Genomic DNA, 55,929 nt, shown 5'->3' with positions numbered 1-55,929 from the left:
GAGCGCCACGACACCGAAGCCGTGGCGTGCGGCACGTCGAGCGCGATGTTGCCGTGGCGGTCGCGAATCGTCAGATCAGTGACGTCGATGCCGGGCTGGAAGCCCGACCAGTGCGGCGCGAGCTTGCCGATGCGCAATTCGGCGTGAATCTTCGAGGAGACGAGCTGCTCGATGCGCGGACGCACGTTGTCCACGTATGGCAGCACGACGTAGCGCAGACCGAGCAGCAGGACAGAGACAAGGAAATACAGGACGAGCGCGATGATCGCCAGCACGCGCAGTGTATGGCGCAGGACCGGGTGATGATGGTGCGGACCCCCTGGCTCGGTAGCCTGGCTGGCATGTCCAGATTGGGGTAGGCCGGCGTGATCGTTTCGCTCGGACATGCTGCGGCGGGTGGGGTATGGTAGCGTTGCGTTCTAACGACGAAATGTATCACAGAGGGCCGTCAGAAGGCCCATCCGGGGAAGCCGGGATGGCCGCTCGGCGCGTGACACGCATGATTTTTTGCACTGCAGTGGCGGCTATGCCGGACGCATCGGCGAGACGGACCGCGAGAGCCGGTGGGCGGTGCATGCGTGGCGCGGGGCGAACCCTCGCGGTCGAACCGTCGAGATCGGCATCGTCGCATCGACACCGTCATCAACCCAGGCGCGCGCAGCGACACAACAGCGAACAGCGAGCCTTCCCGGCAAGCAGCACTTCATGACTGACATCCCTCTTCTGAGTTCCAGCTATTCCCGCTATGCAGCACGGGCTTACGCCGCGCGCCCTGGCCTCGCGGCGCAGGTCGAAGCGCTGGCCGCGGCACCGCTCTCGCGCGAACGCATCGTCGCGCGGCTCGACGCGTTGAGCGGGGAACTGCTCGCCGAAGCAAACGCCGCACCTGGCGCAGCGCTCAACGACGAGCAGTTGAAGAAGGTCCTGCGCCAGTTGCGCGTGGAAGTGATCTGCGCGGTGATGGAGCGCGATCTCGGCGGCGTGGCCGACGTCGCCGAAGTGACCGGCAGCATGACCGATCTCGCCGAAGTCACGATCCAGCGTGCGCTCGCCTGCGTGAGCGCCGACCTCGAGACGCTCTTCGGCGAGCCGCGCGGCCCGGGCGGCGAGCGCCTCACGCTCGGCGTGGTGGGGATGGGCAAGCTGGGCGGACGCGAGCTGAACGTTTCATCCGACATCGACCTGATCTTCGTCTACGAGGACGACGGCGAAACCACGGGAGGCCAGCGCGCGCCTATCGCTACGCAGGACTTCTTCACGCGCGTGGGCAAACGCCTGATCGCCGCGCTCTCCGACGTGACGGCCGATGGCTTCGTGTTTCGCGTGGACATGCGTCTGCGCCCGAACGGCGACTCCGGGCCGCTCGTGTGCAGCCTCGGCATGCTCGAAGAGTACTTCTACGTGCAGGGCCGCGAGTGGGAGCGCTATGCGTGGATCAAGGGGCGGCTCGTTTCCGAGGACGAGAGCGACAGCGCGCTGCGTCTTGCCCGTCAGCTCGATTCGCTCGTGAAGCCATTTGTCTACCGGCGCTACCTGGATTTCGGCGTGATCAGCGCAATCCGCTCGCTGCACTTGCAGATTCGCCAGGAAGCGCAGCGGCGCGCCATGATGCGCCCCGACAAGGCCGACGACATCAAGCTCGGGCGCGGCGGGATTCGTGAGATCGAGTTCAGCGCCCAGGTGTTCCAGCTCATTCGCGGCGGTCAGGACGCGGGTTTCCGCGTGCGCCCGACGCTCGCGGTGCTCGGCTACGCCGCCGCGCGCGGACTGATCGCGCCGGAGGTGTGCGGCGAGCTCGCGCGCGCCTATAACTTCCTGCGCGACCTCGAGCATCGCCTGCAATACCGCGACGATGCGCAAACGCACGCCATGCCTGTCGACGCCGAGGAGCGCGCGGCGCTCGCGAAGTCGATGGGCTTTGCCGACTACGCCGCGCTGATGACGACGCTCGACGGCCACCGCGACAACGTCGAGCGCCAGTTCGTGCAGATCTTCTCCGACAAGATGGGCGGCGAGGGCGGCTGCGGCGCCTCGGAAGACGGCGCGGCGGCATGGGTCTGGAGCGGTGCGCTCATGGAAGAGGGCGCCGAAGACTCGTTGCTCGAACGTCTCACGGAACTGGGTATCGACGACCCGGCGCCGCTGCTCGCGCGCCTGCGCGGACTCTGGCAGTCGGCGCGTTACGCGGGGCTGCCCGAGAAGAGCCGCGAGCGCTTCGACAGCGTCGCGCAGCGCGCGCTCGAAGCTGCACGCACGCTCGAGCCGCGCGAGCGGCGCGGCGACACGCTCGCGCGCATGTTCGACCTGCTCGAAGCCGTGATCCGGCGCGGCGCGTATCTCGCGCTGCTCTGCGAATATCCGGATGCGCTGAGCCGCGTGCTCAAGGTGCTGGGCGGCTCTCGCTGGGCGGCGGGCTATCTGATCCGCCATCCGCAACTGCTCGACGAACTGCTCGACGACGAGGCAGTTGCATCGCCCTTCGACTGGCCTGAATTCTCGCGTCTGTTGCGCGCACGGCTCGCGGCCGCCGCCGACGTCGAACAGCAGATGGATCTGCTGCGTCACGCGCACCAGGCCGAGGTGTTCCGCATCCTGCTCAACGACCTGGCGGGGCGGCTCTCGGTGGAGCACGTAAGCGACCGGCTCTCGGAGCTTGCCGACGCCGTGCTCGGCGTGACCATTGAGACCGTGTGGAAGCAGTTCGCCAAACGCCATCGTGAGGTGCCGCGCTTCGCGGCGATCGCTTACGGCAAGCTGGGCGGCAAGGAGCTGGGCTACGCGTCGGACCTCGACATCATCTTTCTGTACGAAGACGAGGACGAGCGCGCCTCGGAGATCTACGCGACCTTCGCGCGCCGCCTCATCACGTGGCTCACCACGGCCACCGGCGCGGGCACGTTGTTCGACGTCGATCTGCGCCTGCGGCCGAACGGCGAGTCCGGGCTGCTCGTGACCGACCTCGATGCGTTCCGCCGCTACCAGCTGCGCGAGGGCGACGCCGCGAACACGGCGTGGGTCTGGGAGCACCAGGCACTCACGCGTGCGCGCTTCTCGGCCGGGGACGTGGCGATCGGCAGCGCCTTCGAGGCGATCCGCGTGCAGGTGCTGACCACGCCGCGCGACGCCGCGCCGCTCGCGAAGGAAATCGTGGAGATGCGCCAGCGCGTGGAAGACGGCCACCCGAACCGCACCGAACTCTTCGACCTGAAGCATGACCGCGGCGGCATGGTGGACATCGAGTTTCTCGTGCAGTACTGGGTGCTGCTGCATGCGGCGCAGGACCCCGAGCTGATCCGCAACACGGGCAACATCGCGTTGCTGCGCGAGGTGTCGCGCTTCGGGCTCATGAGCGAGGAGGAGGCCGAGACGATAGGCTCCGCGTACCGGCTGTATCGCAAGCTGCAGCATCAGTTGCGGCTCGACGGTATGGAGAAGGCGCGTGTCGATCCGGCCCGTGTGGAGCGCGAGCGCGAGGCGGTGCTGGCGTTGTGGAAGCGCGTGTTCGGGGAGCGCGGGAGGCTTAGGGCCGCAGCAAAAGCCTGGCCAGAACGTCCTTCAGGTCTCTGCGGGTGTCGACGATCAAATGGATATAGATCATCGGATCGTCAATCTCGTAGATGATGCGGTTCATGCCGCTTACTATCTGCCGATAGTTCGTAGAGCCCAGTTCCGCGAGCTCAGGGGGAACGTGCCCGTTTCGGGGAAATGCCTCGAGTTGTTCAATATCGTCGCGAATCTTCGCCGATGTTTCACGCCAGGCCTTCGGGCCGAATTTGGCGATCACGTAACGTCGAATGTCTTGCATGTCGGTCCGCGCCGACTGGAGGAAGACGGCCTTCATGCAATACCGTCGTCCTTGTCCATCTGCTCCAGTTCAGTGAAAACATCACTCGCCGGAATGTAGCGACCGGCTTCGATGTCCTTGCGCCCTAGCGTCAGAATCTTCAGAAGTGCTAACGTTTGTTGCATATCCTCGTAGGATTGTGCGTCCTGCACGACGACCCGGGCTTCACCGTTTTGGGTGATCAGCATCGGCTCGCCACTTTCCGTGATCTCGCGGACGATCTCAGCGGCGTGGCTCTTCAGATAGCTAATGGGCTTCACCTGGCTGGGCTTCATCTCCGTTCCTCGGGCTGGCATGTCAATAGGACTAAATATAGACCTAAATTCGGACTGATTGGAGGCAATATTTAGGGTTGTATCAACGAGGCAGGGAAGCTCAAGCCGCTAGCATCTCCTTCGCATGCCGCCTGGTCGTCGCGGTAATCTCCAGCCCGCCCAGCATGCGCGCGACTTCCTCCACCCGGCCGCCCCTGTCGAGCGGCGTGACGGCCGAGACCGTGCCGCCGTTGCCGTCGCCGGACTTCGCCACCTGGAAGTGGTGATCGCCGCGCGCCGCGACCTGCGGCAAGTGCGTCACGCACAGCACCTGGCGCGCGCGACCGAGCTGGTGCAGCAAACGTCCCACCACTTCGGCGACCCCGCCGCCAATGCCCGTATCCACTTCGTCGAAGATCAGCGTGGGCGTGGGGCTCGCCGCGCTCGCGATCACGGCAAGCGCGAGGCTGATGCGTGCGAGTTCGCCGCCGGAGGCGATTTTCGCGAGCGGGCGCAGCGGCACGCCGGCATGGCCCGCCACCCGGAATTCGATCTGCTCCAGACCATGGGCCCCGCCGATCGGCTCGCCGGTCGAGCTGCTGCCGAGCGCCACGAGCGCGACTTCGAAGCTGCCGCCGGCCATCGACAGTTCCTGCATGCCTTGCGTGACCGCCGAGCCGAGCGCCTTCGCCGCCTTGGCGCGCGCCTTCGAGAGCTGGCGTGCCTGCGCGAGATAGGCTTCCTGCGCCTTCTGCTCGGCGGCGCGCAGGCCGTCGAGATCGGATGCGGCATCGAGTGCCGCGAGCTGCTGGCGGCGCGACGCGTGTTCCTCAGGTAGCGTTTCGGCCGGCAGGCGGAACTTGCGCGCCGTCGAATGCAGCGCGTCGAGGCGCCGTTCGACCTGCGCGAGATGTTGCGGATCGAGATCGAGGCGTTGCGCGTAGTGCGAGAGCGAGTACGCCGCTTCCTGGATCTGGATCGCGGCCGGTTCGAGCGCGGCGAGGGCGTCGTTGAGTTCGGCGTCGACTTCGGCGAGGGAGCGCAGCTTCGAGACGATCGAGTTCAGCTGCGAGAGCATCGCCTCGTCGGATTCCGATAACGCCGCGAGCGCGCCTTGTACGCCTTCGATCAGGTTGGCCGAGTTCGAAAGCCGCACGTGCTCCGCGTTCACTTCCTCCCATTCGCCCGGCTGCGGCGCGAGCTTGTCGAGCTCGGCGAGCTGCCACGCGAGGCGCTCGCGCTCGAGCTGCAGCTCGCGGTCGCGCGACATGGCGCTCTGCAGGGCGAGACGCGCGTCGCGTGCCTCGCGCCACGCGCGCGTGACGGTGGCGGCGAGATCCGTGAGGCCCGCGTGCGTGTCGAACAGTTCGCGCTGCGCGTCGGGGCGCATGAGCAGTTGGTGAGCATGCTGGCCGTGGATGTCCACCAGCATTTCGCCCAGCTCGCGCAGTTGCGCGAGCGTGGCGGGCGTCCCGTTGATGAAGGCGCGCGAGCGCCCGCCGCTGTCCACCACGCGGCGCATCATGACCGTGTGCTCGCCGTCGCCGTTCGTGAGCGCCTGCTCGTCGAGCCAAAGCGCGGCATGCGCGGGCACGTCGAACTCGGCGGTGATGTCGGCGCGGGCCTCGCCGGTGCGCACGACGCTCGCGTCGGCGCGCGTGCCGAGCGTGAGGGCGAGGGCATCGATCAGGATCGACTTGCCCGCGCCGGTTTCGCCGGAAAACACGGTGAAACCGCTATCGAATTCGAGGTCGAGCGCGGCGACGATCACGAAGTCGCGAATCGAGAGATGGCGAAGCATGGCGTCTGGTTCTGCTTTTTTGGGTTGGCTTTGACTACCGTGGGACTGCTGGCTGCATGGCAACGCACGCGCGCGCTTCACGCTAAGACGCGGGTTTAGTCCTCCGGATCGCCCTGCAGCGAGGGGTGCTCGTTCCAATGCAGCTTCTTGCGCAGCGTGCGGTAGTAGCTATAGCCGACCGGGTGCAGGAAAGGCACCGTGTGGCGCGAGCGGCGCACCTCGATCACGTCGTTCAGCTCCAGCGCCGTGAACGACTGCATGTCGAAGTTGACGTTGACGTCGCGGCCCGCCACGATCTGGATGCTCACCTTGCAGTCGTCGGGCAGCACGATCGGGCGGTTCGAGAGCGCGTGCGGCGCGATCGGTACGAGCACGATGCCTTGCAGCTGCGGATGCAGGATCGGCCCCTGCGACGAGAGCGCATAGGCGGTCGAGCCCGTGGGCGTCGCGACGATCAAGCCGTCTGAGCGCTGGTTGTACATGAAGCGGCCATCCACGTTCACGCGCAGTTCGGCCATGCCCGAAAAGCCGCTACGGTTCACGACCACGTCGTTGAAGGCGAGCGCGTGGTAGATCGGGTCGCCGTCGCGGGTGATGCGCGACTCGAGCAGCGAGCGCTCCTCGCGCTCGAACGAGCCCGCGAGCAGTTGCGGCACGACCTCCTGCATCTCGGAGAACGCGATGTCGGTAATGAAGCCGAGCCGCCCGTGGTTGATGCCGATGAGCGGCGTGCGGTAGGGCGCGAGCTGGCGGCCGATGCCGAGCATCGTGCCGTCGCCGCCGAGCACGACGGCCACGTCCGCGCGCGCGCCGATTTCGGACGGCTGCAGCGCGGGATAGCCTTGCGCGCCGATTTCCTCTGCGGTTTGCGCTTCGAACACGACCTCGAAGCCGCGCTTCGAAATGGTCTGGGCGAGCGCCGTCAGCGGCTCGGCAATGCCCGGCGTATTGCTGCGCCCAACGAGCGCAACCGTCTTGAACTGGCTCTGGATCTTCTGGATCTGCATGCCGGCATTACACCATAGTCAGGTCACGAAAAGAACCTGGCGCAAGCCGGGCGCGGCCCGCCAGGCCTTGCGCGCCGCGCCCTCCCGCCCTAAGCCGGTGACACGGCGATGACAACGCGCGATGTGCCAGACGATGTGCAATGCAACATGCCCGGCGGCAACGGGCGAAACCGGGCCGCCCCGCGCTGCGGGCCTGCCCGTCGGGCCCGACCTGGCGGCGCACTCGCGGCCAACCCGCCATTAGGCTAAAATTTTGAGTCATGCTAGATCCCCGCGCACAAACCCTCCTCAAGACGCTGATCGAGCGCTACATCGCCGAAGGTCAGCCGGTCGGCTCGCGCACGCTGTCGCGCTATTCCGGCCTGGAACTGAGCCCGGCGACGATCCGCAACGTCATGTCGGACCTCGAGGAGCTGGGTCTCGTGTCCAGCCCGCATACCTCGGCCGGGCGTGTGCCCACGCCGCGCGGCTATCGCCTGTTCGTCGACACCATGCTCACCGTCGAGCCCAGTTCGGACGACGACGCGCTCACGCGGGCGGTAAAGACCACGCTGCGCCCCGGCGAGCCGCAGAAAGTGGTGGCGGCGGCGGCCAGCGTGCTCTCGAACCTCTCGCAGTTCGCGGGCGTGGTGCTGACGCCCCGGCGCAGCCACGTGTTCAAGCAGATCGAGTTCATGCGCCTGTCCGACAAGCGCATCCTGCTCATCATCGTGACGCCCGAAGGCGACGTGCAGAACCGCATCATGGCGACGCAGCGCGACTTCACGCCTTCCGAGCTCATCGAAGCCTCGAATTACATTAACGCGCACTTCGCGGGCCTGTCGTTCGACGAGGTGCGCCGCCGCCTGCGCGAGGAAATCGACGCGCTGCGCGGCGACATGACCACGCTCATGCACGCGGCCGTAACCGCGAGCACCGAAGAGCCCGAAAGCGGCGACACCTTGCTCATTTCCGGCGAGCGCAACCTGCTCGAAGTGGCCGACCTTTCCTCGGACATGGCGCGCCTGCGCAAGCTCTTCGACGTATTCGACCAGAAAACCAGCCTGCTGCAGCTGCTCGACGTCTCGAGCCACGCGCAGGGTGTGCAGATTTTCATCGGAGGCGAGTCGCAACTCGTGCCGATCGAGGAAATGAGCGTGGTGACGGCTCCCTACGAGGTGAACGGCAAGATCGTCGGCACGCTCGGCGTGATCGGACCGACGCGCATGGCGTACAACCGCGTGATTCCGATCGTCGACATCACGGCGCGCCTGCTCTCGCTCACGCTCAGCCAGAACTGAGCGCCGCATCGGGCACCCCCGCCTTTCCGACGATCATCCCTCGAAAGGCATGGTGCGCGCCATCGGCCGAATGGCCAACGCGCGGTGGTCACCCGCAGCGTCGCGGGTCCGGTTTGGCCCGCCAGGACCGCCCGCTATAATGCTTGTTTCATGCAACCGTTGCTGCGCATTCGCGCGGCGCCACTGATCGCCTATGCGTTTCGACCTGGAGCGGCCTTCGCAGTCCGCCGCGGCGCATCGCGTCGCCGTGCTGCTCATCAACCTGGGCACGCCGGACGCGCCCACGCCGCGCGCCGTGCGCCGCTATCTCGCGCAGTTTCTGTCCGATCCGCGCGTGGTCGAGATTCCGGCGCCGATCTGGCAGGTCATCCTGCGCACGCTGATCCTGCCGTTTCGCGGCCGGTCGTCGGCGAAGAAGTACGCGGCGGTCTGGACGCCCGAGGGTTCCCCGCTGCGCGTGCATACGCAGAAGCAGACCGACGGCCTGCGCCATCTGCTGCAAATCAACGACTACACGGTCCTCGTCGATTACGCGATGCGCTACGGCACGCCCGACATCCCGGCGATGCTGAACCAGCTCAAGCTCGCGGGCGCGGAACGCATCCTGCTCATGCCGATGTATCCGCAGTACTCGGCGTCGACCACGGCCACGGCGTTCGACGCGGCCTTCGCCGCGCTGCGCCGCATGCGCAACCAGCCGGAAATCCGCACGGTGCGCGGCTATCACGACCATCCGGCGTATATCGCGGCGCTCGCGGCGCAGGTGCACCAGTACTGGCACGCGCACGGCAAACCCAATTTCGCGGCGGGCGACCGGCTCGTGCTGAGTTTTCACGGGGTGCCGAGCCGTACGCTCGATCTGGGCGACCCGTACCACGACCAGTGCCAGCAAACGGCCGCGCTCCTCATGCACGCGCTGGAGCTAACGCCGGTCGAATGCCGCGTGACCTTCCAGTCGCGTTTTGGGCGGGCGCAATGGCTCCAGCCATACACGGCGCCCACGCTGCGGGAACTGGGCGCGGGCGGCGTGCACCGTGCGGACGTGTTCTGCCCTGGTTTCACGGCGGATTGCCTGGAAACCATCGAGGAAATCGGCATGGAAGTGCGCGACGAGTTCCTGCACGGCGGCGGCAAGGAGTTTCACCGCATAGCATGCCTGAATGCCTCGCCGGCGTGGATCGCGGCGCTGGGCGAGATTGTTGCGCAGCACCTGCAGGGCTGGCCCGTGCAAGCCGCGGCGCCGGCTGGCGCAGTGGCCTGACCCAGTGAACTGAGCGTGAACTGAGCGGCGCATCCGGAAAGCTTCTGATGAACTACAAGATTTCGACCGAACCTGGCGCGCGGCTGCGCATCGACAAATGGTTATGGGCGGCGCGTTTCTTCAAGACGCGCTCGCTCGCCTCGGACGCCGTGGGCAAGGGGCGCGTGCGCATTGGCGGCGACGCCGTGAAGGCATCGAAGGACGTGCGCGTGGGCGACCTCGTCGAAATCGAGATCGATCATGTGGTCTGGGAAGTGCAGGTATTGGGCATTTGCGAGATGCGCGGCCCCGCCAGCATCGCGCAGACGCTCTATGCGGAAACTGAAGCCGGGCGCGAGCGGCGCGCGGCGGAGCAGGACCGGCGCCGGCTCTTTCGCGAACCGGCTGCCGTGTTGCCGGGCAGGCCGACCAAGCGCGACCGCCGCACTATCGACAAATTTTCGCGTGAGGGTTGAAGAGCGCTTCCATCGTAGCGTGGACGCCCCCGTATTCCGTCGTGTTTTCGTTCACGGCGCCCGACATGCAGATGGTCGTAGTCCCGGCGATGAGTACCAGCGCGACCACCGATATGGCAAAGGTCAGTTTCACGGTACTCCCCTTGGGATCGCAGCAAAACAGCCAGTCTCGAGGCCCGGATAGCGTTTTTATGTGCGGTGATGCTGCTACAAAAGGTGCTGTCCGTGGGCCCACTCGGTGCGGTGCCGGCCTCAGGGTAAACGCGTCATGAGCAGCACCTGTTCCTGAGTGTAGGTCAGGGATGTCCCTTACTCAATTTCATTTTTGCGGCGCTGCAGTAATGATTGTTACGGGCGATTGCGCGGCTTGATTTTCTGTATAAAAAAGCCGCAAGAGCCTCTTGAAACAAGCGATCCGGCACCCATGTGCTCTCGCGATGTCCGAAGCCTCTGTCGCGTCGGCGCAACGGCCCAGGCGCAGTAGAGCGGCCCGCGTCATGGCGCCCGAAGCTTTGTTCCCTTTTTCACTATTCAACGACGTTCAGCGACATGGAAAACACGCAAGAGAACCCGACGAGCCAGAACCCCACGCCCGCGGACGAGGCGTCGCAGGCAGCCCAGCCCCAGGCGGCTGAAGCGGCCGAGCAGGCAGCCCAAGGCGGCGTGGACCAGAACGCAGCGGCGCTTGCCGAGGCCGCACTGGCCGAAGCCCAAGCGAAAGTCGCCGAATTGCAGGACGCCTTCGTCCGCGCCAAGGCCGAGACCGAGAACGTACGCCGCCGCGCGCAGGAAGACGTCGCCAAGGCGCACAAGTTCGCGATCGAAAACTTCGCCGAGCATCTGCTGCCGGTGATGGACAGCCTCGAAGCCGCTCTCGCCCATAACTCGGACGACCTCGCCAAGGTCAACGAAGGCGTCGAACTCACGCTCAAGCAGCTCACCGGCGCGCTCGAGAAGGGCAAGGTCCTCGCGATCAACCCCGTGGGCGAGAAGTTCGACCCGCACCGTCACCAGGCCATCTCGATGGTCCCGTCCGAGCAGGAAGCGAACAGGGTGGTCAGCGTGCTGCAAAAGGGCTATGTGATCGCCGACCGCGTACTGCGTCCGGCGCTCGTGACCGTTTCGGCACCGAAGTAAGAAAGATGTAAGTAATGCGGTGGCCTGAAGGAACCCAAAGGAACCCAAAGGAAACCCAAAGGCCCTGCGATTAAAAAAAATGATGGAACGCATAGCCCAAACCCCTTGAAATCGCCGTAGCGGCACTTATTTGGGCAGTAGTTCCGTATTGAAGTGGACGCCAGCCGCGCACAAGGGAAAACGCGGCTCGAGCATGTAGTTACCTGCGCAGCGCGAAAGCGGCGTCCGCACAGCGACCAAATTCTGGAGATTTGACAAAAATGGGCAAAATCATTGGTATCGACCTCGGCACCACCAACTCGTGCGTGGCGCTGATGGAAGGCAATCAGGTCAAGGTGATCGAGAACTCGGAAGGCGCCCGTACGACGCCTTCGATCATCGCCTACATGGACGACAACGAAGTGCTGGTCGGCGCACCGGCCAAGCGCCAGTCGGTCACGAACCCGAAGAACACGCTGTACGCAGTCAAGCGCCTGATCGGCCGCCGCTTCGAAGAGAAGGAAGTGCAGAAGGACATCGGCCTGATGCCCTACAAGATCGTCAAGCACGACAACGGCGACGCCTGGGTCGAAGCGCATGGCGCGAAGCTCGCGCCGTCGCAGGTTTCGGCTGAAGTGCTGCGCAAGATGAAGAAGACCGCTGAAGACTACCTCGGCGAGCCGGTCACCGAAGCCGTGATCACGGTTCCCGCGTACTTCAACGACAGCCAGCGTCAGGCCACCAAGGACGCCGGCCGCATCGCCGGTCTGGAAGTCAAGCGCATCATCAACGAGCCGACGGCAGCCGCACTCGCGTTCGGTCTGGACAAGGCCGAAAAGGGCGACCGCAAGATCGCCGTGTTCGACCTGGGCGGCGGCACGTTCGATATCTCGATCATCGAAATCGCGGATGTCGACGGCGAAATGCAGTTCGAAGTGCTCTCGACCAACGGCGACACGTTCCTCGGCGGTGAAGACTTCGACCAGCGCATCATCGATTACATCATCGGCGAGTTCAAGAAAGAGCAGGGCGTCGACCTCTCGAAGGACGTGCTCGCGCTGCAACGCCTGAAGGAAGCCGCTGAAAAGGCCAAGATCGAACTGTCGTCGGGCCAGCAGACCGACATCAACCTGCCGTACATCACGGCAGACGCGTCGGGTCCGAAGCACTTGAACCTCAAGTTCACGCGCGCCAAGCTGGAAGCGCTGGTCGAGGAACTGATCGAGCGCACCATCGAGCCGTGCCGCATGGCGATCAAGGACGCAGGCGTGAAGGTCGGCGACATCGACGACGTGATTCTCGTCGGCGGCCAGACGCGTATGCCGAAGGTGCAGGAGAAGGTCAAGGAGTTCTTCGGCAAGGACCCGCGCCGTGACGTGAACCCGGACGAAGCCGTGGCCGTTGGCGCCGCGATCCAGGGGCAGGTGCTCTCGGGCGACCGCAAGGACGTGCTGCTCCTCGACGTGACCCCGCTGTCGCTCGGTATCGAGACGCTCGGCGGCGTGATGACGAAGATGATCAACAAGAACACCACGATCCCGACCAAGCACGCACAGGTCTACTCGACGGCGGACGACAGCCAGTCGGCCGTGACGATCAAGGTGTTCCAGGGCGAGCGCGAAATGGCAGCGGGCAACAAGCTGCTCGGCGAGTTCAACCTCGAAGGCATTCCGCCCGCACCGCGCGGCGTGCCGCAGATCGAAGTGACCTTCGACATCGACGCGAACGGCATTCTGCACGTGGGCGCGAAGGACAAGGCCACCGGCAAGGAAAACAAGATCACTATCAAGGCGAACTCGGGTCTGTCGGAAGCCGAAATCGAGAAGATGGTGAAGGACGCCGAAGCGAACGCGGAAGAAGATCACCGTCTGCGCGAGATTGCCGACGCGCGCAACCAGGGCGACGCGCTGGTTCACAGCACGAAGAAGGCCGTGGCCGAGTACGGTGACAAGATCGAAGCCAGCGAAAAGGAAACGATCGAAGCCGCGCTGAAGGACCTCGAAGAAACGCTGAAGAGCTCGTCGGCCGACAAGGCGACGATCGAGGCGAAGGTCGAGGCGCTGTCGGCAGCGTCGCAGAAGCTCGGCGAGAAGATGTACGCCGACATGCAGGCGCAGCAGGCTGGCGCGGCCGGTGCCGCCGGCGCGGGTGCCGCAGGTGCCGGTGCGGCCGAGCAGGGGGCGCAGAACGACGCCGACGACGTGGTCGACGCCGAGTTCAAGGAAGTCAAGAAGGACTAAGCCGGTTCGTGGCGGTCATGACCGTTCTGCCTGATCAGCGAACGGTCGTGATCCGATGAAAGCGACTACGAAAGCGGCCGCATCGGTTACGATGCGTGTCAGCATTGCAGCGCCTGGCGAGCCATCCGGCTCTCCGGGCACATTTGTTTTATGGAGGCCGTTCTCTTTCAGGGGCCGCCGCGGCGTGAGAAGCGCCTGTGCGGATGTTCAGGGGAACGGCAAACGGGTCACGAGATCCAGCATTCAAGAGGAGCCGGCGCGCGCCGTGAAGCGCGAGGCCGGCGTTGAACCGATATGGCGAAACGGGATTACTACGAGGTTCTGGGCGTCGCGAAGAACGCGAGCGACGACGAAATCAAGAAGGCGTATCGCAAGCTCGCGATGAAGTACCACCCCGACCGCAATCCGGACAACAAGGATGCGGAAGAGCATTTCAAGGAGGCCAAAGAGGCCTACGAAATGCTGTCGGACTCGCAAAAGCGCGCGGCTTACGACCAGTACGGCCACGCCGGCGTCGATCCCAACATGGGCGGCGCGGGCGCGCAGGGCTTCGGCGGGTTCGCGGACGCTTTCGGCGACATCTTCGGCGATATCTTCGGCCAGGCCGCTGGCGGCGGCCGCGGTGGCCAGCGCAGCGGCCCGCAGGTGTATCGCGGCGCGGACCTGCGCTACAGCATGGAAATCTCGCTGGAGCAGGCGGCGCACGGCTACGAGACGCAGATCCGCGTGCCGGGCTGGACCGGCTGTGAAGTCTGTCACGGCTCGGGCGCGAAGCCCGGCACGAAGCCCGAAACCTGCCCGACCTGCCATGGTTCGGGTTCGGTGCGCATGTCGCAAGGCTTCTTCAGCATCCAGCAGACTTGCCCTAAGTGCCACGGCACAGGCTCGTACATTCCTGAACCCTGCACGAACTGCCACGGCGCAGGCAAGGTCAAGGAAACCAAGACGCTCGAAGTGAAGATTCCGGCGGGCATCGACGACGGCATGCGCATCCGTTCGGCCGGCAACGGCGAGCCTGGCATCAACGGCGGGCCGTCGGGCGATCTGTATGTCGAGATCCACATCAAGCAGCACGCGGTGTTCGAGCGCGACGGCGACGACCTGCACTGCCAGATGCCGATTCCGTTCACCACGGCGGCGCTGGGCGGCGAGATCGAAGTGCCGACGCTGGCGGGCCGCGCCTCGTTCACGGTGCCCGAAGGCACGCAGTCGGGCAAGACGTTCCGTCTGCGTGGCAAGGGCATCAAGGGTCTGCGTTCGAGCATCGCCGGCGATCTGTATGTGCATGTTCAGGTGGAAACGCCGGTCAAGCTCACCGAACACCAGCGCGAGATGCTGCAGCAGTTCGAGAAGTCGCTCGTGGAAGGCGGTTCGCGCCACAGCCCGCAAAGCAAGAGCTGGTTCGACCGCGTGAAGAGCTTCTTCGACTGACGCGCTTTTCCGGCGTCACCATGCAGCAGGTAAGCAGCAGGTAGTGATCAGCAATGGCAGTCAATCCTGGCGGCGCGACTTTCGCGCTGCTCGACGATGGCGACTCGACGGCGGTGAGCCGCTCGAGCCGCCTCTATACGGGGTTCGTGCGCGAGCTTGCGTGCCAACGCGCGGCGGATCTCGACGCGGTGTGCGCGCAGGCGAATGCCGAACTGGGCAAGGGACTTCACGCCCTCGTGATCGGCGACTACGAGTTTGGACGCACGCTCGAATTCGCCAGGCGCGACACGACCTCATCCGACGAAACGCAGCACGGCCACGCCGCGCTGCGTTTTTTATTGTTCGAACGCTGCAAAACGCTCTCGCGCGAGGAAGCCGATGCTTGGCTCGCGGCGCAAGAGGGCGCTGAAGCGCCTGCGCCTGCAGGCGTGGCGGGCGTGACGATCGGTGTCGATCGCGAGCGCTTCGAGCATGACATCGCCGCCGTGCAGGATGCCTTGCGCGTGGGCGACTCGTATCAGATCAACTATACCTACCGGCTCGGCTTCGAGGCGTACGGTTCGCCGCTCGCGCTTTACAGGCGCTTGCGCGAGCGTCAGCGCGTGCGTTACGGCGCGCTGATCGCGTTGCCGGGCGACCGCTGGGTGCTCTCGTGCTCGCCGGAGCTGTTCGTGGAGAAGCGCGGCCAAACGTTGCGCGCGAAACCGATGAAGGGCACGGCCGCGCGCAGCGCCGATGCGGAGCAGGACGCCGCCGCCGCGCGTTTTCTCGCGAACGACCCCAAGAACCGCGCCGAGAACGTGATGATCGTCGACCTGCTGCGCAACGACCTCTCGCGCGTCGCGCAAACCGGCTCGGTGCGCGTCCCGGCGCTCTTCAGTGTCGAGCCCTACGCGTCCGTCTGGCAGATGACTTCGACCGTGGAAGCGACGCTGCGCGAAGGTACGACATTCGCCGGCGTCATGCGCGCGCTTTTCCCGTGCGGCTCGATCACGGGTGCGCCCAAGCACCGGACGATGGAGCTGATCGAAGCGCTCGAGCATGCGCCGCGCGGGCTTTACACAGGCACGATAGGCTGGCTCGAGGCGCCCTCGGCAGGCGAGGTTTGCGGCGACTTTTGCCTCTCGGTCGTGATCCGCACGTTGACGCTCGACGCGCCGTCCGGGGGCACGGGCGCCACGCGGCGCGGCGAAATGGGCGTCGGTGCGGGCATCGTGCTCGACAGCGTGGCCGCCGACGAATACGAGGAGTGCCGCTTGAAAGCCCGTTTTCTGACCGATGCCGACCCGGGCATCGAATGTTTCGAAACGATGTACGCGACGCGCGCTGAGGGCGTGCGCCACGTGGAGCGCCATCTCACGCGGCTCGCTGCGAGCGCGGCGTGGCTCGGCTTCCCGTGCGACGTTCAAGCGTTGCGAGCGCGCATCGACGAAAGCTTGGCCAAATTTGCTGACCAAAACGCGCCACACCGTTTGCGTCTCGCGCTCGGCAAGAGCGGGGCAGCGACGATTACCAGCGCACCGCTTGCGCCGCTCGCGCAAGACACCGTAGGCGTGCTGCTGGCATCAGACTACGGCTTTGCGCCGGTCGAATCCGCCGACGCGCTGTTGCTGCGCAAGACTACGCGCCGTGCAGAATTCGATCGTGCGTGGCGCGAGGCCGAAGCGCAGGGCGGCTTCGACATGCTGTTCTTCAACGAGCGCGGCGAACTGACCGAAGGCGGCCGCTCGAACGTGTTCGTGAAGCGCGACGGCAAATGGTTCACGCCACCGCTCGCCTCGGGCGTGCTGCCGGGCGTGATGCGCGGCGTGCTGCTCGACGACGATGCATTCGGCGCACAGGAGCGCGTGCTCACGCGCGACGATGTGCTCGACGCCGAGGCCTTGATGCTCACGAACGCGCTGCGCGGCGCGGTGCCGGCGCGCTTGATTCGATGAAGCTCGCGTAGCGCACCACAGGCGCACCACAAAAACAAAGCGCGCTCCCAACGGAGCGCGCTTTGTTGATTCTGCGAAGCGAAGCTGCCCAATCAGAACACGTGCTCGGGCCCCGGGAACGTGCCCTCCTTCACGGCCTGCACATACGCGCGCACGGCCGATTCGATATCGGGCTGGCCCGTCATGAAGTCCTTCACGAAGCGCGGCCGCTTGCCGGGGAAAATGCCGAGCATGTCGTGCAGCACGAGCACCTGGCCCGAGCAGTCGACGCCCGCACCGATGCCGATGGTCGGAATGCGCAACTGCTTCGTCACTTCCGCGCCGAGCGCCGCGGGCACGGCTTCGATCACCACGAGCTGCGCGCCGGCATCCTGCAGCGCCAGCGCGTCGCGAATCATCTGCGTCGCGGCCGCATCGCTCTTGCCCTGCACCTTGAAGCCACCGAACGCATGCACCGATTGCGGCGTGAGGCCGATGTGCGCACACACGGGCACGGCGCGCTCCACCAGCATCTTCACCGTGGGCGCGAGCCATTCGCCGCCCTCGATCTTCACCATCTGCGCGCCGGCGCGCATGAGCTTCACCGAGTTCGCAAACGCGTCTTCGGGCGTGCCGAAGGTGCCGAACGGCAGATCGGCGATGATCAGCGCCTTGGTCTGCGCGCGCGCCACGCAGGCCGTGTGATAGGCGATGTCGTCGATGGTGACGGGCAGCGTCGTGGTGTGCCCCTGGAGCACGTTGCCGAGCGAGTCGCCGATCAGCACCGTATCGACGCCCGCGCGCTCGCACAGCGCCGAGAAGCTCGCGTCATAGCACGTCAGCATCGCGATGCGTTCGCCTGCATCGCGCATGGCCTGGAGTTTGGGCACGGTGACCGCGCTGCGGCTCGTTTCCTGCAGGTAAGTCATGGGGAAATCCGTTGGGAAAGGGAAAACGGGGAGGGGCTGCGCCGCGCGATCGCGCCGATGAGGCGGTTATAGCGACGTGCCCTTGACGAAGGATTCCTTGCGGCCGCGCATCGTCTCGATACGTTCGGCGACGAGCGCGAGGTCCGCATCGGAACCTGGCAGATCCAGATGCTCCGCGCCGACGGTGAGCACCGGCGCATGATCGTAATGATAGAAAAAATCGTTGTAGCTGTCGCAGAGCGCCCGCAGGAACGCACTCGAAATAGCCAGCTCGCGCGGCAATGCCCGCTTCTGGATGCGCGCGTACAGCGCCTCGGGGCTCGCCTGCAGATAGACGACGAGGTCGGGCGTGGGCGCCGATGAGGTCAGACGCGAGGCGAGCGCGCGGTAGAGCGGCAGTTCGTCTTCGGCGAGTGTGAGACGTGCGAACAGATCGTTGCGTTCGGCAAGGAAATTCGTCACGAGCGGCACGCCCGCTTCGCGGCGCGCGGCGACGTCGCGCGAAAGTTGCTCGCGCTGCAAGGCGATATGCAACTGCGCCGCGAGCGCGTGCGACGAGGGCGCGGTGTCGCGATACACGCGTTCCAGAAACGGATTCTCGGCGTTCGATTCGAACAGCGTCTGCATCGACCAGCGTTCGGCCAGACGCGTCGCGAGCGTCGTCTTGCCCGCGCCGATCGGCCCTTCGATCACGATGTACTGGAGCGCGGCCGGTCGCGTGGCACGCGCGCTGACGACGGGCAGGGGTGTCGTGCTCATCGGCAGTTGCCGGAGCCGGAGGGCGGCGTGTCCGGTGCTGGCGCCACACCCATGCACTGGCACAACGGCTTGACCTTCTCGATGCGCTGGGCGGCCACGGCGGCGAGGAACGCGCTGGCGGGCCCCTGGCCCGGAATCACGAGTTCGGGATCGATCTCGACGAGCGGCACGAGCGCGAATGCGCGGCCCGTCATGCGCGGATGCGGCACGACGAGGTCGGTTTCGTCGATGGTGGCGTCGCCGTAAAGCAGGATATCGATGTCGAGCGTGCGGGGCGCGTTGCGAAAGGGGCGCTCCCGGCCGAAATGATGCTCGACGCGCTGGCACAGGCCGAGCAGCGCGTGAACGTCGAGACTCGTCTCGATCTTCACGACGCAGTTGTAATAGTCGTCGCCGCCCGCGTCGATGGGCGCGGTGCGGTACAGACTCGATTTGGCGACGACGGTGAGGGTGTGCTGTTGTGCAAGGCACACCACCGCGTCTTTGAGGGTTTGGCGCGCATCCCCCAGATTCGCGCCAATTCCCAGCCAGGCAACCGTCATGGCTTCACTTCCTGCGACTTTTGTTGCGGTTCGACGCATGTGCGCCGCGGCAAGCCGCGACGCCGCACGGCGTCAGTCCTCGTGCGGACCGGCGTGGCCGTCATAGTCCGTACTGCTGGCTTCATGCACGTCACCGGCAGCGCCGGCTTCCGATACAGCACCTTCGCCCGTTCTGCGGCTCTTCGCGCCGCCGCGGCGGCGGCGTTTGCGCGGCGAGCGCTCCTTGCCGCCCTGCGCGAGAAGCGTCTCGCGCTCGGCGTTGTCGCCGGAAATGAAGTCCGTCCACCATTGGCCGACTTCGGCGTCCAGCTCGCCCGATTCGCAGCGCAGCAGGAGGAAATCATACCCCGCTCTAAATCTTTGGTGTTCCAGCAGCTTGATCGCGCCGCGGCCACGTTTTTCGAGGCGCAGCTGCAGGCCCCAGATCTCGCGCATATCCGACGAAAAACGACGGTGAATCGCCAGTTTTTCCGTTTGCGCGTCGATGACGTCGTCCATCGCGCGATGCAACGCCGGCACGGGCAATTCGCCTTCGGCCGTATATTGCTGCCAGCGTTGCTGCACGTCGTGCCACAGCAGCGTGGCGAACAGGAAGCCCGGCGAGACCGGCTTGCCTGCACGTACGCGCGAGTCGGTGTTCGACAGCGCGAGCGTGATGAAGCGCTCGCCTTGCGGCTGTTCGAGCACCACGTCGAGCAGCGGCAGCAGGCCGTGATGGAGCCCTTCCTTGCGCAACCACTTGAGGCACTCGAGCGCGTGGCCCGAGAGCAGCAGCTTGAGCATTTCGTCGAAAAGACGCGCGGCCGGTACGTTGTTGATGAGGTCCGCGAGCTTCACGATGGGGTCGCGCGTGTGCTCCTCGATCTCGAAGCCGAGCTTCGCCGCGAAACGCACTACGCGCAGCATGCGCACCGGATCTTCGCGATAACGCGTGGCCGGGTCGCCGATCATGCGCAGCAGGCGCGCGCGCATGTCGGCCATGCCGTTGTGGTAATCCAGTACGGTTTGCGTGGCCGGATCGTAGTACATCGCGTTGATCGTGAAGTCGCGGCGCGTGGCGTCTTCGTGCTGCTCGCCCCAGACGTTGTCGCGCAGCACGCGGCCGCTCGCATCCACGTGGTGCGTCTTGCGGTCGAGCTCGTCGCGGCGCATGCGCTTTGCGGGCGCCGGAGCGGGCGCTTCGGCGTCCGCAGGCGGCGCATCCACGAGCGCGCGGAACGTCGAGACCTCGATGATCTCCTGGCCGAACTGCACGTGCACGATCTGGAAGCGCCGGCCGATGATGCGCGCGCGGCGGAACAGCTTCTGCACCTGGTCGGGCGTGGCGTCGGTGGCGACGTCGAAGTCCTTGGGCGCCACGCCGAGCAGCAGATCGCGCACCGCGCCGCCGACGATGAACGCGCGGAAGCCCGCCTGCTGCAGACCTTCGGTCACGCGCACGGCGTTGCGCGAGATGAGCGCGGGATTGATGCCGTGGACGTCGGCGGAAAGGATGACGGGCGTGGCCGGATCGGGCGCGCCCTTGCCGGCGCGCGGCTTCGAAGTCTTCTGTGCGCTGGCCGGCTTGCGGCGCGCGCGGGTGCTGCCGGCGAGCGCGGTTGCGCCTTCATGCGAGGCCGTGTCCGGATCGGCGGCGGGGGCTTCGGTGTCTTGCGCCGCTTCGGCGTCGTCCTGGCCGAACAGCTTGCGGATGAGTTTCTTGATCACTGGGCTTGGAACAAATCGAGAATGCGCCAGCCCGCTTGTTGCGCGTGAGCGCGCAGGGTGTCGTCGGGGTTGGTGGCGATCGGGTCGGTGACGTTTTCGAGCAGCGGAATGTCGTTGTGCGAGTCGCTATAGAAGTAGCTGTGCTCGAAGTCCGAAAAGCGCTTGCCGAGCGAGGCGAGCCATTGCTCGACGCGCACGATCTTGCCTTCGCGGTAGCTCGGCGTGCCCGTCGGGCGGCCGGTGAAGGCCGAGGCCGGATGGCCGTCCACGGTTTCGACTTCGCACGCGATCAGCTTGTCCACGCCGAACACCTCGGCGATGGGCGCCGTGATGAATTCGTTGGTGGCCGTGACTACGCAGCAGAGGTCGCCCGCTTCCTTGTGCTTTTTCACGAGCTCGACTGCGCTTGGCAGGATGGTCGGCTTGATCACCTCGTGCATGTACTGGTCGTGCCATTCCTTCAACTGCGCGCGCGAATATTTCGCGAGCGGCGTGAGCATGGCGACGAGGTATGCGTGGATGTCGAGCTTGCCGGCCTTGTAGTCGGCGTAGAAGCGGTCGTTTTGCTCCGCAAAGCGCTCGCCGTCGACAATGCCGAGCTTCACCATGAAGCGGCCCCATTCGTGGTCGCTGTCGGTGGGGATCAGGGTGTGATCGAGATCAAAAAGTGCAAGGTTAGCCATGGGCGCTCATTTTACTTGAAGCGGGAGACGCCGTTGCCGCCGCCGGCGGGCGGCGTCGGCGCGGCGGGGTCCGCGGGGGATTCGGGGCCTGCAGGCGCGTCGTTCTGGGCGGGCGCGTTGTTCCCTTGCGATGGCGATGTATCGGACGCATCGGGCGTCGACGGTGTCTGTCCCGGCGTCTCGCCCGGGTTTGTCTCGGGTGCAGCGGTGCCGGCGGGCGGATCGAGGTCGCCGCGCAACTCGCCGGTCATCTCGTTGCTCACGTCGGCATCGACTTCGCCCTTGAGTTCAGTGCCCAGTTCCTTGTGGACGACATGACGATATTTGGCCCCCAATTCGCCTTCGACGTTGTCGGTCGGCTTGTCGAAAGGCACGGGCGTTGGCGGGCGCGCCTGCAACGCCGGCGGTTTCGGCGCCTCGTAGGGCTGGGCGTCGTCGGGCCCGGCGGCGGGGGCTTCCGGCTCGCTCGGGAAGAGCGACGGCTCCTCGCCTTCTGCGGAGGGCGTGGAGGCCACCGCGTTGCCGCTGGCCTCATCTTCGCCCGCGTCACTCGCGTCGTCCGTTTCTGCCGGCTCTTCGGCGGACAATTCTTCGTCCGTCGGCAATGCGCTCGCGACGCTCACCAGATCGCCCACGCCCTTCGCGAGCATCGCGCGCAACAGCGGCAGCGTCACCGCGCGCTTCTGTTCGAGCGAGAAGCGGTCGAGCGCGTCGAGCAAGCCCATCAGGCTCGGCATGTCGCGCCGGAAATGCGTGAGCAGGTAGGCGGGCACGTCGTCGGCGAGCGCAATGCCGCGCTCGCGCGCCGCGAGCTTGAGGATGGCCGCCTTGCCTTCGTCGGAGAGCGGCGCGAGATGGAACACGAGGCCCCAGCCGAGGCGCGTGCGCAGGTCCTCGCGCACGGCGAGACCCATGGGCGGCGCGTTGCCCGTCGCCACGAGCGCGCAGGCGGGGTAAGAGCGCACCTCGTTGAACAGGTTGAAGAGCGCGATCTGCTGCGCGCCCGAGAGCGAATCGCAGTCGTCCACCGCATAGATCGTCACGCGCGGATCGAACGTGAACGCCGCCAGCGCGCTTTGCGGGCCCAGATACCGCACATGGCCCGGCGGCGCTTCGTCGGCGAGTGCGTGCAGCAGGTGGCTGCGCCCGTTGCCGGGCTCGCCCCAGACATAGAACGTGCGATCGGCGATCGGGCCCGCCGTGAGCGCCGCGTCCAGACCGCGCAGGCGCGCGACCAGCTCGGCGTTGGCGCCGATATGGAAGTTGTCGAAGGTCGATGGCGGCGGGGTGCCGAGATCGAGCGTTAACTGTCGCTGCACGGTGTGTCTGGACGGAGTCGGTTCTAGTAAAGCGTGCTCTCGTGAGAACCACGGAGATCACTGGGCCGCGGCCGCCGCAGCACGATGTCGAAGGCGAGCGCGATCCCGGTCCCGATAACGGCCCGACGCTGGTACGGTGCGTAATACGGTGTGTTGTGCGGCAAAACTCGGTTTCCGGTTGTGGGGCGCAGGCGAGGCGCGTTCCAAATCTCGCTCCACCCGCGGCGGCGGGGCGCCGTCAATCGGTTAAAATCGCATTTTACCGACCTTCTGGCGCTTCCCCATGAATCAACCGAAATCCGGCCCCGCTAATCAGGCACAGTCGCAGGACCAAGGCCTCTCCTACGCCGACGCTGGCGTCGACATGGTCGCGGGCGACGCGCTCGTCGATCGCATCAAGCCGTTTGCGAAGAAGACCCTGCGCGAGGGCGTGATGGGCGGCATCGGCGGATTCGGCGCGCTCTTCGAAGTACCGAAGAGGTACAAGGAGCCCGTGCTCGTGTCGGGCACCGACGGCGTGGGCACCAAGCTGCGCCTCGCGTTTCATCTGAACAAACACGACACGGTCGGCCAGGATCTCGTCGCGATGAGCGTGAACGACATTCTCGTGCAGGGCGCCGAGCCGCTGTTCTTCCTCGACTACTTCGCCTGCGGCAAGCTCGACGTCGATACGGCGGCCACGGTCGTGAAGGGCATCGCGCAAGGCTGCGAGCTGTCGGGCTGCGCGCTGATCGGCGGTGAAACGGCCGAAATGCCGGGCATGTACCCCGACGGCGAATACGATCTCGCCGGCTTCGCGGTGGGCGCGGTCGAAAAGAGCAAGATCATCGACGGCAGCACGATCGCCCCGGGCGACGTGGTGCTCGGTCTCGCCTCGAGCGGCATCCACTCCAACGGCTTCTCGCTCGTGCGCAAGATCATCGAGCGCGCGCAACCGGACCTCGCCGCCGACTTCGACGGCCGCTCGCTCGCCGACGCGCTGATGGCGCCCACGCGCATCTACGTGAAGCCGCTGCTCAAGCTGATGGAAACCATCACGGTCAAGGGCATGGCGCACATCACGGGCGGCGGCCTCGTCGAGAACATTCCGCGCGTGCTGCGCGAAGGCCTCACGGCCGAACTGAACCACGCGGCATGGCCGCTGCCGCCGCTCTTCACGTGGCTGCAAAAGCACGGCGGCGTGGCCGATGCGGAAATGCACCGCGTGTTCAACTGCGGCATCGGCATGGCCGTGGTCGTGGCGGCGGATCAAGCCGACGCCGCTGCCTCGCTGCTGGCCGCCGCGGGCGAGCAGGTGTGGAAGATCGGCGTGGTGCGCGAAAGCAGGGAAGGCGAAGCGCAGACCGTGGTGGTCTAAGCCTCACGCGTTGCCGCGAAAAAAATGCCCGCCATCGATTGGCGGGCATTTTTGCTTTTCGGCGCCGCGTTTGGCGTTACAGCACCGTGCGCACGTGCCACAGCTCGGGAAAGAGCACGACATCGAGCATCTTGCGCAGATACGGCGCGCCATTCGTGCCGCCCGTGCCCTGCTTGAAGCCGATGATGCGCTCGACCGTCGTCACGTGGCGGAAACGCCATTGACGGAACGCGTCTTCGAGATCGACGAGCTCTTCGGCCATCTCGTACAAATCCCAGTACTCCGAAGGATTACGGTACACCTCCAGCCACGCCGCCTCGACCGTCGCGTCGTGTTCGGTCGGCAGGGTCCAGTCGCGGTTCAGGCGCTCGGGCGCGATCGCAAAGCCGCGCCGCGCGAGCAGGCGAATGACTTCGTCGTAGAACGAGGGTGCTTCGAGCGTCGCTTTCACCTGCTCGAAAATCTCGCCCCGATGCTCGTGCGGCTTGAGCATCTGCACGTTCTTGTTGCCGAGCAGGAACTCGATCTGCCGATATTGATACGACTGGAAGCCCGACGACGCACCGAGATACGGCCGCATGGCCGTGTATTCGGAGGGCGTGAGCGTCGAGAGAACGCTCCACGCCTGCACGAGCTGCTCCATGATCCGCGAGACGCGCGCGAGTTGCTTGAACGCGGGCGGCAGCGCGTCGCGGTGCACGTTGGCGAGCGCCGCGCGCAACTCGTAGAGCGCGAGCTTCATCCACAGCTCGCTCGTCTGATGCTGCACGATGAACAGCATCTCGTTGTGGTCGGGCGAGAGCGGATGCTGCGCACCCAGCACCGCGTCGAGCGCGAGGTAGTCGCCGTAGCTCATCGACTTCGAGAAGTCGAGCTGTGCGTCGTGCCAGCCTTCGCCTTGTGCCGCGGGCGCTTGCGCAGCGGAAGCGGGCGCGGCGGCGCCGTGTCCGAACGGGCAGCCGCCACGTGCTGCGCTGTGGGTCTCACTCGTGGTTTCACCCGCGTCGGGCATGCCCGGGATTTGCATGTGATCGTTCATCTGCCGCTCCTCAGGTCACCGCGCCGCGCTCGGCGAATTCGGGCTTGCGCCAGGACTCGGTGGCGAGCACGTCACGCAGCGTTTCCACGGCGTCCCACACATCGACGTAACGCAGATACAGCGGCGTGAAGCCGAAGCGCAGCACGCGTGGCTCGCGATAGTCGCCGATCACGCCGCGCGCGATCAATGCCTGCATCACCTCATAGCCGTGCGGATGCTCGAAGCTCACGTGCGAGCCGCGCTCCGCGTGAGCGCGCGGCGTGACGAGCGTGAGGCCGTATTCCTTGCAGCGCGTCTCGACCAGTTCGATGAAGAGATCGGTGAGCGCGAGCGACTTGCGGCGGATCGCCTGCATGTCGGTTTGCAGGAACACGTCGAGACCGCACTCGACGAGCGCCATCGAAACGATCGGCTGCGTGCCGCACAGGTAGCGGCCGATGCCGTTGTCCGGACGATAGACGGGGTTCATCTCGAACGGCGACTTGTGGCCCCACCAGCCAGAAAGCGGCTGCGAGAACGCATCCTGATGACGCTTGGGCACCCACACGAAACCGGGCGAACCGGGGCCGCCATTCAGGTACTTGTACGTGCAGCCCACCGCGTAGTCGGCGTTCGCGCCGTTCAGGTCCACGGGCACGGCGCCCGCCGAATGCGCGAGATCCCACAGCGCGAGCGCGCCCTGCGCGTGAATTTGCTCGGTGAGCGCGCGCATGTCGTGCATCTCGCCCGTGCGGTAGTTCACGTGCGTGATCATCGCGACGGCCACGTCTTCGCGGATCGCGGCATGCAACTCGGAGGGATTGTCGACGAGGCGCAGTTCATAGCCGCGGTCGAGCTGCTCGATGAGGCCTTGCGCGATGTACAGGTCGCTCGGAAAGTTCGAGCGCTCGGAAACGATCACGCGACGCTCCGGGTCGCGGGCGTTCTGCACGCGCAGCGCGGCGGAGAGTGCCTTGAAGAGGTTGATCGAGATGGTGTCGGTGACGACGACTTCGTCGTCGGCCGCGCCGATCAGCTTCGCGAGCTTGTTGCCCAGACGCTTGGGCATGGCGAACCAGCCCGCCGTGTTCCAGCTGCGGATCAGGCCTTCGCCCCATTCGCCGCCGATCACGGCCTGCGCGCGCGCCGCCGACGCCGAGGGCGGCACGCCGAGCGAGTTGCCGTCGAGATAGATGGTGCCGGCCGCGAGCGTGAATTGCTCGCGCAGGGTGGCGAGCGGATCGGCGCGATCGGCTGCCAGGGCTTCGTTGCGGTCGTTCATGTCTACGTTTCTTGGTTTGGCTAATTCAAGGGATTCAGTCGGCGGCCGCAGGCAGTTCGCGCAGCACGGCGCGCACGGGGCTGGCGTCGAGCGTCGCGAACTTCAGCGGCAGTGCAATGAGTTCGTAGTCGCCGGGCGCGATGTCGTCGAGCACGACGCCTTCGAGGATCGCCATGCCATGGGCGCGGATGCGGTGATGCGCGTCCATCGTCTTCGATTCCTGCGGGTCGAGCGAAGGCGTGTCGATGCCGATGAGACGCACGCCGTGCGCGGCGAGCAGATCGATCGTTGCGGGCGCGACGGCGCAAAACTTGCTGTCCCAGCGGTCCTGCGGCGCGTGCGCGTAGGTACGCAGCAGCACGCGCGGCGGGATGCCGGGCAACGCGCCTTCCACGTGTTCGGGCAGCACGAGCGGCGCGGCGCCCACGCAATGAATGACGCGGCACGCGCCGATATACGTGTCGAGCGGCACTTCGCCGATCGGCGCGCCTTGGGCGTCGTAGTGCAGCGGGGCGTCGGTGTGCGCGCCGGTGTGTGGCGACAGCGTCACGCGCGCGACGTTGACCGGCGAGCCCGCCTCCATGCGCCACACGCGCTCGACGCCAACGGGCGTATCGCCGGGCCAGACGGGCGTTTCGGGGTGAATCGGCGGGGAAATGTCTTTGATCTTGGTCATGTCAGTGGCGTCTTGCGTTTGCGTTGTCTCCTGTCGGCCGCACTCAGTGCGGTCCCAAGCAAGGCTGATGCTTCGAATGATAGGCAACCCTGCTCGAAATGTGCTTGCAAAAAAACGCCGCAAACTTCGGTTGTTGGCACATAATTTGGCTTAAGACGGGAATGGAGACCAAATATGAACGCAATCTCGCTTGATGCTACCGATTGCCGTATTCTCGCCGTGCTGCAGAACGAGGGGCGGATCAGTAATCTCGATCTGGCGGAGCGCATTTCGCTTTCGCCGTCGGCGTGCCTGCGCCGTTTGCGGCTGCTCGAGGAGCAAGGCGTGGTGGAGCGCTACCGCGCGAGCCTGAACCGCGAGATTCTCGGCTTCGAGATGGAGGCGTTCGTGCAGGTGTCGATGCGAAACGACCAGGAGAGCTGGCACGAGCGCTTCGTCACGGCGCTGCGCGACTGGCCGGAGGTGGTGGGGGCGTATGTGGTGACGGGCGAGACGCACTACCTGTTGCGCGTGCTCGCGCACAACCTCAAGCACTACTCGGACTTCGTGCTCAACAAGCTGTACAAGGCGCCGGGCGTGATGGACATCCGCTCGAACATCGTGCTCACGACGCTCAAGGTGGAAGTGGGCGTGCCGGTGGACCTGATCGCGCAGCGCGAGCCGAAGAGCGCGTCGGCATAATCGGGAAAGACGGGGCGCGCGCCGCGCCGTATCAGAGCGACTGGAGCTGGTGGAACGCGCCGCCGTGGAACACGAGCGGCGAAGCGTCCGTGCCGTCCTCGCGCACGCCGCAGCGCTCCACTTCCCCGACGAAGATCACGTGGTCGCCTTCGTCGTAGCGGCTGCGGTTGTGGCACTCGAACCACGCGATCGCGCCGTCCAGCACGGGCATGCCGGTGTCGCCGGCCGCGTGCGAGACGCCCTCGAAACGGTCGCCCTTCACCGTCGCAAAGCGCTTGCACAGGTCGAGCTGCGACGCGGCGAGCACATTGATCACATAATGGCTGTTCGAGCGGAACACGGGCATGGATGCCGAGCGCGTGGCGAGGCTCCACAGCACGAGCGGCGGATTGAGCGAAACCGAGTTGAACGAGCTGGCCGTGATGCCGATGAGCGTGCCGTCGGGCGCGCGCGTCGTGATCACGGTCACGCCGGTGGCGAACTGGCCAAGCGCGCGGCGGAATGCGCCGTCGTCGAAATTGGGCGGGCTGGCGCGGCGGGTCATCGGTGCTGGCCTTCACGGGCCGCGCGCGTGGCGGCGGGAGCGGAAATCGGGATCAACGTCATGTGGAAATTCGGCGAATTGTCACAATTTTAGCGGAAGCGGCGGATGGCGGGTCGCGCGAGGCACCGGGCAGTGGTGTCCGCAATGAGGTCCGCGATGGCGTCCGCAGTCACGATCTAAGGAGCGAATAGCATGAGTCAGACAGTCGAAACGGCCACCCTGGGCGGCGGATGCTTCTGGTGCCTGGAGGCGGTGTATCTGCGCGTGGAGGGTGTGAGCGCGGTGGAGTCGGGCTACGCCGGCGGTCACGTGGCGAACCCGAGCTACGAGCAGGTCTGCGACGGCGACACCGGCCACGCCGAGGTCGTGAAGGTGGACTTCGATCCGGCGAAGATCACGTATCGCGAGATTCTCGACATCTTCTTCGCGATTCACGATCCGACGCAGCTGAACCGCCAGGGCAACGACGTGGGCACGCAGTACCGCTCGGCGATCTTCACGCACTCGGAGGCGCAGCGCGAGACGGCCGAGCAGGCGATCCGTGAGCTGGCCGCTGAGGGCGTGTACGACGGCAAGATCGTCACTCAGGTGCTGCCGCTCGACGGCAACTATTTCCCCGCCGAGGCGTATCACCAGAACTACTTCGCGCAGCACCCGAACCAGGGCTATTGCTCGTTCGTGGTGGCGCCGAAGGTCGCGAAATTCCGCCAGAAGTTCGCGCACCGGCTCAAGGCTGAATAAGCTTCAAGTGGCGCGCGGCGGTTTCGTTGCCGTTGCGCGCCTCAGTCTTCCTTTTCTTCTTCTGTTTGCGCGCCGGGCGGCGTTTCGTCCGGCGTCGCATCACATGCGGCGTGCGGCGCCAATTCCCCGCGCAAGCGTTCCATCTCGTCCGCAATCGCCCGCGCGAGCTTCGCGCAGGTGAGCGGCGCCGATCCCTCCGCCTTGTTGTTCGTCGTGATCAGCACGGGCTGGCCGGCCATCGCGTAGCGCGCGGCCAGTTCCGCGAGCGTGACGCGCGTGTGCGGGTCTTCGTCCACCAGCTTGTCGAACGGCTCGTAGCGCGCCTTCGCCTGCTCGTACTTGAAGCCGCTGTGCAGGCTCCAGCGCACGATCAGCGGGCCGGCCGGCGTTTCGCCGTCCATCAGCGCGAGCGCGGCGGCCTGGCGCAACGGGTCCGGCATGCGGGCGTGCAGGCCTACGCAGTAGCGCACGCCCGCGGCGCGCAGCGTGCGCACGAAGCGCGGCGTGAGCAGGATGGCGTCGCGGATCTCGATGGCGTAGCAGGGACCGTCGCCGGCTGCGGCGGGATCGGTCGATCGGGGCAGCGGCGGCAGCGCGGCGAGGAAGGCGGTTAGCCGCTCGACGAACGCCGCTGGGTCGGCCAGCAGCTGATCGGGCAGCGGCGGGAACTGGAACACGAGCGCGCCGGCCTTGCCGCCGAGGCCCGCAAGGCAAGGCTCGACGAATTCGCGCGCGGCCAGTTCCGCGTTGAGAAAGCACGGGTTCGCGGAAACAGGCTCGCCACGCTCGCCGCGCACGCTGGCGTCGGTGACGAGCGCCGGCGCCTTCACGATGAAGCGGAAGTGGTCCGGCACCTGCTGCGCGTAGCGCAGGTAATCGGTGACGGTGAGCGGCGCATAGAACGAGCGGTCGATGCTCACCGAGCGCAGCAGCGGATGCGCGCCGTAGGCCGAGAGGCCGTCACGGGCAAGCTTCGACTGGCTGTAATCCTCTCCATAGACGATGCCGCGCCACCCCGGAAACGACCACGACGAGGTGCCAAGGCGCACGCTCGCAGGCAGCGCGGCGGCGACGTCGAGCGTGTCTTGCGTGGCTACGGCGGGCAGCACGCCGCGGCCGCGGCGTTTGGGAGCGTCGGGTATGGGCGTCGGCTTTTTCGGCCGTTGTTCGCGCGGCAGGCCATCTTCGCGCGCTTCGATTTCGCCGTCGTTCTCGCGCGTGGCGCGGGCAGGGCGCTGGGTAGCAGGCTTCGTCGCAGGCGCGCTCGCCGGCGCCGCGAAGCCGAACAAGTCAGGCTGCGGTTCGGCGGCGGCTTCGGCTTTCGGCGTGTTGCGGCGCGCAGCCGGGCGGACGGCCTGATGCGCGCCCGCCTGGGCCGCGTTGGGGCTGGGGTCGTTGGCCGACCCGCGTGTGCTGTCGCCAAACAGGTCGTGGCCTTCGTCGCGTTCGTTCATGCAGTGGCGTCGCGCTGTGGCGTCGTGATGGCGGTCGTTGGGGCGAAGCCGCCCGGACCGTGCGCAACTGCGGGAACAGTCGATATGCCGGCGGCGCGGCAAACCGCGCCGCCGCCTGCGTCAGAGCGGCTTCTCGTACATATACCGGCGCGACCACGGCAGCGTGCTCGCGCTGCGGCCGGCCTTGCGGCAGACGATCTGGAAGATCGACACGTCGTCGTGCTCGAACGCGTACGCGCAACCCGCCAGATAAACGCGCCAGATGCGGAACTTTTCGTCGTCGACGAGCTGTTTCGCTTCCTCGGCGCGCGCCTCGAAATTCTCCGCCCACAAATCGAGCGTGTGCGCATAGTGACGGCGCAGGCTTTCCACGTCAACCGCTTCGAGGCCGCCGTGCTGCGCCGCCTGGAGCGCAAGGCCGATGTGCGGCAGCTCGCCGTCGGGGAACACGTAGCGGTCGATGAACTCGCCGCCGCCCAGCGCCGTTTCGCCGGATTCGGCGTCCGACGAGGTGATGCCGTGGTTCATGGCGACGCCGTCGTCGGCGAGCAGGTCGTGGACCTTGCGGAAATAGCCCGGCAGATTCTTGCGCCCGACGTGCTCGAACATGCCCACGCTCGTGATGCGGTCGAATTCGCCCTGGATGTCGCGATAGTCCTGCAGGCGGATCTCGATACGGTCTTCGAGGCCGGCCGCCTTCACACGCGCCGTCGCGAGATCGAACTGGTTCTGCGAGAGCGTTACGCCCACGCAGCGCGCACCGAACTTCTGCGCCGCGCGCAGCACGAGCGCACCCCATCCGCAGCCGATGTCGAGCAGCGTGTGACCTTCCTGCACCTGGATCTTGGTGAGGATATGGTCGATTTTCTTGAGCTGGGCGGTGGCGAGGTCTTCGTCGCCGTTTTCGAAGTACGCGCACGAATAGACCATGTTCTCATCGAGCCAGAGCTGGTAGAACTCGTTCGAGACGTCGTAGTGGTACTGGATGGCCTGCTTGTCCGTGGACTTCGAGTGCGTGAAATAGCGGCGCACGCGTGCGAGCTTGCTGGCGCTGGTGACGGTGTTGCGCGCGAGCGAATAGCTGATGTTGATGATGTCGGCGAGCTTGCCTTCGATGTCGATCTTGCCCTTGACGTAGGCCTCGCCCAGGTTGTCGAGGCTCGGCGTGAGAAGAAGCGGCAGCGCCGACGCGCTATTGACCTTGAGCGTGACCCGAGGCGCGGCGAAGTGGCCGAAGTCGTATTGCTGGCCGCTCCAGAGCACGAGGCGGGCGGGCAAGTCGGCCTTGCTGCGCACTTCTTCTACCCACTGTGCGAGTTTTTTCTCCCAGAACATGCGTTTCTCTCCATGTCAGATGAACGATTGAAGCCCAACGACAAAAGCGAATTGCGATGCAGGTTTTTTGGCAACAGCGTTACGGCGACAGCGAAGTACTGAACGACATACAACGAAAGCGGTGAGACGAAAACGCGATGGGCGCGGCGTAAGTGCGGTAAGCGTGTCACGCCGCGCATGCGCTCAGGGCGCGAGACGCTCGATGCGCCAGGCCACATTCGCGCTCTCACGCGTGTAGCGGATACGGTCGTGCAGGCGCGACGGGCGGCCTTGCCAGAACTCGATGGCCTCCGGCACGAGCCGGTAACCGCCCCAGTGCGGCGGGCGCGGCGGCGTCTCGCCATACTGCGCGGCGACTTCGCGCTCGCGGGCTTCGAGCGTCTCGCGGTTCGCGATCACCGTGCTTTGCTCCGAGGCCCAGGCGCCAATGCGCGAGCCGAGCGGGCGCGAGTTGAAGTAGGCGTCGCTTTCCTCTGCGCTCGTGAGTTCGACCTTGCCCTCGATGCGGACCTGGCGCTCCAGCTCGACCCAGTGAAAGAGCAGCGCCGCATGCGGATTCGCGCTCAACTCGCGGCCCTTGCGGCTCTCGTAGTTCGTGAAGAATACGAAGCCGCGCTCGTCCACGCCCTTGATGAGCAGGATGCGCGCGGCGGGGCGGCCTTGTGCGTCGACCGTGGCGACCGTCATGGCGTTGGGCTCGGGCAGCTTCGCGTCGAGCGCCTGGGCGAACCAGGTCTGGAACTGGCGGATCGGATCGGGATCGACGTCGGCGGCGTCGAGCGAGCCGAGCGAGTAGGTCTTGCGGAGATCGGCGAGGGAGGTCATCTTTTAGGCAGACGCTTCAATGCGGACAAGTATATCGAAGAGACAGGAAGCAGGGGCCCGGCCAGGGGTGCGCGGCTGGGGCCTCCCGGCCTCATTCGGCGCGATCAGGCAAAATACGGGTCTTGCGAGGACCGCGACAGCAGCGTGCGACCGGTCCGCTTACGATTGCTACCGTCATGTCCAGTACCCCGATTTCCCCTGCCGCCGGCTCTGTCGATCTTACCCCGAGCCCCGCCGACGATGTTGCCGATCGCGCCCGCCGATTTGGCGGAATCGCGCGGCTTTATGGCGCACCCGCGCTCGAAGCGTTCGAGCGCGCCCACGTTGCCGTGATCGGCATTGGCGGCGTGGGCTCGTGGGCCGCCGAGGCGCTCGCGCGCAGCGCGATCGGCACGCTCACGCTGATCGACCTCGACAACGTGGCCGAGAGCAACACCAACCGCCAGATCCACGCGCTCGACGGCAACTACGGCAAGCCCAAGGTCGAGGCCATGGCCGAGCGCATCAAGCTCATCGACCCGGCCTGCGACGTGCGCCTCGTCGAGGATTTCGTCGAGCCGTCGAACTTCGATGCGTTGCTGGGCGGCGGCTTCGACTACGTGATCGACGCCATCGACAGCGTGCGCACCAAGACCGCGTTGATCGCCTGGTGCGTGGAGCATAGCGTGCCGCTCATTACGGTGGGCGGCGCGGGCGGGCAGCTCGACCCCACGCGGATTCGCATCGACGACCTCGCGCTCACGATCCAGGACCCGCTGCTCTCCAAGGTGCGCGGCCAGTTGCGCAAGCAGCACGGCTTTCCGCGGGGGCCGAAGGCGAAATTCAAGGTGAGCGCGGTGTATTCGGACGAGCCGCTCATCTATCCCGAGGCGGCTGTGTGCGATATCGACGCCGAGGCCGAGCACGTCACCACATCGCCGGGGCATCACGGTCCGGTGGGGCTGAACTGCGCGGGCTTCGGCTCGAGCGTGTGCGTGACGGCGAGTTTTGGTTTCGCGGCGGCTTCGTACGTGCTGCGAGCGTTGGCGCATCAAGCCAGCGGGCGTTGAAGGCGAGCGCCTGGAACGCAAGAAAGCGTGCCTTTTAGGCACGCTTTCGTATCGAGGTGGAAAGCGAACGAACCGCGCGCGTCGGCCGCCTTATTCGACCGCTTCCGCTTCGTGCAGGCGCGGCAGCAGACGATCGAACTCGCGGCGCACGAGACCGTAGCACTCGCATGCGCGCGCTTCGAGGCGCTTGCGATCGAGTACGCGGATCTTGCCGCGGCTGTGATGGATCAGACCTTCGTCATGCAGCTTGCCGGCTGCTTCCGTGACGCCTTCGCGGCGCACGCCGAGCATGTCGGCGATCAGTTGCTGCGTCACGCTCAGATCGTTGGAGTCGACGCGATCCACTTCGATCAGCAGCCACCGGCACAGCTGCTTGCTCAGCGAGTGGTGGCGGTTGCAGGCGGCCGTCTGTGCGACCTGCGTGAGCAGCGCGTGCATGTAAAGCAGCGTAACGCGACGCAGGAGGTCCGAGCGCGCAAACTGCTGCTTGAGCGCCTGTGCGCTGATGCGGTACGCGAAGCCCGAACTTTGCACCTGCACGCGGTTCGGCATCGTTTCGCCGCCGGTCAGCACAGGCACGCCGGTCATGCCTTCCCGGCCCACCGCTGCAATTTCGACGGAACTGCCGTCTTCCATTGTCGTGAGCATCGAGATGACGGCGGTCGTCGGAAAGTACACATGATGAATACGCTGGCCGCAATCGCAGAGCAGCTGTTCAGTGCGCAGTTGAACGAGTTCAAGATGCGGCGCCAACGCCTGCCACTCGTTTGACGGAAGTGCGCCAAGCAGATGATTGCCGTGCAAATCGGATTGAAGGGTCAACATGATCGGTCCTCGCGTAAAGCGGCGTGTGCCGCCTCCTGTTTTTTCTGCTTCCGGCTGCCGAATTTTTTGTTATCGCCGCTACCCGTTCGGCTATACGTTCGTTGCGCCGGCCCCATAAGCCCCGCTAGCGTTTTGCGATCTCGTTTGTCGGCATCTACGCCAGTGCGGTGAACTCTACTTAGCAGGGGTTGTGCCAGCAGCCGCGAAAGTGAGGACGCTTGCGGCCTGGCGTTGCGCCAGCTATTTCCAGGGCGACGCAAAGCCGCATTATTGTTTCAGTTCTGTACTGCGCCCGCGCGGCGCCGTTTGCGAAGTCGCTAGAGTTTGTTGTTGCCAACGCCTTGATTTATATAGCGACTTTCGCTCGTCAGACGGATGCGCGGAAATGAGTCCTCGCTGAAACATCGTCGGGCCATCGCCGCGAACGCGTTGTGCGCCTGCCTTTGTTGCGCTGCGGTGTTGATCCACTTCTGTTGGGGGGCTACCGACACTGTCGCAAAAACGTTCGGATGTGAAACATCACCTTGCGCGGCCATCGTCGCGCTTCGTGCGTTGCCGCACATAACGATGACTGCGCGATGACTGCGCGATGACCAGACCTGCGCCGCAAGGAAAAAATTCCTGGCGCACTTAGCGCTCAATGTGGCTGCGCGTACAGATTCGCGCGATACGTATTGTTCAAATGTCACCCGTACGCCAACCAATAACGAGACTCGGTGCATGACTTCGGGGGAGTGACACAAATGAACAACGATGTGACATCTGCCAGCCTGATAGCCGCGATCAGCGAAGGTGACGCTGAACTCGTCGTTCAGCCCGTCGTGCTGGCGGGCGGTTCCGGCACGCGGTTATGGCCGCTTTCGCGCGAACACTGTCCCAAGCAACTGATCGATCTGCTCGATGGCGAGTCGCTGCTCGAGGCGACTGTACGGCGCCTCGACGGCATGTTCCTGCACGCCGGCGCCCCGCTGCCTGAAGCGCACACAGCGGTTCGCAAAGCTGCGCCATTCGTCGTGAGCAGCGAGGACTTGCGCCATCTGACCGCTGACCGTCTGGGTCGCAGCGGCTTGGCCGCTCGCTTCGTGCTCGAACCGCTCGCGCGCAACACGGCGCCCGCGCTGACGGCGGTAGCGCTCGCCGCGAGCCGCGACGGCGACCCCGTGCTCGTTGCCATGCCCGCTGATCATCTGATCGCCGATAGCGCCGCGTTTGCTGCCGCGCTCGAAGAAGCCGTGGCACACGCGGCGCGCGGCGCCATCGTCACACTTGGCGTGCCGCCGCAGCGCGCCGAAACGGGCTATGGCTACATCGGCGCGGGTTTGCCGCTCGGCAGCAGCGGCGCGCGCAGCATCGAGCATTTTGTCGAGAAGCCGGACGCCGAGCGCGCTGCAAACTATGTTGCTTCGGGGAACTATCTTTGGAACAGTGGGATTTTCGTTGTGCGCGCATCGGTCTGGCTCTCGGCGATCGCGCACAGCCGGCCGCTCATCGCGGCGCAGTGCGCGGCGGCCTTCGAAAATGCCTCCGTCGACGCTGACGGCACCGTCCACTTGAACCGCGATGCACTCGCCGCCTGTCCGTCCGATTCGATCGACTACGCGGTGATGGAGTCGGTCGGCGTGAACGCGCGGCTCGCGGGCGTGGTCGTACCGCTTCGTTCGGGCTGGTCGGACGTCGGCGCGTGGGATGCCCTGTGGCAAGTCTCGGAGAAGGACGAGAAGGGCAACGTCGCGCGCGGGCGCGTGCTGTTCGAGGATGCGACGGATACCTTCGTGCATTCGGACGGGCGACTCGTTGCCTGCGTGGGCGTGCGGGGCATGGTGGTGGTCGAGACGGCGGACGCCGTGCTCGTCGTCGCGAAGGACCGCGTTCAGGACGTCAAGGCGGTGGTCACGCGGCTCAAGGCGCAACGCAGTGAGGTGGCGCGGCAGCACCGGCGCGTGGAGCGCCCGTGGGGCTGGTACGACTCGGTCGATCAGGGCGAGCGCTTTCAGGTCAAGCGCATCGTTGTCAAGCCGGGCGGCCGGCTTTCGTTGCAGATGCATCACCACCGCGCGGAGCACTGGACCGTGGTGCGCGGCACAGCGCGCGTGACGCGTGGCGAGGAGGTGCTCCTGCTTTCCGAAAACGAATCGACCTATATCCCGCTTGGCATGACGCACCGGCTCGAGAATCCGGGCAAGACCGCGCTCGAGATCATCGAGGTGCAGTCGGGCTGTTATCTCGGTGAGGACGACATCGTGCGCTTCGACGACCAGTACGGTCGGGTTCAGCAGGCGTAGCCGACTGAACGCAGGGCGAGGACGCCCGCGGCGTCCTCGGCCGCTCGATATCAGTTCAGCGTTGCACTGAGCCTGCGCCGCCACTCGCTCACGAGCTGCGGCTGATGCGCCGCGAGATCGAACACGGAAAGCATGGTCTTGCGGCCCACGTCGTCGCGGAAGGCGCGGTCGCGCTTGACGATCTCCAGCAGATGCTCGAGCGCCCCCGCGTACTTGCGCCGCGCGATCAGCGCGTTCGCCAGATCGAAGCGCGCTTCGAGGTCGCCGGGGTTGGCGGCGACCTGGGCTTCGAGCGCATCGGTGGGCGGCAGGTCGGCGGCGGCGTCGAGCGCGTCGAGGCGCGTCTTGAGCGCGTTAAAGCGCGCGTCGATGCCCTGCGTGGTCTTGGGCGAGAGCAGCTCGACTTCCTTTTGTGCGTCGTCGGCGCGGTTGTCGGCGAGCAGCATCTCGATCAGGTCCATGCGCACTTCGTCGTTGCCTGGATCGAACGCGAGCGCGGCCTGTAGCGCTTCATAGGCTTCGTCGCGGCGGCCCTCGGCCAGCGCTTCCTGCGCGGCGCGGCGCGCAGCGTCGGCGCCGTCGGGGATCAGCCCGTCGAGGAACTGGCGCAACTGGCCTTCGGGCAGCACGCCCACGAACTGATCGACCGCCTGACGGTCCGCGAACGCCACGACGTGCGGAATGCTGCGCACGCCGAAGTGCGCGGCGAGTTCCTGATTCTCGTCGACGTTCACCTTCACGAGCTTCCATTTGCCCGCGTACTCGGCCTCGAGCTTTTCGAGCATCGGGCCGAGGCTCTTGCAAGGGCCGCACCAGGGCGCCCAGAAGTCGACCAGCACCGGCGCTAGCGCCGACGCTTCGATCACGTCTTTTTCGAAAGTGGCGAGAGTGGTGTCCATTGCGTCCTCGTTGAGATAACCGTTATGTCGCTAGTTGGGGACGAAACGCCCTGGTTTCAATCATCCTCCGAAAGCGGCGAGCCGTTAGCCTTTAGCGCGGCTTCTTTTCCGGCAGCGGAATCCATTCCGTTTCGCCGGGAACATGCCCCATTTCCTGGCGCGTCCAGGCCTCCTTCGCGGCTTCGATCTTTTCGCGCGAGCTTGCCACGAAGTTCCATTCGATGAAGCGCTCGCCTTCGAGCTTTTCCCCGCCGAGCAGCATCACGCGTGCCCCGTTCGCGCTCGAGAGGGTGGCGGTTTCGCCCGGCACCAGCACGGCCATGGTGTGCTGTTCGAGCGGGGTGCCGTCGATCGCGAGGTCGCCTTCCACGAGATAGACGCCGCGCTCTTCGTGCTCGGCGTCGAGCGCGAATGCGCTGCCCGGCGCGAAATCTGCGGCGACGTAGAGCGTGCCGGAAAAGGTCTCGACCGGCGAGGTCGCGCCGAACGCCGTGCCCGCGATCACGCGCATCGTGACGCCGTTGCGCTCGATTTCGGGCAGCGTGGCGGCGGTGTGATGGAAGAACGACGGTTCGGTGTCTTCATGATCGAGCGGCAGCGCCACCCAGGTCTGGATGCCGTGCATGGTGAGGCCGGTGGCGCGGTCCTCGTCGGGCGTGCGCTCGGAGTGGACGATGCCGCGCCCGGCCGTCATCCAGTTCACGTCGCCGGGCACGATCTTCTGGCTGGACCCGATGCTGTCCCGATGCATCAGCGCGCCGTCGAAGAGATACGTGACCGTTGCGAGCCCGATATGCGGGTGCGGGCGCACATCCACGCCCGAGCCTGGCGCGAGCGTGGCGGGGCCCATGTGGTCGAAGAAGATGAACGGGCCGACGAGGCGAGCGGCGAGCGCGGGCAGCACGCGCCGCACATAGAGATTGCCGATGTCGCGTTGATGGGGCTTGAGAACCGCTTTGATCGATGAGGACATGATGCTTCCTGGATGAGTCGTACGGCGCGGGTTATCGTCGAAGTCGGCGCGCGGGCACGCCGCGCGCGAGGCTGGCGCTCATTCTAACGCCGGCTTTCCCGGCGTGCTGCCAAGGCAACGGCCCGGCGCTGGCGGCACGGCGCGGGGCGTCACGAAGTGGCGCGAGGCGGTAAGATCGCCGCTTCGAAGAACAGGCATGACGCAAAAAAGGGGGAAAGGGATGTCGCCGAAGGACTTGTTGCTCGCGCTGGTGGTGGTGCTCGCGTGGGGCGTGAATTTCGTCGTGATCAAGGTGGGGCTGCACGGCGTGCCGCCGCTCCTGCTCGGCGCGCTGCGATTCATGCTGGCGGCTTTTCCCGCGGTGCTGTTCGTGAAGCGCCCGCAATTGCCGCTGCGCTGGCTGCTGGCCTACGGCGCGACCATCTCGCTCGGCCAGTTCGCGTTCCTCTTCACGGCAATGTACGTGGGCATGCCCGCGGGCCTCGCTTCGGTCGTGCTGCAGGCGCAGGCGTTCTTCACGCTCGGTTTTGCGGCGGTGTTTCTGCGTGAGCGCTTTCACGCGCAGAACGTCATCGGCTTGTCGATCGCGGCAGGCGGGCTCGCACTGATCGGCTTGCAGTCGATGGGCGGTGGCGCTCAGGGGATGACCATCGCCGGCTTCGTGCTCACGCTGTGTGCGGCCTGCATGTGGGCGCTCGGCAATATCGTCACGAAGAAGGTGGGCAAGGTGGATCTCGTCGGCCTCGTGGTGTGGGCGAGCCTCGTGCCGCCGCTGCCGTTTCTCGTGCTCTCGTACTGGATGGAAGGCCCGCAGCGCATCGTCGCCGCGCTCTCGGGCATCGGCATGACGTCGGTGGGCGCGATCTTTTATCTCGCGTTCGTGGCGACGCTCATCGGCTATAGCCTCTGGAGCCGCCTGCTCTCGAAGTATCCCGCCAGCCAGGTGGCGCCGTTCTCGCTGCTCGTGCCGATTGTCGGCCTCGCCTCGGCGTCGCTGCTGCTCGGCGAGCAGTTGACCGCGGCCGAGATCGGCGGCGCCGTGCTCGTGATGGGCGGCCTCGCCGTCAACGTGTTCGGGGGCTGGGTCAAGCAGCGCCTCGGGGCCGTGCGCTCGTAACCATCCTGCTCCGAATGAAAAACGCCGCGCGAGCCCGAAGGCTTGCGCGGCGCTGCTGAAGCCGCCAGATGCCTCACGCGGCGCTCAGGTCATACGGCTCTTCGCAAGCGGCGGATTGGCCGCGAAATAGCGCCTGATGCCCTTGAGAATCGCGTTCGCCATCTTGTCGCGATAGGCGTCGTCGTTGAGCCTGGTCTCTTCTTCGGGATTGCTGATGAAAGCCGTTTCCACGAGGATCGACGGAATGTCGGGTGCCTTGAGCACCGCGAAGCCCGCCTGCTCGACCGAGCCTTTGTGCAGCTTGTTGATCTCGCCGACCTCGTTGAGCACGAAGCCGCCGTAACGCAGCGAGTCGCGGATCTGCGCCGTCGTGGACATGTCGAAGAGCGCACGGTTCACCGCGGCGTCGGCCGTCTGCACGCTGATGCCGCCGATCTGGTCCGACGAGTTCTCCTTGTTCGCCATCCAGCGCGCCGCGGCGCTCGTCGCGCCGTGCTCCGACAGCGCGAACACTGACGAGCCGCGTGCCTCCGGCGTGGTGAACGCATCGGCGTGGATCGAGACGAACAGGTCCGCGCCCACGCGGCGCGCCTTCTGCACGCGCACGTTCAGCGGCACGAAGAAGTCGGCGTCGCGCGTCATCATCGCGCGCATGTTGGGCTGGGCGTCGATCTTCGCGCGCAGCTTCTTCGCGATGTCGAGCGCGACGTGCTTCTCGTAGGTGCCCGCGCTGCCGATCGCACCCGGGTCCTCGCCGCCGTGGCCCGGATCGATCGCGACCGTCAACAGGCGCGTGGTGCCGCCCCTGGTGGACTTCGGCGCGGTGAAGCCGTAGTTGTCGTCGGCGCTGGCATTGTCGTCGTCGCTGTTGCGCTGGGCGACGACGGGCGGCTTCGGCGCAGCAGGCTTCGGCGCACGCGGCGCAACCACGGGGGGCGCGGAACGCGGCGTGCTCGGCGCGGCGCCCGCGTCGTTCTGCGCGTAACGCTCGAAGAATGCGTCGCTGTTGTCGTGCGCGGGCGGCGTGTTAGGACCCGCGAGCGTGGGCGGCGTGGAAGGCGGCGCGCTGTCCTTCATCGCTTCGTGCGCGTCGAGCTGCTGCTGCTTGCGCTCGGTTTGCGCGAGCAGGTCCATGAGCGGGTCGGGCGCGACCGCCGGATAAAGGTCGAACACGAGCCGGTACTTGTACGAGCCGATAGGGGCAAGCGTGAACACCTGGGGCTTCACACCGCCCTTGAGGTCGAACACCATGCGCACCACGTGCGGCTGGTACTGGCCCACGCGCACGGCCTGGATCTGCGGATCGTTCGGCGTGATCTTGGAGACGAGGTTCTTGAGCGCGTCGTCGAGATCGAGTCCGGTGAGATCGACGACGAGACGATCGGGGCCCTGCAGCAACTGCTGCGTGTTCTGCAGCGGCTGGTCCGATTCGATCGTGACGCGGGTGTAGTCGCGCGCGGGCCACACCCGCACGCCGACGACCGACGTGGCCCACGCGAGGCGCGGCACGGCAAGACCGAGCACGAGCGTGGAGGCGCCCGCCTTCAGAATCTGCCGGCGACGCCAGTTGTGCGTGGCGGTGGCGGCCGATTCGATCGAGCGGAACGGTTTGATTAACATCTTTCTAGACATGCCTTTCCTGATGCGCTGTATGCGTATGCGGTGAGCACGCGGCCTTCGCCGCTTGCATCCGGCTCCAGCGAGAACACGAGATCGGGTATGCCAAGCAGGCCGCCCGCGCGTTGCGGCCATTCGACGAGGCACACCGCATCTTGCGCGAAATATTCGCGAAAGCCCGAGTCGGCCCATTCGGCCGGATCGCTGAAACGGTACAGATCGAAGTGATAAAGCTGGAGTTCCCCACAGGGCGTTGTAACCGTGTACGGTTCGACGAGCGTGTAGGTGGGGCTGCGCACGCGGCCCGTGTGGCCGAGCGCGCGCAACGTGGCGCGCACGAGCGAGGTCTTGCCCGCGCCGAGGTCGCCGTGCAGCTGCACGTGCAGACCGTGAAAGGGCGGTGCGTCGCGATTTTGCGCGCTCGTTTGTGCAACTTTTGCGCGCAGCGAATCGAGCGCGTGCGCAAAGCGTGCGCCGAAGGCGTCGGTGGCGTCGGCGTCTGCGAGATCGAAACGGCGCTCGAGGAGAACGGCGGCGGATGGATCAAGCGAAAGCGGCGCGTGGTCGTGACCGGGGCTGTCGGGCATTCTCGTAAAATGGCGTGATGAACCCCAAGCATTCCCCTTCCAACTCCGCGCAGGATGCGCGCGCGTCTTCGGAGGCGTTCGACCCAACGTCCGTTCAGGCGCCGCGAGATTCGACTGCGCCTGCTGCCGGGCAGGCCATGCCGCTCGATGAGGCGGCGCTCGCCGCACTCGCGGCGCGCATCCGGACGTGGGGGCGCGAGCTGGGGTTCGGTGCGATCGGTATTAGTGACACCGACCTTTCCCATGCCGAGGCGGGCCTCGCCGCGTGGCTCGAAGCAGGCTGCCACGGCGAGATGGATTATATGGCCAAACATGGGATGAAACGCGCGCGGCCCGCCGAGCTTGTGGCCGGCACGCGACGCGTGATTACCGCACGCATGGCCTATTTGCCCATCGATACGCTCGCGCCGAATGCAGCGGGAAAGACGCACGAAAGTGCTTCGCAAGGCGGCTCGGATCGCAGCGGGAGCGCTGGTGCTGCGGTTGGCAACGAAGTTGGCACGGACGTTGCCCACGAGAGCATTCACGCCGACTGGCGTCTGCGCGAGCACGCGCGTCTCGCCGACCCGCACGCCGCCGTCGTGTCGATTTACGCGCGCGGCCGCGACTATCATAAAGTGCTGCGCGCGCGGCTGCAGCAGCTTGCCGAGCGCATCGAGGCCGAGATCGGCCAGTTCGGTTTTCGCGTGTTCACCGACTCCGCGCCGGTGCTCGAAGTCGAGCTTGCGCAGAAGGCGGGCGTGGGCTGGCGCGGCAAGCACACGCTGCTCCTGCAGCGCGATGCGGGCTCGCTCTTCTTTCTCGGCGAGATCTACGTGGACGTGCCGCTGCCTGCCGACGCCGACGCCGACGCCGACGACCCGGCCAGGGCCGCGCCCGAAACACCTGGCGCGCATTGCGGCAGCTGCACGCGCTGCATCGACGCGTGCCCGACGGGCGCGATCACCGGCCCGTATCGCGTGGATGCGCGCCGCTGCATCTCCTATCTCACGATCGAATTGAAGGGCAGTATTCCCCTGGAACTGCGCGAGCTGATCGGCAATCGTGTGTATGGCTGCGACGACTGCCAGCTCGTGTGCCCATGGAACAAGTTCGCGAAGGCCGCGCCCGTGGCCGATTTCGACGTGCGCCACGGGCTCGATCGCGCGAGTCTCGTCGAGCTGTTCGGCTGGAGCGCGGCGCAGTTCGACGAGCGCATGCAGGGCAGCGCGATACGGCGCATCGGCTACGAAAGCTGGTCGCGCAATATCGCGGTGGCGATGGGCAATGCGCTGCGCGCCACGCATGAAGGCGCGGATAGCGCCCGCGACGCCGCGCGCGCTGCGATCGTGCAGGCGTTGCGCGGGCGCGAGCATGACGAGTCGGCGCTCGTGCGCGAGCATGTGCTCTGGGCGCTCGAAGCGGCTTGATGCGGATGAAAACGGCAGAGGCTGGCATGGACCTGAAACTGAACGACGGCGCGCTGGAAATCGCGCGCACAACGCGGCACCATGGCGTGCAACGTTCGCGCACGAAGGAGACGACGATGTTCAACGCAGTGATCGACGCGCCATTCGGCAAGGTCGGCATCCGCACCGTCGGGCAAGCGCTGCGCGAGATCGTCTATCTGCCGGGACAGACGGCGAGCGTCGAGCCCGATTGTGAGCTTGCTTCGCGCGCGGCCGTTCAGATCGAGCAGTATTTCGAGGACGCCGACGCCGGCTTCGACCTGCCGCTCGCACCGCTCGGCACCGAGTTCCAGCGGCGCGTGTGGGACGGCATCTGCGCAATCGAAGCGGGCGAAGTCTTGACCTACGGCGAACTCGCGAAGCGCATTGGCGGCGTGAGCCCGCGCGCCGTGGGCCAGGCGTGCGGCGACAATCCCTTTCCGCTCGTGATTCCGTGTCATCGCGTGGTGTCGGCGAGCGGTCTCGGCGGCTTCGCGCATCACGGCGGCGAAGGCTTCTTTCGCGACGTGAAGCGCTGGCTGCTCGCCCACGAATGCACATCGAACCGATTTCAACTGCGCTGACACGATGACGATGACGACGAATCCGCCGCCGCTTGACTCAAGCGATGCCGCCGACGAAGTGGAGCAGGCGCTCGGCCCCGCCGCCGCCGAAGCGCTGGCATCGAGCCTCACCGCCATCGACACGTTCTGCGACGCCATGTGGCTCGAGCACGGCCTCTCGCGCAACACGCTCGACGCCTACCGGCGCGATTTGCGCCTCTTCGCGCAATGGCTCGCGAGCGAGCGCTCCAATTCGCTCGATACGACCCACGAAGACGATTTGCTTGCCTACAGCGCGCGTCGCAAGGACGATAAATCCACTTCGGCGAACCGGCGCCTTTCGGTGTTTCGCCGCTACTACGGCTGGGCGCTGCGCGAGCAGCGCGTGCATACGGACCCGACCGTGCGCATCCGCTCGGCAAAGCAGGCGCCGCGTTTTCCGTCGACGTTGAGCGAGGCGCAAGTCGAGGCACTGCTGGGCGCGCCCGATGTCGAGACGCCGCTCGGCCTGCGCGATCGCACGATGCTGGAGCTGATGTACGCGAGCGGCCTGCGCGTGACCGAACTCGTCACGCTCAAGACCGTCGAGGTGGGCCTGAACGAAGGCGTCGTGCGGGTGCTCGGCAAGGGCTCGAAAGAGCGGCTCATTCCGTTTGGCGAGGAGGCGCATGCGTGGATCGAGCGCTACCTGCGCGAGTCGCGGCCGGCGCTGCTCGGCGCACGCACGGCCGACGCGCTGTTCGTGACCGCGCGCGCCGAAGGCATGACACGCCAGCAGTTCTGGCACATCATCAAGCGCCACGCGGCGGCGGCCGGCGTGCACGCGCCGCTCTCGCCGCATACGATGCGCCACGCGTTCGCCACGCACCTGCTCAATCACGGCGCGGACCTACGGGTCGTGCAGCTTCTGCTCGGCCATAGCGACATTTCCACCACGCAGATCTATACGCACGTGGCCCGCGAGCGGCTGCGTCTGTTGCACGAGAAGCATCATCCGCGCGGGTGACGTTGAAGCGATCGTTGCAGACCGTGCGATTACAATGCGCCGATGAGCAAAACGAAACACGTGTCCGAAACGCCCGCCACACAAATGCTGCGCCGCGCGGGCGTCGCGTTCGGCGAGCATCCCTACGAGTATGTCGAGCATGGCGGCACGGAAGAGTCCGCGCGCCAGCTCGGTGTGGACGAGCATCGCGTCGTCAAGACGCTGGTGATGGAGGACGAGCACGCGAAGCCGCTCATCGTCCTGATGCATGGCGACCGCAAGGTGTCGACGAAGAATCTCGCGCGGCAGATCGGCGCGAAGCGTATCGAGCCCTGCAAGCCCGACGTCGCGAACCGTCATTCGGGGTACCTCGTGGGCGGCACGTCGCCCTTCGGCACCAAGAAAGCCATGCCTGTGTATGTCGAGTCGACCATACTCGAACTCGACGAGATCTGGCTCAATGGGGGCCGTCGCGGCTATCTCGTGAGCCTTGCCCCGGCGGTGCTCACGACGCTCCTGAACGCGAAGCCGGTGCAGTGCGCAAGCGTCGAATAGCGCACGGCGAACGGTGACTCGACGCTTCCGCTGGTTCCCGTTGCTTCCCTGATTTACCCTGGTTCGTGCGTGCTTATGCCGCCTGCGCGGGCAGGGCGCGCCCGCGCTTCGGTAGAATGAGCGCCGTCGCGCGTTGCCGGGCGGCGATGACCATCGCTTGCTCCCGGCGCGCATCGTTCCACTTCCTCCGGGTTTCGTGCATGTACAACCTGTTCGTCGCCGTTCTCGCCTATCTGATCGGCTCGGTTTCGTTCGCCGTGATCGTGAGCGCCTTCATGGGCCTCGACGATCCGCGCTCCTACGGCTCCGGCAATCCCGGCGCGACCAACGTGCTGCGCAGCGGCAACAAGAAGGCCGCGATCCTCACGCTGATCGGCGATGCGTTCAAGGGCTGGCTGGCCGTCTGGCTCGTCGCGCACTTCGGCCCGCGTTACGGTCTGGGCGACGCCGCCGTCGCGCTCGCCGCGATCGCCGTGTTCCTCGGCCACCTGTATCCAGTGTTCTTCCGCTTCAAGGGCGGCAAGGGCGTCGCCACCGCGGCCGGCGTCCTGCTCGCCGTGAATCCGATTCTCGGTGTCGCCACGCTCGCCACCTGGCTCATCGTCGCGTTCTTCACGCGCTACTCGTCGCTCGCGGCGCTGGCGGCTGCCGTGTTCGCGCCGCTCTACTACGTGTTCATGTTCGGCCCGCGCATCGTCGCGCTCGCCATCCTCGCCATGAGCGTGCTGCTGTTCTGGCGGCATCGCGCGAACATCTCCAAGCTCATCGCGGGCAAGGAAAGCCGCATCGGCGAGAAGAAGGCGGCCGGCGCCGGCAAGTAGGCCGGGTGCGACGGGAGAAGACGGCGCTGCGGCGCCGTTTTTTCACCTTGACATGCAACCATGCGGTTGCATAATCAATGCATGAACGACGACGCCGTATTCCGCGCGCTGGCGGACGCGAGCCGCCGTCAACTGCTTGACCGCCTCCACGCAAAAAACGGCCAGACGTTGACCGATTTATGCGAAGGGCTGGCCATCTCGCGTCAGGCCGTTACGAAGCATCTCACGGTGCTGGAAGAGGCGAACCTCGTCGCGACGCAGCGGCATGGGCGCGAGAAGCGGCATTTCATCAATCCGGTCCCCATCGGCGAGATTGCCGCACGCTGGATCGGCAAGTTCGAGCACGAGCGCGTGGGTGCGCTCGTCGACCTCAAGCGATCACTCGAAGGAGGCAGCCATGAGTAGCGACAAGCACACGCAAGGCAGTGCAGCCGGCGACTCGACGTTCGTCTACGTCACGTTCATCCGCACCACGCCGGAAGCGTTGTGGACGGCGCTCACGAGCCGCCAGTTCACCGAGCGCTACTGGTTCGGCATGCATCACGAATGCGACTGGCAAACGGGCTCGCCCTGGTCGCTGCGCTTCGCCGACGGCCGCATTGCCGACTCGGGCGCGGTGGTCGAAGCCGATCCCCCGCGCCGGCTCGTGCTGCGCTGGCGCAACATGTTCCTGGCCGAACTCCATGCCGAGGGCGATTCGCTTTGCACGATCGACATCGAACCCGTGGAGCACGCGGTCAAACTCACGATTACGCACCACATGGCGCGGCCGGGATCGATCTTCATCGAGAAGGTGTCGGGCGGCTGGCCGCGCATCCTCTCGAATCTCAAGACACTGCTGGAAACCGGCGAGGTGCTCATGCCGCTCGTGGTGACGGCGGACTGAGCGCGAGAAAGCGAGCGCGCGCGGCGACGTGTGAAACGAAACGGGGCGGCCCGAGCCGCCCCGCAATACGCTGGACTTGCTGCGTTAATCGCGGAAGTTGTTGAAGTCGAGCGGCGTGTCGGTCACGTCCTTGCGCAGCATGGCGATCACGCTTTGCAGGTCGTCGCGCTTGGCGCCCGTCACGCGCACCGCGTCGCCCTGGATGCTCGCCTGGACCTTGATCTTGCTGTCCTTCACGAGCCTCACGATCTTCTTCGCGAGGTCGCCCGACACACCCTTCTTCACGGTAATGACCTGCTTGACCTTGTCGCCGCCGATCTTCTCGATCTTGCCGTAGTCGAGGAAGCGTACGTCCACATTGCGCTTGGCCATTTTCGACACGAGCACGTCCTTCACCTGGCCGAGCTTGAAGTCGTCGTCGGCGAACGCGGTCAGCTCGCGCTCCTTTTGCTCGACGCGCGAATCCGAGCCCTTGAAGTCGAAGCGTGTGGAGATCTCCTTGTTGGACTGCTCCACGGCGTTCTTTACTTCGATCATGTTGGCTTCGCTGACGACGTCAAACGATGGCATTGCTTTCTCCAAAAAGTACGAGGTGCGCAAACGGCGGTGCAAAAACCATGCAAGCCAAATGCCCGCGGGTCGCAGCTGTATTCCGCAGCCCACAGACGCATTTTCAGGCAGCGGTTCGCGCACTCGCTATAATCACGGACCGACGCCATTCTACCGGCGCCGTTGCGTTTGCCCAAGGCGGCTTGCCGCCGCCCGGAGGCGAGTCAGCAGTGCGCAGGTGCCTCCCGGCGGCCTTTCCGGCCATTTTTCGTCTGCTGTCCGTGTTCCGTTCTTTCTCGATGCCCGTCGTCCAAACGCCCGTTACAACGTCACCTGTGTGGTTCGCCGCCGGCTTTGCGCTGCGCGCGCACAACACATTTGGCTTCGACGTGCGTGCGCGCTACGCGTGCCGCGTCGAAAGCGAGGCCGACCTTGCTGCCGCAGTGCGCGACCCGCGCGCCCAAGGCTTGCGTACGCTCGTGCTGGGTGGCGGCAGCAACGTCGTGCTCACGCGCGACTTCGATGGTCTCGTGCTGCTCATGGCGCTGACCGGCAAGCGCGTGGCCTACGAAGACGGCCACGCCTGGTACGTGGAAGCGGCTGCGGGCGAGAACTGGCACGATTTTGTGTCCTGGACGCTCGAAGCGGGCATGCCGGGCCTCGAGAATCTGGCGCTGATTCCGGGCACGGTGGGCGCGGCGCCCATTCAGAACATCGGCGCCTACGGGCTCGAGATGGCCGAGCGCTGCGTGTCGGTGCGGGCCATCGAAATGGCGACCGGCAAAGCCGTGGAGTTCGACGCGGGCGCCTGCCGCTTTGGCTATCGCGACAGCTTCTTCAAGCGCGAAGGGCGCGATCGTTTCGTCATCACCTCGGTCACGTTCCGCCTGCCGAAGGTGTGGCAGGCCAACGCGGGCTATGCGGATCTCGCGCGCGAGCTGGCCCAGCACAACGCCGGCGAGGCGCCGCATGCGCGTGCCGTGTTCAACGCTGTGGTCGCGGTGCGGCGCGCGAAGCTGCCTGACCCGCTCGAACTCGGCAATGCGGGTAGTTTCTTCAAGAACCCCGTGATCGAAGCGCAGCAGTTCGATACGCTCGTCGTGCGCGAGCCGCAGATCGTTTCGTACCACCAGGCCGACGGGCGCGTGAAGCTCGCGGCCGGCTGGATGATCGACCGGTGCGGCTGGAAGGGCCGTGCGCTGCGGGCCGCGGCGGTGCACGAGCGTCAGGCGCTCGTGCTCGTCAATCGCGGCGGTGCGACCGGCGCGGACATTCTCGAACTCGCAGAGGCGATCCAGCGCGACGTGCTCGCGCGCTTCGGCGTGGAGCTGGAGCAGGAACCCGTCAGCCTCTAAGGCCGCACAGGCGCCGCCCGGCGCCTTGCCTGCCTCACATCGTCAAATCACCTTGTCCTGCGCCGCGAACACGGGCCCCTGCACGAAGCGCACGTCGTACTGCTGCAACTGCTCGAACTGCGCCGCATCGGTCACGCGGTTGAAAATCAGCGGAATGCGCAGCCGCGCCGCATAGCTCACGAGCGGCTTGACCATCGAATCGCGCAGCGCGGACGCCGCATCCATCTTCACGAAGTCGGGCCGAGGCACGTCCGACACCGAAAGAATCTGCCCGGCATTGGGCAGATTGCCCGCCACCTTGAACCCGTACCGCTGATAGCTCTTCGTGAGATAGCCGAGGAACGTGCGGTGCGCGACCGCCGCCGGCGGCAGCTCGATCACGATGCGTCCGGGGTTCAGCCCGAACGACACCAGCACGTTCGAGAAATGCCTTCCATGGTCGTACTTCACGCTCTTCAAGAGGCGCTCGTGCACGCGCAGGAAGAGCAGCCCGTGCTGCTGGCCACCCAGAAAATTGATGGCGTGCAGCGCGCGCACCATGCGGTCGACCGCGACGAGGTCAGGATCGTCGAGCGTGTCGCTGAATGCGTCGCAGGGCGCGAGCTGGCCGTCCTGTTCGCGCAGCGTGACCGCCTGATAGCCGAGTTCGTCGCCAAAGCGCGAGGCCATCGCGAGATCGGCGGTGAGCGACTGCGCCCCGCTGTGCACGCTGATGTCGTAAATCGGCTCGTAGGCGCTCAATAGCTCCACGCCGCGCCGCCGCGCCACGGCCTCTTTAGCGTGCGCGCCAGTGCCCATCGCCAGATGCTCGCCGAGAAACGGATGGTCGGCGGCGCGGGCAACGAGCTCGGGAATGGTGGGAGCAATCATGTGATGTAGCGGGAAGCGGATGAGAAGTGCGAGCCCACACGGGGTCGCATGACCCGATGGTAGCAGCCCTCAGCCGCCCCGGATGGACTGTTTGGTCATAACGTTATCGACCATTCGCCCACATTCTGGAGGCCACCGACTGTCCGTCAGGGTATACGCCTAATTTCACTAATCGTAATTGGTTTTACCATCCGTAAATCGCGTGACGTCATGTCACGGCTCGAGAACGTGGAGAGACCAAGCAATGAACGCACCTTTGCGTGACCCAACCGAAGTCCAGCACGGCTATATGAGCGGCTTCGCGAACGAATTCGCGACCGAGGCGCTGGCGGGCGCGCTGCCCGAAGGCCAGAACTCGCCGCAGCGCTGCGCCTATGGCCTGTACGCCGAGCAGCTCTCGGGCACCGCGTTCACCGCGCCGCGCTCGCACAACCGCCGCACGTGGTTCTACCGGATCCGTCCGGGCGCCGTGCATCGGCCGTTTGCGCCGGTCGCCTCGCGCCTCGATGTGAATGGCGCGCCGCGCCTCGTCGCCGATTTCGGCGACGTGCCGCCCACGCCGCCCAACCAGCTGCGCTGGGACGCGCTGCCCATGCCCACGGAGCCGACCGATTTCATCGACGGCTGGGTGACGATGTCGGGCAACGGCTCCGCGGCCTCGATGAGCGGCTGCGCGATCCACCTGTACGCGGCGAACCGGCCGATGGTCGACCGCTTCTTCTACAACACCGACGGCGAGCTGCTGATCGTCCCGCAGCAAGGGCGGCTTGCCATCCGCACGGAGATGGGCCGGCTCGATGTCGAGCCCTTCGAGATCGTCGTGATCCCGCGCGGCGTGCGCTTCACGGTGGATCTGCCCGACGGCGAAGCGCGCGGCTATATCTGCGAGAACTTCGGGGCGCTCTTGCGTCTGCCGGATCTCGGCGTGATCGGCTCGAATGGCCTCGCGAATCCGCGCGACTTCCTCACGCCCGTCGCCGCCTATGAAGACCGCGAAGGCGAGTTCGAGCTCGTCACGAAGCTGGGCGGCCAGCTCTGGCGCGCCGACATCGGCCACTCCCCGCTCGACGTGGTGGCATGGCACGGCAACTACGCGCCCTACAAGTACGACCTGCGCCGCTTCAACACGATCGGCTCGATCAGCTACGACCACCCCGATCCTTCGATCTTCCTCGTGCTGCACGCGCCCACGGACACGCCGGGGGTCGACTCGATCGACTTCGTGATCTTCCCGCCGCGCTGGCTCGCGGCCGAGAATACGTTCCGACCGCCCTGGTATCACCGCAACGTGGCGAGCGAGTTCATGGGCCTCGTGCACGGCGTGTACGACGCCAAGGCCGAAGGCTTCGTGCCGGGCGGCGCGAGCCTGCACAACTGCATGTCGGGCCATGGCCCGGATGCCGAGACCTTCGAAAAAGCCTCGAACTCCGACACGACCAAACCGCACAAGGTCGGCGACACGATGGCCTTCATGTTCGAGACCCGCACGCTGATCCGTCCGACGCGCTACGCGCTCGAAACGAGCCAGCTGCAGGCGCATTACTACGAGTGCTGGCAAGGCCTCACGAAACACTTCAATCCGGAGCAGCAATGAACAGCACCATGACGGACGAACTCAAGGCGACGCTCGACGCGAAGCGCAAGAGCTGGGTCGAGAGCGCGAACGACGCCCAGTGCGATTTCCCGATCCAGAACCTGCCGTTCGGCGTGTTCAGCGATACCGGCAACGCAACGGCGCGCGTGGGCGTCGCGATCGGCGACCTCGTGGCCGACCTTGCGGTGCTGCACGAAGCCGGGCTGCTGCGTCTGCCCGCGAATGCGCAGCAAGACGTCTTTGCGCGTGCCGCGCTGAACGACTTCATCGCGCTTGGCCGCGAGACGTGGCGCAGCGTGCGCGTGCAGCTTTCTTCGCTGCTCGCGCGCGAAACGGCCACGCTGCGCGACGACGCGGCGTTGCGCCAGCGCGCCTTCGTGAAGCTCGCCGACGCGAAACTGCATCTGCCGGTGCAGATTCCGGGCTACACCGACTTCTACTCGTCGAAGGAACACGCGACGAACGTCGGCTCGATGTTTCGTGATCCGAAGAATGCGCTGCTGCCGAACTGGTCCGAGATGCCGATCGGCTACAACGGCCGCGCGTCGTCGGTGGTGGTGAGCGGCACGCCGGTGCGCCGCCCGAGGGGCCAGTTGAAGCTGCCCGATCAGGATCGCCCGGTGTTCGGCGCATGCCGCAAGCTCGATATCGAGCTGGAAACCGGCTTCATCGTCGGGCGCGGCAATGCGCTCGGCGAGCCGATCGCGTGCGAAGACGCCGAGAACCACATCTTCGGCATGGTGCTGCTCAACGACTGGAGCGCGCGCGACATCCAGCAATGGGAATACGTGCCGCTCGGGCCGTTCAATTCGAAAGGATTTGCTACGACGATTTCGCCGTGGGTCGTCACGCTCGACGCGCTGGAGCCGTTCCGCGTCGCGCAGCCGGTGCAGGAACCGCAGCCGCTCGAATACCTGCGTCACGAGGGCGACCACGCGTTCGACATTGCGCTCGAAGTGCGGATGCAGCCCGAAGGCGCGGCCGAGGCGACGACCATCGCGCGCACGAATTTCCGCCACATGTACTGGTCGATGGCGCAGCAGCTCGCGCATCACACCGTGGCGGGGTGCAACACGCGCGTGGGCGACCTGATGGGTTCGGGCACGATCTCGGGCCCGACGCCGGACTCGTTCGGCAGCCTGCTCGAGCTCACCTGGAACGCGAAGAATCCGCTCGAACTGAAGGGCGGCGGCACGCGCGGCTTCATCGAAGACGGCGACGAACTCACGCTCGCGGGCTGGTGCCAGGGCGATGGCTATCGCTTGGGGTTGGGTGCCTGCGTCGGCAAGATTTTGCCTGCGGTGAAGTGATTTTTTTGGGGCTGCGTGTGGCGTTGGCCGCTTATGCACGCACCCCCGCCAGCCCGCGCGACCGCTCCCACCGCAGCGCGCCGAGAAACACCAATGCCCCCGCAAACAGCACCCACAGCATAGCGTCTTGGCCCGCGTGCTCCATCAGCGCGCCGGTGACGATCGGGCCGGCGAAGCTCGCCGCGCTCACAAGCGCACTCGCCGAAACGAGCGCGACGCCCGCGAAACGCTCGCCGCAGGCCACGATAGCGAGCGTATAAATGGAGCCCGCCGCCGCGCCCAGCACGAAGAGGAGCGGCCAGCGCAGCCAGGGCGTATCGACGACGAAGGGCAACAGCGGCAGCAGCACCGCGACGATCACGCCCATGAGCGCATGCACGCGCTCGCGGCCGAGCCGGTCGGCGAGCCAGCCGATGGGAAATTGCATGGTCGTGTCGCCGAGCAGCACGACTGAGGCGAACAGCACGGCCACTTCGGTGTCGATGCCGTGACCCATCGCGAAGAGCGGCAACAGCGACAGCGCGAGCGTGTCGAATAGCGCGAAAAAACTGGTGGCGACGATGAGCGCGGGCATCTTCGGCATCACGTGACGCCAGCTCCCGTGCGGCTCGTGCATGTCGGTCTGCTGCGGATTCGAACGGATCGCCGCGAGCATTGGCAGCGCGATGAGAAAGATTGCGCCGCAGATCGCGAAGCGCCACGCGGTATAGCCCGCGATCTGGCTCACTAGCACCGGGCCCGACATCTGGAACAGCGTGAACGTGGTCGCGTAGATGCCCACCACGCGGCCGCGGTTCGAGTCGTCGGCGAGTTCGTTGACCCAGGCTTCGCCGATCGTGAAGAGCAACATGAGCGCCGCGCCGCAGAGCATGCGCAGGAGCGCCCAGAGCCACAGATTGGCGCTGGTCTGCATCAATGCGGTCGCGACGGCCACGGTCAGCACCGAGCCGACGATCACCTGGCGCGAGCCGAAGCGTGTCGAGATCCATGCCGTGAACGGCACGACGGCAAGGCCCCCCAGCGCCTGGGCGGCAGTGAGCAGGCCGACGATGGCGGTGCCATAGCCGGCGTCGGTGAGGGCGAGGGCGGTGAGCGGAAGCGTCGCGCCGGAGCCGAGACCGACCACGGCCACGCTCAGGATCAGCGCGAGAAAGTCGCGGGTGAGGACGGTTTTCATCGGGCGAGATGCTACTACGTGCGCATGAAAATCGCGGCGCAGGCGTGCCTCAGGTTGAGCGCGCGCGCCTCAGTGCAACACGCGCCCGCCTGTGCCCGCATCGAGCAAAGCATCAAGCGCAGGAAGTCGGCCCCGAAATCGCCACACGGCGGCGCGCGCGCCGGTCGATCTGCGCCGAAACCAGTGTGAGCGCGAGCGCTGCGAACGCCGTGACCACGCCCACCCACGGCAGCGCCGTGAGCGGCGCGCCTGCGCTGATCGCGACGCCCCCAATCCAGGCGCCGCCTGCATTGCCGAGATTGAATGCGCCCTGGTTGAGCGTGGAGGCGAGGTTGGGCGCATCGCTCGCGCGGTTGACAATCAGTATCTGCAGTGGCGGCACGATCGCGAACGCAAGGATGCCCCACACGAAGATCGTCGCCATGGCCGCGATCGGGTCGTGCATGGTCAGCGAGAACGCGGCGAGCACCACGGCGATCATGGCGAGAAACGTGAGCAGCGAGCGCATGAGCTTCCAGTCGGCGAGCTTGCCGCCCAGCGTGCTGCCGACCGTGAGCCCAAGGCCGAACAGCAGCAGCACGAACGTGACTTCATGCGGCGAGAAGCCGGTCACGTCTTCGAGAATCGGCGTGATGTAGGTGAACACCGCGAAGAGGCTGGCCGAGGCCAGCACGCTCATGCCGAGCACCATGAGCACCTGCGGGTTCTTCAGCACGCCGAACTCATGCACGAGGCTCGCCTTCTGCATTTCGATCTTCGCGGGCAGGCACACCTGCAGCGCCGCCGCTGCGAGGATGCCGATGGCCGTCACGGCCCAGAACGTCGTGCGCCATCCGGCGATCTGGCCGAGCGCTGTGCCGAGCGGCACGCCCAGCACGTTGGCGAGCGTCAGGCCCGTGAACATCAGCGCGATGGCCTGCGCACGGCGGTTCGGCGCGACGAGGCCGGCCGCGACCACCGAGCCGATGCCGAAGAACGCGCCGTGGCAGAACGCGGTAACGATGCGCGCGGCCATCAGGATCGAGTAGTTCGGCGCGAGCGCACACAACAGGTTGCCGACGATGAAGATGCCGATCAGGCGCATGAGCGCCTGCTTGCGCGGCACATTGGCAATCGCGATGGCGACGATGGGCGCGCCGATCGTCACGCCGAGCGCATAGGCCGAGACGAGCATGCCCGCCGCCGGGATCGAGACGCTCAGGTCGCGCGCGACGTCGGGCAGCAGACCCATGATGACGAATTCGGTGGTACCGATACCAAAAGCGGCAACGGCAAGGGCGAGAAGAGGCAGGGGCATGGCGTGGGGTCGGCGCAGGACGGCGACGGGCATTGAGCGCGAAGCCGTTTTATTTAAGTCAACGCGGAATTGTACTGAAACCCGACACAACGCATACGGCACGCTTTTCAAAGCTGTTGGGAAAACAACAGCTTTTCTTGCCGGACTTCGTTCACCGTTCCTTCATATTTCTTGACGATTTCTACAGGTTACGTGCATGGCGCAACGCGCTCGCGGGCAGCACGATACCCACACGATCCAACGAGCGAAACAGTCCGCCCACCGGCCCGCCCGCCGGCGGTCGCCGCCCTCGCGTCGTCCGTCCCGCGCATGACGGAACCGAATATGCGCAACCTTCCTGGAGCGATGTCATGAACACGATCACCACAGTACGCATCGCGGTGGCCGCAGCGGCCGCCTTATTCGCAGGTAGCGCGCTGGCGCAATCGCAGAGCGACGACCCGTCACAACAGGCCAGCACACCGCCGGCTGCGCAGGACGTGGGCGGCTCGCCGATGTCGACAAGCGCATCGGGCGCGCCGATGAGGCTCACGCACGCGCAGGTCTATCAGGACCTGGTGCGCTCCGAACAATCGGGCCAGCAGAAGGCGCTGAACGAAGGGCTCTATCACGGGAACTGAGTCGACAGGGAGACCCAGGCATCAGGACGGCGACCCGACGCGCTCTCGCAATCTGCGCCACGCTCAGCGTGTCGGGCCGCCGCCAATATGTTTTTCGATGAGCCGCATGCGCCC

Annotated in this window: 52 protein-coding genes and 1 pseudogene (2 of these 53 running past the window's edge); 25 read left to right on the top strand and 28 right to left on the bottom strand. The window is 65.9% G+C overall.

Features of this window, described 5'->3' with window-relative positions:
- Positions 1-386, bottom strand: partial view of a YhdP family protein gene (locus tag AB3X98_RS11550; RefSeq protein ID WP_368607014.1) — the start only. The gene continues 4,093 nt to the left of window position 1, outside the view; the window shows 386 of its 4,479 coding nt (coding positions 1-386); it begins with the start codon at positions 384-386; its stop codon lies beyond the left edge, outside the window.
- A gap of 184 nt (positions 387-570) precedes the next feature.
- Here AB3X98_RS11550 and glnE point away from each other — a divergent pair, with 184 nt between their 5' ends.
- Positions 571-3,621 (top strand): bifunctional [glutamate--ammonia ligase]-adenylyl-L-tyrosine phosphorylase/[glutamate--ammonia-ligase] adenylyltransferase, encoded by a 3,051-nt coding sequence (gene glnE, locus AB3X98_RS11545; protein WP_368607017.1) that lies wholly within the window; start codon positions 571-573, stop codon positions 3,619-3,621.
- On the opposite strand, the gene AB3X98_RS11540 is transcribed toward glnE, so the two are convergent.
- From AB3X98_RS11540 to AB3X98_RS11525, 4 genes are all read right to left on the bottom strand, one after another.
- Complete coding sequence (locus AB3X98_RS11540; RefSeq protein ID WP_069267793.1) at positions 3,521-3,841, bottom strand: type II toxin-antitoxin system RelE/ParE family toxin; 321 nt, start codon at positions 3,839-3,841, stop codon at positions 3,521-3,523. The genes glnE and AB3X98_RS11540 overlap by 101 nt on opposite strands.
- A complete protein-coding gene (locus AB3X98_RS11535; RefSeq protein WP_069267792.1) occupies positions 3,838-4,119 on the bottom strand; it encodes a type II toxin-antitoxin system Phd/YefM family antitoxin in 282 nt (93 codons plus the stop codon). The genes AB3X98_RS11540 and AB3X98_RS11535 overlap by 4 nt, the downstream gene beginning before the upstream one ends.
- 100 nt (positions 4,120-4,219) lie before the next feature.
- Positions 4,220-5,899 (bottom strand): DNA repair protein RecN, encoded by a 1,680-nt coding sequence (gene recN / locus AB3X98_RS11530; RefSeq protein ID WP_069267791.1) that lies wholly within the window; start codon positions 5,897-5,899, stop codon positions 4,220-4,222.
- Positions 5,900-5,994: 95 nt separating this feature from the next.
- A complete protein-coding gene (locus AB3X98_RS11525) occupies positions 5,995-6,906 on the bottom strand; it encodes an NAD kinase (protein ID WP_069267790.1) in 912 nt (303 codons plus the stop codon).
- A gap of 260 nt (positions 6,907-7,166) precedes the next feature.
- Here AB3X98_RS11525 and hrcA point away from each other — a divergent pair, with 260 nt between their 5' ends.
- From hrcA to pabB, 7 genes are all read left to right on the top strand, one after another.
- Positions 7,167-8,186, top strand: a complete 1,020-nt coding sequence (gene hrcA, locus AB3X98_RS11520) for a heat-inducible transcriptional repressor HrcA (protein ID WP_028202023.1) — start codon at positions 7,167-7,169, stop codon at positions 8,184-8,186.
- Positions 8,187-8,379: 193 nt separating this feature from the next.
- Complete coding sequence (gene hemH, locus AB3X98_RS11515) at positions 8,380-9,447, top strand: ferrochelatase (protein ID WP_069267788.1); 1,068 nt, start codon at positions 8,380-8,382, stop codon at positions 9,445-9,447.
- A 47-nt stretch (positions 9,448-9,494) separates the two neighbouring features.
- A complete protein-coding gene (locus AB3X98_RS11510) occupies positions 9,495-9,902 on the top strand; it encodes an RNA-binding S4 domain-containing protein (RefSeq protein ID WP_342947693.1) in 408 nt (135 codons plus the stop codon).
- 549 nt (positions 9,903-10,451) lie between these two features.
- Entirely contained in the window at positions 10,452-11,039 is a 588-nt protein-coding gene (gene grpE / locus AB3X98_RS11505) for a nucleotide exchange factor GrpE (RefSeq protein ID WP_368607013.1), read from the top strand.
- A 260-nt stretch (positions 11,040-11,299) separates the two neighbouring features.
- Positions 11,300-13,258, top strand: a complete 1,959-nt coding sequence (gene dnaK, locus AB3X98_RS11500; RefSeq protein WP_069267784.1) for a molecular chaperone DnaK — start codon at positions 11,300-11,302, stop codon at positions 13,256-13,258.
- 294 nt (positions 13,259-13,552) lie between these two features.
- Entirely contained in the window at positions 13,553-14,689 is a 1,137-nt protein-coding gene (gene dnaJ / locus AB3X98_RS11495; RefSeq protein WP_069267783.1) for a molecular chaperone DnaJ, read from the top strand.
- Between the two features lie 53 nt (positions 14,690-14,742).
- Positions 14,743-16,626: an aminodeoxychorismate synthase component I gene (pabB, locus tag AB3X98_RS11490; RefSeq protein WP_368610247.1), complete on the top strand. Its 1,884-nt coding sequence runs from the start codon at positions 14,743-14,745 to the stop codon at positions 16,624-16,626.
- Positions 16,627-16,718: 92 nt separating this feature from the next.
- On the opposite strand, the gene panB is transcribed toward pabB, so the two are convergent.
- The 6 genes and pseudogenes from panB to hda form a co-directional block, all read right to left on the bottom strand.
- Positions 16,719-17,534, bottom strand: coding sequence for a 3-methyl-2-oxobutanoate hydroxymethyltransferase (gene panB, locus AB3X98_RS11485; RefSeq protein WP_069267781.1), 816 nt, complete (start codon positions 17,532-17,534; stop codon positions 16,719-16,721).
- A gap of 66 nt (positions 17,535-17,600) precedes the next feature.
- A complete protein-coding gene (locus tag AB3X98_RS11480) occupies positions 17,601-18,293 on the bottom strand; it encodes a deoxynucleoside kinase (RefSeq protein ID WP_069267780.1) in 693 nt (230 codons plus the stop codon).
- Positions 18,290-18,835, bottom strand: a complete 546-nt coding sequence (gene folK / locus AB3X98_RS11475) for a 2-amino-4-hydroxy-6-hydroxymethyldihydropteridine diphosphokinase (protein WP_342947698.1) — start codon at positions 18,833-18,835, stop codon at positions 18,290-18,292. The genes AB3X98_RS11480 and folK overlap by 4 nt, the downstream gene beginning before the upstream one ends.
- Positions 18,836-18,907: 72 nt before the next feature.
- On the bottom strand, positions 18,908-20,542 hold the full coding sequence (gene pcnB / locus AB3X98_RS11470) for a polynucleotide adenylyltransferase PcnB (protein ID WP_368603965.1): 1,635 nt from the start codon (positions 20,540-20,542) through the stop codon (positions 18,908-18,910).
- The gene (locus AB3X98_RS11465; RefSeq protein WP_069267777.1) at positions 20,539-21,225 is read right to left on the bottom strand and encodes an HAD family phosphatase; all 687 of its coding nucleotides are present in this window, start codon (positions 21,223-21,225) and stop codon (positions 20,539-20,541) included. Before AB3X98_RS11465 ends, pcnB begins: the two co-directional genes overlap by 4 nt.
- A gap of 641 nt (positions 21,226-21,866) precedes the next feature.
- Positions 21,867-22,544 (bottom strand): annotated as a pseudogene (gene hda / locus AB3X98_RS11460) (DnaA regulatory inactivator Hda); the annotation flags it as partial.
- A gap of 283 nt (positions 22,545-22,827) precedes the next feature.
- Between hda and purM the strand changes: the two are divergent.
- Positions 22,828-23,901 (top strand): phosphoribosylformylglycinamidine cyclo-ligase, encoded by a 1,074-nt coding sequence (gene purM, locus AB3X98_RS11455; RefSeq protein WP_342947701.1) that lies wholly within the window; start codon positions 22,828-22,830, stop codon positions 23,899-23,901.
- Positions 23,902-23,977: 76 nt separating this feature from the next.
- Here the strand turns inward: purM and kynA are convergent, their stop codons facing one another.
- The 3 genes from kynA to kynB are packed head-to-tail and all read right to left on the bottom strand — an operon-like array spanning position 23,978 to position 26,877.
- Entirely contained in the window at positions 23,978-24,940 is a 963-nt protein-coding gene (gene kynA, locus AB3X98_RS11450) for a tryptophan 2,3-dioxygenase (RefSeq protein WP_368603964.1), read from the bottom strand.
- Between the two features lie 10 nt (positions 24,941-24,950).
- A complete protein-coding gene (gene kynU / locus AB3X98_RS11445) occupies positions 24,951-26,201 on the bottom strand; it encodes a kynureninase (RefSeq protein WP_368603963.1) in 1,251 nt (416 codons plus the stop codon).
- Positions 26,202-26,235: 34 nt separating this feature from the next.
- Positions 26,236-26,877, bottom strand: a complete 642-nt coding sequence (gene kynB, locus AB3X98_RS11440) for an arylformamidase (RefSeq protein ID WP_368603962.1) — start codon at positions 26,875-26,877, stop codon at positions 26,236-26,238.
- Positions 26,878-27,051: 174 nt separating this feature from the next.
- Here kynB and AB3X98_RS11435 point away from each other — a divergent pair, with 174 nt between their 5' ends.
- The gene (locus AB3X98_RS11435; protein WP_069267772.1) at positions 27,052-27,558 is read left to right on the top strand and encodes an Lrp/AsnC family transcriptional regulator; all 507 of its coding nucleotides are present in this window, start codon (positions 27,052-27,054) and stop codon (positions 27,556-27,558) included.
- A gap of 31 nt (positions 27,559-27,589) precedes the next feature.
- Here the strand turns inward: AB3X98_RS11435 and AB3X98_RS11430 are convergent, their stop codons facing one another.
- The gene (locus tag AB3X98_RS11430; RefSeq protein WP_069267771.1) at positions 27,590-28,102 is read right to left on the bottom strand and encodes a flavin reductase family protein; all 513 of its coding nucleotides are present in this window, start codon (positions 28,100-28,102) and stop codon (positions 27,590-27,592) included.
- A 192-nt stretch (positions 28,103-28,294) separates the two neighbouring features.
- Between AB3X98_RS11430 and msrA the strand changes: the two genes are divergently transcribed.
- On the top strand, positions 28,295-28,843 hold the full coding sequence (gene msrA / locus AB3X98_RS11425; protein ID WP_133182536.1) for a peptide-methionine (S)-S-oxide reductase MsrA: 549 nt from the start codon (positions 28,295-28,297) through the stop codon (positions 28,841-28,843).
- Positions 28,844-28,884: 41 nt separating this feature from the next.
- Here msrA and AB3X98_RS11420 read toward each other — a convergent pair whose 3' ends face one another.
- From AB3X98_RS11420 to pdxH, 3 genes are all read right to left on the bottom strand, one after another.
- The gene (locus tag AB3X98_RS11420) at positions 28,885-30,297 is read right to left on the bottom strand and encodes a DUF72 domain-containing protein (RefSeq protein ID WP_368603961.1); all 1,413 of its coding nucleotides are present in this window, start codon (positions 30,295-30,297) and stop codon (positions 28,885-28,887) included.
- A 120-nt stretch (positions 30,298-30,417) separates the two neighbouring features.
- A complete protein-coding gene (locus tag AB3X98_RS11415; protein ID WP_368603960.1) occupies positions 30,418-31,632 on the bottom strand; it encodes a class I SAM-dependent methyltransferase in 1,215 nt (404 codons plus the stop codon).
- Positions 31,633-31,815: 183 nt separating this feature from the next.
- On the bottom strand, positions 31,816-32,457 hold the full coding sequence (gene pdxH / locus AB3X98_RS11410) for a pyridoxamine 5'-phosphate oxidase (protein WP_368603959.1): 642 nt from the start codon (positions 32,455-32,457) through the stop codon (positions 31,816-31,818).
- Between the two features lie 176 nt (positions 32,458-32,633).
- Between pdxH and tcdA the strand changes: the two genes are divergently transcribed.
- Positions 32,634-33,506 carry a tRNA cyclic N6-threonylcarbamoyladenosine(37) synthase TcdA gene (tcdA, locus tag AB3X98_RS11405; RefSeq protein WP_368603958.1) on the top strand — a complete coding sequence of 291 codons (873 nt, stop codon included), beginning with the start codon at positions 32,634-32,636 and terminating at the stop codon, positions 33,504-33,506.
- 90 nt (positions 33,507-33,596) lie between these two features.
- Here tcdA and AB3X98_RS11400 read toward each other — a convergent pair whose 3' ends face one another.
- Complete coding sequence (locus AB3X98_RS11400) at positions 33,597-34,331, bottom strand: Crp/Fnr family transcriptional regulator (protein ID WP_069267766.1); 735 nt, start codon at positions 34,329-34,331, stop codon at positions 33,597-33,599.
- A gap of 743 nt (positions 34,332-35,074) precedes the next feature.
- On the opposite strand from AB3X98_RS11400, the gene AB3X98_RS11395 reads away from it, so the two are divergent.
- Positions 35,075-36,613 carry a mannose-1-phosphate guanylyltransferase/mannose-6-phosphate isomerase gene (locus AB3X98_RS11395; protein ID WP_368603957.1) on the top strand — a complete coding sequence of 513 codons (1,539 nt, stop codon included), beginning with the start codon at positions 35,075-35,077 and terminating at the stop codon, positions 36,611-36,613.
- A 50-nt stretch (positions 36,614-36,663) separates the two neighbouring features.
- Here AB3X98_RS11395 and trxA read toward each other — a convergent pair whose 3' ends face one another.
- Positions 36,664-37,512 carry a thioredoxin gene (gene trxA, locus AB3X98_RS11390; RefSeq protein WP_342947709.1) on the bottom strand — a complete coding sequence of 283 codons (849 nt, stop codon included), beginning with the start codon at positions 37,510-37,512 and terminating at the stop codon, positions 36,664-36,666.
- 91 nt (positions 37,513-37,603) lie between these two features.
- A complete protein-coding gene (locus AB3X98_RS11385; protein WP_368603956.1) occupies positions 37,604-38,485 on the bottom strand; it encodes a pirin family protein in 882 nt (293 codons plus the stop codon).
- A 220-nt stretch (positions 38,486-38,705) separates the two neighbouring features.
- Here AB3X98_RS11385 and AB3X98_RS11380 point away from each other — a divergent pair, with 220 nt between their 5' ends.
- On the top strand, positions 38,706-39,602 hold the full coding sequence (locus AB3X98_RS11380; protein WP_368603955.1) for an EamA family transporter: 897 nt from the start codon (positions 38,706-38,708) through the stop codon (positions 39,600-39,602).
- An 84-nt stretch (positions 39,603-39,686) separates the two neighbouring features.
- Here the strand turns inward: AB3X98_RS11380 and AB3X98_RS11375 are convergent, their stop codons facing one another.
- Both AB3X98_RS11375 and tsaE read right to left on the bottom strand, forming a co-directional pair.
- Positions 39,687-41,234, bottom strand: a complete 1,548-nt coding sequence (locus AB3X98_RS11375) for an N-acetylmuramoyl-L-alanine amidase (protein ID WP_368603954.1) — start codon at positions 41,232-41,234, stop codon at positions 39,687-39,689.
- Complete coding sequence (gene tsaE / locus AB3X98_RS11370) at positions 41,216-41,806, bottom strand: tRNA (adenosine(37)-N6)-threonylcarbamoyltransferase complex ATPase subunit type 1 TsaE (RefSeq protein WP_342947713.1); 591 nt, start codon at positions 41,804-41,806, stop codon at positions 41,216-41,218. Before tsaE ends, AB3X98_RS11375 begins: the two co-directional genes overlap by 19 nt.
- A gap of 137 nt (positions 41,807-41,943) precedes the next feature.
- On the opposite strand from tsaE, the gene queG reads away from it, so the two are divergent.
- The 7 genes from queG to AB3X98_RS11335 all read left to right on the top strand — a co-directional run bounded on the left by queG (position 41,944) and on the right by AB3X98_RS11335 (position 47,043).
- A complete protein-coding gene (gene queG, locus AB3X98_RS11365) occupies positions 41,944-43,215 on the top strand; it encodes a tRNA epoxyqueuosine(34) reductase QueG (protein WP_368603977.1) in 1,272 nt (423 codons plus the stop codon).
- 116 nt (positions 43,216-43,331) lie between these two features.
- Positions 43,332-43,817, top strand: coding sequence for a methylated-DNA--[protein]-cysteine S-methyltransferase (locus AB3X98_RS11360; RefSeq protein WP_069267827.1), 486 nt, complete (start codon positions 43,332-43,334; stop codon positions 43,815-43,817).
- A gap of 10 nt (positions 43,818-43,827) precedes the next feature.
- Entirely contained in the window at positions 43,828-44,802 is a 975-nt protein-coding gene (gene xerD, locus AB3X98_RS11355) for a site-specific tyrosine recombinase XerD (RefSeq protein ID WP_069267826.1), read from the top strand.
- A gap of 42 nt (positions 44,803-44,844) precedes the next feature.
- Positions 44,845-45,336 carry a Cys-tRNA(Pro) deacylase gene (gene ybaK, locus AB3X98_RS11350; RefSeq protein WP_342947716.1) on the top strand — a complete coding sequence of 164 codons (492 nt, stop codon included), beginning with the start codon at positions 44,845-44,847 and terminating at the stop codon, positions 45,334-45,336.
- A gap of 200 nt (positions 45,337-45,536) precedes the next feature.
- Positions 45,537-46,157 carry a glycerol-3-phosphate 1-O-acyltransferase PlsY gene (gene plsY, locus AB3X98_RS11345; protein WP_069267759.1) on the top strand — a complete coding sequence of 207 codons (621 nt, stop codon included), beginning with the start codon at positions 45,537-45,539 and terminating at the stop codon, positions 46,155-46,157.
- A gap of 81 nt (positions 46,158-46,238) precedes the next feature.
- Positions 46,239-46,562, top strand: coding sequence for a helix-turn-helix transcriptional regulator (locus AB3X98_RS11340; RefSeq protein ID WP_069267758.1), 324 nt, complete (start codon positions 46,239-46,241; stop codon positions 46,560-46,562).
- Complete coding sequence (locus AB3X98_RS11335; RefSeq protein WP_368603953.1) at positions 46,555-47,043, top strand: SRPBCC family protein; 489 nt, start codon at positions 46,555-46,557, stop codon at positions 47,041-47,043. Before AB3X98_RS11340 ends, AB3X98_RS11335 begins: the two co-directional genes overlap by 8 nt.
- An 84-nt stretch (positions 47,044-47,127) precedes the next feature.
- On the opposite strand, the gene AB3X98_RS11330 is transcribed toward AB3X98_RS11335, so the two are convergent.
- Positions 47,128-47,613 (bottom strand): YajQ family cyclic di-GMP-binding protein, encoded by a 486-nt coding sequence (locus AB3X98_RS11330; RefSeq protein WP_028209548.1) that lies wholly within the window; start codon positions 47,611-47,613, stop codon positions 47,128-47,130.
- A gap of 278 nt (positions 47,614-47,891) precedes the next feature.
- Between AB3X98_RS11330 and murB the strand changes: the two genes are divergently transcribed.
- The gene (gene murB, locus AB3X98_RS11325) at positions 47,892-48,947 is read left to right on the top strand and encodes a UDP-N-acetylmuramate dehydrogenase (RefSeq protein WP_069267825.1); all 1,056 of its coding nucleotides are present in this window, start codon (positions 47,892-47,894) and stop codon (positions 48,945-48,947) included.
- Positions 48,948-48,989: 42 nt separating this feature from the next.
- Here the strand turns inward: murB and AB3X98_RS11320 are convergent, their stop codons facing one another.
- Positions 48,990-49,817, bottom strand: a complete 828-nt coding sequence (locus AB3X98_RS11320) for an EAL domain-containing protein (RefSeq protein WP_069267756.1) — start codon at positions 49,815-49,817, stop codon at positions 48,990-48,992.
- A 244-nt stretch (positions 49,818-50,061) separates the two neighbouring features.
- Here AB3X98_RS11320 and hmgA point away from each other — a divergent pair, with 244 nt between their 5' ends.
- Complete coding sequence (gene hmgA / locus AB3X98_RS11315) at positions 50,062-51,411, top strand: homogentisate 1,2-dioxygenase (RefSeq protein WP_368603952.1); 1,350 nt, start codon at positions 50,062-50,064, stop codon at positions 51,409-51,411.
- Positions 51,408-52,721: a fumarylacetoacetase gene (gene fahA / locus AB3X98_RS11310; RefSeq protein ID WP_368603951.1), complete on the top strand. Its 1,314-nt coding sequence runs from the start codon at positions 51,408-51,410 to the stop codon at positions 52,719-52,721. The genes hmgA and fahA overlap by 4 nt, the downstream gene beginning before the upstream one ends.
- Positions 52,722-52,752: 31 nt before the next feature.
- Here the strand turns inward: fahA and AB3X98_RS11305 are convergent, their stop codons facing one another.
- Together AB3X98_RS11305 and AB3X98_RS11300 are read right to left on the bottom strand one after the other, a co-directional pair.
- A complete protein-coding gene (locus AB3X98_RS11305) occupies positions 52,753-53,898 on the bottom strand; it encodes an MFS transporter (RefSeq protein ID WP_368603950.1) in 1,146 nt (381 codons plus the stop codon).
- A 112-nt stretch (positions 53,899-54,010) separates the two neighbouring features.
- Positions 54,011-55,195: an MFS transporter gene (locus tag AB3X98_RS11300; protein WP_342947724.1), complete on the bottom strand. Its 1,185-nt coding sequence runs from the start codon at positions 55,193-55,195 to the stop codon at positions 54,011-54,013.
- Positions 55,196-55,545: 350 nt separating this feature from the next.
- Between AB3X98_RS11300 and AB3X98_RS11295 the strand changes: the two genes are divergently transcribed.
- Positions 55,546-55,815, top strand: coding sequence for a hypothetical protein (locus tag AB3X98_RS11295; protein ID WP_368603949.1), 270 nt, complete (start codon positions 55,546-55,548; stop codon positions 55,813-55,815).
- A 63-nt stretch (positions 55,816-55,878) separates the two neighbouring features.
- Here AB3X98_RS11295 and AB3X98_RS11290 read toward each other — a convergent pair whose 3' ends face one another.
- Positions 55,879-55,929 carry the 3' end of a winged helix-turn-helix domain-containing protein gene (locus AB3X98_RS11290; protein WP_368603948.1) on the bottom strand. Its footprint extends 1,767 nt past the window's final position, so only the last 51 of its 1,818 coding nucleotides appear in the window; its start codon lies beyond the right edge, outside the window; the stop codon is at positions 55,879-55,881.

The organism is Paraburkholderia sp. BR14312 (assembly GCF_040948675.1).
Classification (GTDB): domain Bacteria; phylum Pseudomonadota; class Gammaproteobacteria; order Burkholderiales; family Burkholderiaceae; genus Paraburkholderia; species Paraburkholderia nodosa_A.
The sequence above is the reverse complement of the archived record's forward strand: the minus strand, read 5'-3'. Positions and strand labels throughout refer to the sequence as shown.

Bases quoted from the DNA above. Each gene is read 5' to 3' on its own strand.
- AB3X98_RS11540 (WP_069267793.1), bottom strand. From the start codon at position 3,841: ATGAAGGCCGTCTTCCTCCAGTCGGCGCGGACCGACATGCAAGACATT.
- AB3X98_RS11535 (WP_069267792.1), bottom strand. From the start codon at position 4,119: ATGAAGCCCAGCCAGGTGAAGCCCATTAGCTATCTGAAGAGCCACGCC.
- recN (WP_069267791.1), bottom strand. From the start codon at position 5,899: ATGCTTCGCCATCTCTCGATTCGCGACTTCGTGATCGTCGCCGCGCTC.
- AB3X98_RS11525 (WP_069267790.1), bottom strand. From the start codon at position 6,906: ATGCAGATCCAGAAGATCCAGAGCCAGTTCAAGACGGTTGCGCTCGTT.
- hrcA (WP_028202023.1), top strand. From the start codon at position 7,167: ATGCTAGATCCCCGCGCACAAACCCTCCTCAAGACGCTGATCGAGCGC.
- hemH (WP_069267788.1), top strand. From the start codon at position 8,380: ATGCGTTTCGACCTGGAGCGGCCTTCGCAGTCCGCCGCGGCGCATCGC.
- AB3X98_RS11510 (WP_342947693.1), top strand. From the start codon at position 9,495: ATGAACTACAAGATTTCGACCGAACCTGGCGCGCGGCTGCGCATCGAC.
- grpE (WP_368607013.1), top strand. From the start codon at position 10,452: ATGGAAAACACGCAAGAGAACCCGACGAGCCAGAACCCCACGCCCGCG.
- dnaK (WP_069267784.1), top strand. From the start codon at position 11,300: ATGGGCAAAATCATTGGTATCGACCTCGGCACCACCAACTCGTGCGTG.
- dnaJ (WP_069267783.1), top strand. From the start codon at position 13,553: ATGGCGAAACGGGATTACTACGAGGTTCTGGGCGTCGCGAAGAACGCG.
- pabB (WP_368610247.1), top strand. From the start codon at position 14,743: ATGGCAGTCAATCCTGGCGGCGCGACTTTCGCGCTGCTCGACGATGGC.
- panB (WP_069267781.1), bottom strand. From the start codon at position 17,534: ATGACTTACCTGCAGGAAACGAGCCGCAGCGCGGTCACCGTGCCCAAA.
- AB3X98_RS11480 (WP_069267780.1), bottom strand. From the start codon at position 18,293: ATGAGCACGACACCCCTGCCCGTCGTCAGCGCGCGTGCCACGCGACCG.
- folK (WP_342947698.1), bottom strand. From the start codon at position 18,835: ATGACGGTTGCCTGGCTGGGAATTGGCGCGAATCTGGGGGATGCGCGC.
- AB3X98_RS11465 (WP_069267777.1), bottom strand. From the start codon at position 21,225: ATGGCTAACCTTGCACTTTTTGATCTCGATCACACCCTGATCCCCACC.
- purM (WP_342947701.1), top strand. From the start codon at position 22,828: ATGAATCAACCGAAATCCGGCCCCGCTAATCAGGCACAGTCGCAGGAC.
- kynA (WP_368603964.1), bottom strand. From the start codon at position 24,940: ATGAACGATCACATGCAAATCCCGGGCATGCCCGACGCGGGTGAAACC.
- kynU (WP_368603963.1), bottom strand. From the start codon at position 26,201: ATGAACGACCGCAACGAAGCCCTGGCAGCCGATCGCGCCGATCCGCTC.
- kynB (WP_368603962.1), bottom strand. From the start codon at position 26,877: ATGACCAAGATCAAAGACATTTCCCCGCCGATTCACCCCGAAACGCCC.
- AB3X98_RS11435 (WP_069267772.1), top strand. From the start codon at position 27,052: ATGAACGCAATCTCGCTTGATGCTACCGATTGCCGTATTCTCGCCGTG.
- AB3X98_RS11430 (WP_069267771.1), bottom strand. From the start codon at position 28,102: ATGACCCGCCGCGCCAGCCCGCCCAATTTCGACGACGGCGCATTCCGC.
- msrA (WP_133182536.1), top strand. From the start codon at position 28,295: ATGAGTCAGACAGTCGAAACGGCCACCCTGGGCGGCGGATGCTTCTGG.
- AB3X98_RS11420 (WP_368603961.1), bottom strand. From the start codon at position 30,297: ATGAACGAACGCGACGAAGGCCACGACCTGTTTGGCGACAGCACACGC.
- AB3X98_RS11415 (WP_368603960.1), bottom strand. From the start codon at position 31,632: ATGTTCTGGGAGAAAAAACTCGCACAGTGGGTAGAAGAAGTGCGCAGC.
- pdxH (WP_368603959.1), bottom strand. From the start codon at position 32,457: ATGACCTCCCTCGCCGATCTCCGCAAGACCTACTCGCTCGGCTCGCTC.
- tcdA (WP_368603958.1), top strand. From the start codon at position 32,634: ATGTCCAGTACCCCGATTTCCCCTGCCGCCGGCTCTGTCGATCTTACC.
- AB3X98_RS11400 (WP_069267766.1), bottom strand. From the start codon at position 34,331: ATGTTGACCCTTCAATCCGATTTGCACGGCAATCATCTGCTTGGCGCA.
- AB3X98_RS11395 (WP_368603957.1), top strand. From the start codon at position 35,075: ATGAACAACGATGTGACATCTGCCAGCCTGATAGCCGCGATCAGCGAA.
- trxA (WP_342947709.1), bottom strand. From the start codon at position 37,512: ATGGACACCACTCTCGCCACTTTCGAAAAAGACGTGATCGAAGCGTCG.
- AB3X98_RS11385 (WP_368603956.1), bottom strand. From the start codon at position 38,485: ATGTCCTCATCGATCAAAGCGGTTCTCAAGCCCCATCAACGCGACATC.
- AB3X98_RS11380 (WP_368603955.1), top strand. From the start codon at position 38,706: ATGTCGCCGAAGGACTTGTTGCTCGCGCTGGTGGTGGTGCTCGCGTGG.
- AB3X98_RS11375 (WP_368603954.1), bottom strand. From the start codon at position 41,234: ATGTCTAGAAAGATGTTAATCAAACCGTTCCGCTCGATCGAATCGGCC.
- tsaE (WP_342947713.1), bottom strand. From the start codon at position 41,806: ATGCCCGACAGCCCCGGTCACGACCACGCGCCGCTTTCGCTTGATCCA.
- queG (WP_368603977.1), top strand. From the start codon at position 41,944: ATGCCGCTCGATGAGGCGGCGCTCGCCGCACTCGCGGCGCGCATCCGG.
- AB3X98_RS11360 (WP_069267827.1), top strand. From the start codon at position 43,332: ATGTTCAACGCAGTGATCGACGCGCCATTCGGCAAGGTCGGCATCCGC.
- xerD (WP_069267826.1), top strand. From the start codon at position 43,828: ATGACGACGAATCCGCCGCCGCTTGACTCAAGCGATGCCGCCGACGAA.
- ybaK (WP_342947716.1), top strand. From the start codon at position 44,845: ATGAGCAAAACGAAACACGTGTCCGAAACGCCCGCCACACAAATGCTG.
- plsY (WP_069267759.1), top strand. From the start codon at position 45,537: ATGTACAACCTGTTCGTCGCCGTTCTCGCCTATCTGATCGGCTCGGTT.
- AB3X98_RS11340 (WP_069267758.1), top strand. From the start codon at position 46,239: ATGAACGACGACGCCGTATTCCGCGCGCTGGCGGACGCGAGCCGCCGT.
- AB3X98_RS11335 (WP_368603953.1), top strand. From the start codon at position 46,555: ATGAGTAGCGACAAGCACACGCAAGGCAGTGCAGCCGGCGACTCGACG.
- AB3X98_RS11330 (WP_028209548.1), bottom strand. From the start codon at position 47,613: ATGCCATCGTTTGACGTCGTCAGCGAAGCCAACATGATCGAAGTAAAG.
- murB (WP_069267825.1), top strand. From the start codon at position 47,892: ATGCCCGTCGTCCAAACGCCCGTTACAACGTCACCTGTGTGGTTCGCC.
- AB3X98_RS11320 (WP_069267756.1), bottom strand. From the start codon at position 49,817: ATGATTGCTCCCACCATTCCCGAGCTCGTTGCCCGCGCCGCCGACCAT.
- hmgA (WP_368603952.1), top strand. From the start codon at position 50,062: ATGAACGCACCTTTGCGTGACCCAACCGAAGTCCAGCACGGCTATATG.
- fahA (WP_368603951.1), top strand. From the start codon at position 51,408: ATGAACAGCACCATGACGGACGAACTCAAGGCGACGCTCGACGCGAAG.
- AB3X98_RS11305 (WP_368603950.1), bottom strand. From the start codon at position 53,898: ATGAAAACCGTCCTCACCCGCGACTTTCTCGCGCTGATCCTGAGCGTG.
- AB3X98_RS11300 (WP_342947724.1), bottom strand. From the start codon at position 55,195: ATGCCCCTGCCTCTTCTCGCCCTTGCCGTTGCCGCTTTTGGTATCGGT.
- AB3X98_RS11295 (WP_368603949.1), top strand. From the start codon at position 55,546: ATGAACACGATCACCACAGTACGCATCGCGGTGGCCGCAGCGGCCGCC.